Origin of the sequence: Leptothermofonsia sp. ETS-13 (assembly GCF_049200465.1) — a bacterium.
Lineage (GTDB): Bacteria > Cyanobacteriota > Cyanobacteriia > Leptolyngbyales > Leptolyngbyaceae > Leptothermofonsia.
Genome location: NZ_CP120836.1, coordinates 748247 through 805917, shown reverse-complemented (window position 1 = coordinate 805917; position 57671 = coordinate 748247). Strand labels below are relative to the sequence as shown.

52 protein-coding genes and 1 pseudogene (1 of these 53 cut by a window edge) are annotated in these 57671 nt (G+C 49.4%); 18 read left to right on the top strand and 35 right to left on the bottom strand.

What is annotated here, in order from left to right:
* The 8 genes from gatB to P4D80_RS03660 all read right to left on the bottom strand — a co-directional run.
* A protein-coding gene (gene gatB / locus P4D80_RS03695) for an Asp-tRNA(Asn)/Glu-tRNA(Gln) amidotransferase subunit GatB (RefSeq protein WP_421657502.1) crosses the window boundary here: on the bottom strand, positions 1 to 650 show its 5' portion. Its footprint begins 841 nt before the window's first position; 650 of the gene's 1491 nt are visible here — the first part of the coding sequence; it begins with the start codon at positions 648 to 650; its stop codon lies off the left edge, out of view.
* Between the two features lie 98 nt (positions 651 to 748).
* Positions 749 to 2749: a protein kinase domain-containing protein gene (locus P4D80_RS03690; protein WP_421657501.1), complete on the bottom strand. Its 2001-nt coding sequence runs from the start codon at positions 2747 to 2749 to the stop codon at positions 749 to 751.
* A gap of 104 nt (positions 2750 to 2853) precedes the next feature.
* Entirely contained in the window at positions 2854 to 3207 is a 354-nt protein-coding gene (locus tag P4D80_RS03685; protein WP_421657499.1) for a phenylpyruvate tautomerase MIF-related protein, read from the bottom strand.
* Positions 3208 to 3213: 6 nt separating this feature from the next.
* Entirely contained in the window at positions 3214 to 3693 is a 480-nt protein-coding gene (locus tag P4D80_RS03680) for a flavin reductase family protein (protein ID WP_421657497.1), read from the bottom strand.
* A 48-nt stretch (positions 3694 to 3741) separates the two neighbouring features.
* A complete protein-coding gene (locus P4D80_RS03675) occupies positions 3742 to 6030 on the bottom strand; it encodes a transglycosylase SLT domain-containing protein (RefSeq protein ID WP_421657496.1) in 2289 nt (762 codons plus the stop codon).
* A gap of 331 nt (positions 6031 to 6361) precedes the next feature.
* The gene (gene arsJ, locus P4D80_RS03670; protein ID WP_421657495.1) at positions 6362 to 7624 is read right to left on the bottom strand and encodes an organoarsenical effux MFS transporter ArsJ; all 1263 of its coding nucleotides are present in this window, start codon (positions 7622 to 7624) and stop codon (positions 6362 to 6364) included.
* A gap of 430 nt (positions 7625 to 8054) precedes the next feature.
* Positions 8055 to 8207, bottom strand: a complete 153-nt coding sequence (locus P4D80_RS03665; RefSeq protein WP_421657494.1) for an ArsR/SmtB family transcription factor — start codon at positions 8205 to 8207, stop codon at positions 8055 to 8057.
* Positions 8208 to 8234: 27 nt separating this feature from the next.
* Positions 8235 to 8375 carry an ArsR/SmtB family transcription factor gene (locus tag P4D80_RS03660; RefSeq protein ID WP_421657493.1) on the bottom strand — a complete coding sequence of 47 codons (141 nt, stop codon included), beginning with the start codon at positions 8373 to 8375 and terminating at the stop codon, positions 8235 to 8237.
* A gap of 82 nt (positions 8376 to 8457) precedes the next feature.
* Between P4D80_RS03660 and P4D80_RS03655 the strand changes: the two genes are divergently transcribed.
* Entirely contained in the window at positions 8458 to 9060 is a 603-nt protein-coding gene (locus P4D80_RS03655) for a hypothetical protein (protein ID WP_421657491.1), read from the top strand.
* Positions 9061 to 9063: 3 nt separating this feature from the next.
* Here P4D80_RS03655 and P4D80_RS03650 read toward each other — a convergent pair whose 3' ends face one another.
* From P4D80_RS03650 to dxs, 11 genes are all read right to left on the bottom strand, one after another.
* Entirely contained in the window at positions 9064 to 9681 is a 618-nt protein-coding gene (locus tag P4D80_RS03650; protein ID WP_421657490.1) for a class I SAM-dependent methyltransferase, read from the bottom strand.
* Positions 9682 to 9695: 14 nt separating this feature from the next.
* A complete protein-coding gene (locus tag P4D80_RS03645) occupies positions 9696 to 10565 on the bottom strand; it encodes a class I SAM-dependent methyltransferase (protein ID WP_421657489.1) in 870 nt (289 codons plus the stop codon).
* A 33-nt stretch (positions 10566 to 10598) separates the two neighbouring features.
* Positions 10599 to 10976 carry an EamA family transporter gene (locus P4D80_RS03640; RefSeq protein WP_421657488.1) on the bottom strand — a complete coding sequence of 126 codons (378 nt, stop codon included), beginning with the start codon at positions 10974 to 10976 and terminating at the stop codon, positions 10599 to 10601.
* Positions 10976 to 11884: a hypothetical protein gene (locus tag P4D80_RS03635; protein WP_421657487.1), complete on the bottom strand. Its 909-nt coding sequence runs from the start codon at positions 11882 to 11884 to the stop codon at positions 10976 to 10978. Before P4D80_RS03635 ends, P4D80_RS03640 begins: the two co-directional genes overlap by 1 nt.
* A 128-nt stretch (positions 11885 to 12012) precedes the next feature.
* On the bottom strand, positions 12013 to 12678 hold the full coding sequence (locus P4D80_RS03630) for an acetyltransferase (RefSeq protein WP_421657486.1): 666 nt from the start codon (positions 12676 to 12678) through the stop codon (positions 12013 to 12015).
* The gene (locus tag P4D80_RS03625; RefSeq protein WP_421657485.1) at positions 12675 to 13310 is read right to left on the bottom strand and encodes a class I SAM-dependent methyltransferase; all 636 of its coding nucleotides are present in this window, start codon (positions 13308 to 13310) and stop codon (positions 12675 to 12677) included. The genes P4D80_RS03630 and P4D80_RS03625 overlap by 4 nt, the downstream gene beginning before the upstream one ends.
* Positions 13300 to 14220: a glycosyltransferase family 2 protein gene (locus P4D80_RS03620; protein WP_421657484.1), complete on the bottom strand. Its 921-nt coding sequence runs from the start codon at positions 14218 to 14220 to the stop codon at positions 13300 to 13302. Before P4D80_RS03620 ends, P4D80_RS03625 begins: the two co-directional genes overlap by 11 nt.
* On the bottom strand, positions 14217 to 14912 hold the full coding sequence (locus P4D80_RS03615; protein WP_421657482.1) for a WbqC family protein: 696 nt from the start codon (positions 14910 to 14912) through the stop codon (positions 14217 to 14219). The genes P4D80_RS03620 and P4D80_RS03615 overlap by 4 nt, the downstream gene beginning before the upstream one ends.
* 172 nt (positions 14913 to 15084) lie before the next feature.
* On the bottom strand, positions 15085 to 16935 hold the full coding sequence (locus P4D80_RS03610) for a glycosyltransferase family 39 protein (protein WP_421657481.1): 1851 nt from the start codon (positions 16933 to 16935) through the stop codon (positions 15085 to 15087).
* Positions 16936 to 17177: 242 nt separating this feature from the next.
* Positions 17178 to 18263, bottom strand: coding sequence for an S-methyl-5-thioribose-1-phosphate isomerase (gene mtnA, locus P4D80_RS03605; protein ID WP_421657480.1), 1086 nt, complete (start codon positions 18261 to 18263; stop codon positions 17178 to 17180).
* A gap of 238 nt (positions 18264 to 18501) precedes the next feature.
* Positions 18502 to 20406 (bottom strand): 1-deoxy-D-xylulose-5-phosphate synthase, encoded by a 1905-nt coding sequence (gene dxs / locus P4D80_RS03600; RefSeq protein WP_421657479.1) that lies wholly within the window; start codon positions 20404 to 20406, stop codon positions 18502 to 18504.
* A 194-nt stretch (positions 20407 to 20600) separates the two neighbouring features.
* Between dxs and P4D80_RS03595 the strand changes: the two genes are divergently transcribed.
* Positions 20601 to 21314, top strand: a complete 714-nt coding sequence (locus tag P4D80_RS03595; RefSeq protein ID WP_421657478.1) for a hypothetical protein — start codon at positions 20601 to 20603, stop codon at positions 21312 to 21314.
* Positions 21315 to 21546: 232 nt separating this feature from the next.
* Here the strand turns inward: P4D80_RS03595 and P4D80_RS03590 are convergent, their stop codons facing one another.
* A complete protein-coding gene (locus tag P4D80_RS03590; RefSeq protein WP_421657477.1) occupies positions 21547 to 22971 on the bottom strand; it encodes a proton extrusion protein PcxA in 1425 nt (474 codons plus the stop codon).
* 122 nt (positions 22972 to 23093) lie between these two features.
* On the opposite strand from P4D80_RS03590, the gene P4D80_RS03585 reads away from it, so the two are divergent.
* Positions 23094 to 25265 (top strand): recombinase family protein, encoded by a 2172-nt coding sequence (locus tag P4D80_RS03585; RefSeq protein WP_421657476.1) that lies wholly within the window; start codon positions 23094 to 23096, stop codon positions 25263 to 25265.
* 188 nt (positions 25266 to 25453) lie between these two features.
* Here P4D80_RS03585 and P4D80_RS03580 read toward each other — a convergent pair.
* Together P4D80_RS03580 and P4D80_RS03575 are read right to left on the bottom strand one after the other, a co-directional pair.
* Positions 25454 to 26020: pseudogene (locus tag P4D80_RS03580) on the bottom strand (integron integrase).
* 143 nt (positions 26021 to 26163) lie between these two features.
* Complete coding sequence (locus P4D80_RS03575) at positions 26164 to 26259, bottom strand: phage integrase N-terminal SAM-like domain-containing protein (RefSeq protein WP_421657475.1); 96 nt, start codon at positions 26257 to 26259, stop codon at positions 26164 to 26166.
* Positions 26260 to 26872: 613 nt separating this feature from the next.
* Here P4D80_RS03575 and gvpA point away from each other — a divergent pair.
* The 8 genes from gvpA (at position 26873) to P4D80_RS03535 (ending at position 32960) form a co-directional block, all read left to right on the top strand.
* Positions 26873 to 27091, top strand: coding sequence for a gas vesicle structural protein GvpA (gene gvpA, locus P4D80_RS03570; protein WP_009768191.1), 219 nt, complete (start codon positions 26873 to 26875; stop codon positions 27089 to 27091).
* Between the two features lie 498 nt (positions 27092 to 27589).
* Positions 27590 to 28570, top strand: a complete 981-nt coding sequence (locus tag P4D80_RS03565) for a hypothetical protein (protein WP_421657474.1) — start codon at positions 27590 to 27592, stop codon at positions 28568 to 28570.
* Between the two features lie 73 nt (positions 28571 to 28643).
* Positions 28644 to 29864, top strand: coding sequence for a gas vesicle protein GvpN (gene gvpN / locus P4D80_RS03560; RefSeq protein WP_421657473.1), 1221 nt, complete (start codon positions 28644 to 28646; stop codon positions 29862 to 29864).
* Entirely contained in the window at positions 29864 to 30286 is a 423-nt protein-coding gene (locus P4D80_RS03555) for a gas vesicle protein (RefSeq protein WP_421657472.1), read from the top strand. The genes gvpN and P4D80_RS03555 overlap by 1 nt, the downstream gene beginning before the upstream one ends.
* Before the next feature lie 9 nt (positions 30287 to 30295).
* Positions 30296 to 30763 (top strand): gas vesicle protein K, encoded by a 468-nt coding sequence (locus tag P4D80_RS03550; RefSeq protein ID WP_421657471.1) that lies wholly within the window; start codon positions 30296 to 30298, stop codon positions 30761 to 30763.
* Between the two features lie 618 nt (positions 30764 to 31381).
* Complete coding sequence (locus P4D80_RS03545; RefSeq protein ID WP_421657470.1) at positions 31382 to 32125, top strand: GvpL/GvpF family gas vesicle protein; 744 nt, start codon at positions 31382 to 31384, stop codon at positions 32123 to 32125.
* Between the two features lie 209 nt (positions 32126 to 32334).
* A complete protein-coding gene (locus P4D80_RS03540; RefSeq protein ID WP_421657469.1) occupies positions 32335 to 32556 on the top strand; it encodes a gas vesicle protein GvpG in 222 nt (73 codons plus the stop codon).
* The gene (locus P4D80_RS03535) at positions 32553 to 32960 is read left to right on the top strand and encodes a toll/interleukin-1 receptor domain-containing protein (RefSeq protein ID WP_421657468.1); all 408 of its coding nucleotides are present in this window, start codon (positions 32553 to 32555) and stop codon (positions 32958 to 32960) included. The genes P4D80_RS03540 and P4D80_RS03535 overlap by 4 nt, the downstream gene beginning before the upstream one ends.
* Before the next feature lie 215 nt (positions 32961 to 33175).
* On the opposite strand, the gene P4D80_RS03530 is transcribed toward P4D80_RS03535, so the two are convergent.
* Together P4D80_RS03530 and queG are read right to left on the bottom strand one after the other, a co-directional pair.
* On the bottom strand, positions 33176 to 34582 hold the full coding sequence (locus tag P4D80_RS03530; RefSeq protein ID WP_421657467.1) for a cobyrinate a,c-diamide synthase: 1407 nt from the start codon (positions 34580 to 34582) through the stop codon (positions 33176 to 33178).
* Positions 34583 to 34728: 146 nt separating this feature from the next.
* On the bottom strand, positions 34729 to 35655 hold the full coding sequence (queG, locus tag P4D80_RS03525; protein WP_421657466.1) for a tRNA epoxyqueuosine(34) reductase QueG: 927 nt from the start codon (positions 35653 to 35655) through the stop codon (positions 34729 to 34731).
* Between the two features lie 196 nt (positions 35656 to 35851).
* Here queG and P4D80_RS03520 point away from each other — a divergent pair, with 196 nt between their 5' ends.
* A complete protein-coding gene (locus P4D80_RS03520) occupies positions 35852 to 36373 on the top strand; it encodes an orange carotenoid protein N-terminal domain-containing protein (RefSeq protein WP_421657465.1) in 522 nt (173 codons plus the stop codon).
* A 426-nt stretch (positions 36374 to 36799) separates the two neighbouring features.
* Entirely contained in the window at positions 36800 to 37255 is a 456-nt protein-coding gene (locus P4D80_RS03515; protein WP_421657464.1) for a nuclear transport factor 2 family protein, read from the top strand.
* Between the two features lie 55 nt (positions 37256 to 37310).
* On the opposite strand, the gene P4D80_RS03510 is transcribed toward P4D80_RS03515, so the two are convergent.
* Positions 37311 to 37748 (bottom strand): hypothetical protein, encoded by a 438-nt coding sequence (locus P4D80_RS03510; protein WP_421657463.1) that lies wholly within the window; start codon positions 37746 to 37748, stop codon positions 37311 to 37313.
* A 253-nt stretch (positions 37749 to 38001) separates the two neighbouring features.
* On the bottom strand, positions 38002 to 38397 hold the full coding sequence (locus P4D80_RS03505; RefSeq protein WP_421657462.1) for a hypothetical protein: 396 nt from the start codon (positions 38395 to 38397) through the stop codon (positions 38002 to 38004).
* Positions 38398 to 38748: 351 nt separating this feature from the next.
* Here P4D80_RS03505 and P4D80_RS03500 point away from each other — a divergent pair, with 351 nt between their 5' ends.
* Both P4D80_RS03500 and P4D80_RS03495 read left to right on the top strand, forming a co-directional pair.
* Entirely contained in the window at positions 38749 to 39144 is a 396-nt protein-coding gene (locus P4D80_RS03500; RefSeq protein ID WP_421657461.1) for a Nif11-like leader peptide family natural product precursor, read from the top strand.
* A 311-nt stretch (positions 39145 to 39455) separates the two neighbouring features.
* Complete coding sequence (locus P4D80_RS03495) at positions 39456 to 39602, top strand: hypothetical protein (protein WP_421657460.1); 147 nt, start codon at positions 39456 to 39458, stop codon at positions 39600 to 39602.
* A 2-nt stretch (positions 39603 to 39604) separates the two neighbouring features.
* Here the strand turns inward: P4D80_RS03495 and P4D80_RS03490 are convergent, their stop codons facing one another.
* The 7 genes from P4D80_RS03490 to P4D80_RS03460 form a co-directional block, all read right to left on the bottom strand.
* The gene (locus P4D80_RS03490) at positions 39605 to 40162 is read right to left on the bottom strand and encodes a pentapeptide repeat-containing protein (RefSeq protein WP_421657459.1); all 558 of its coding nucleotides are present in this window, start codon (positions 40160 to 40162) and stop codon (positions 39605 to 39607) included.
* A gap of 225 nt (positions 40163 to 40387) precedes the next feature.
* Positions 40388 to 41017, bottom strand: coding sequence for a D-glycero-alpha-D-manno-heptose-1,7-bisphosphate 7-phosphatase (locus P4D80_RS03485; protein WP_421657458.1), 630 nt, complete (start codon positions 41015 to 41017; stop codon positions 40388 to 40390).
* Complete coding sequence (locus P4D80_RS03480) at positions 40986 to 41816, bottom strand: alpha/beta fold hydrolase (protein ID WP_421657457.1); 831 nt, start codon at positions 41814 to 41816, stop codon at positions 40986 to 40988. The genes P4D80_RS03485 and P4D80_RS03480 overlap by 32 nt, the downstream gene beginning before the upstream one ends.
* A 1-nt stretch (position 41817) precedes the next feature.
* Positions 41818 to 42540 carry a lysophospholipid acyltransferase family protein gene (locus P4D80_RS03475; RefSeq protein ID WP_421657456.1) on the bottom strand — a complete coding sequence of 241 codons (723 nt, stop codon included), beginning with the start codon at positions 42538 to 42540 and terminating at the stop codon, positions 41818 to 41820.
* Between the two features lie 197 nt (positions 42541 to 42737).
* A complete protein-coding gene (locus P4D80_RS03470) occupies positions 42738 to 46871 on the bottom strand; it encodes an amino acid adenylation domain-containing protein (protein WP_421657455.1) in 4134 nt (1377 codons plus the stop codon).
* Positions 46872 to 47675: 804 nt separating this feature from the next.
* Positions 47676 to 47858, bottom strand: a complete 183-nt coding sequence (locus P4D80_RS03465; protein ID WP_421657454.1) for an integrase core domain-containing protein — start codon at positions 47856 to 47858, stop codon at positions 47676 to 47678.
* Between the two features lie 145 nt (positions 47859 to 48003).
* Positions 48004 to 48303, bottom strand: a complete 300-nt coding sequence (locus P4D80_RS03460) for a DDE-type integrase/transposase/recombinase (RefSeq protein WP_421659479.1) — start codon at positions 48301 to 48303, stop codon at positions 48004 to 48006.
* 776 nt (positions 48304 to 49079) lie between these two features.
* Here P4D80_RS03460 and P4D80_RS03455 point away from each other — a divergent pair.
* Positions 49080 to 50696 (top strand): peroxidase family protein, encoded by a 1617-nt coding sequence (locus tag P4D80_RS03455; protein WP_421657453.1) that lies wholly within the window; start codon positions 49080 to 49082, stop codon positions 50694 to 50696.
* Between the two features lie 121 nt (positions 50697 to 50817).
* Here P4D80_RS03455 and P4D80_RS03450 read toward each other — a convergent pair whose 3' ends face one another.
* Both P4D80_RS03450 and metH read right to left on the bottom strand, forming a co-directional pair.
* Positions 50818 to 51276 carry a YbhB/YbcL family Raf kinase inhibitor-like protein gene (locus tag P4D80_RS03450; RefSeq protein ID WP_421657452.1) on the bottom strand — a complete coding sequence of 153 codons (459 nt, stop codon included), beginning with the start codon at positions 51274 to 51276 and terminating at the stop codon, positions 50818 to 50820.
* 262 nt (positions 51277 to 51538) lie between these two features.
* Positions 51539 to 55204, bottom strand: a complete 3666-nt coding sequence (gene metH / locus P4D80_RS03445) for a methionine synthase (RefSeq protein WP_421657451.1) — start codon at positions 55202 to 55204, stop codon at positions 51539 to 51541.
* Between the two features lie 443 nt (positions 55205 to 55647).
* Between metH and lysS the strand changes: the two genes are divergently transcribed.
* Together lysS and P4D80_RS03435 are read left to right on the top strand one after the other, a co-directional pair.
* A complete protein-coding gene (lysS, locus tag P4D80_RS03440) occupies positions 55648 to 57198 on the top strand; it encodes a lysine--tRNA ligase (protein ID WP_421657450.1) in 1551 nt (516 codons plus the stop codon).
* 119 nt (positions 57199 to 57317) lie between these two features.
* Entirely contained in the window at positions 57318 to 57542 is a 225-nt protein-coding gene (locus P4D80_RS03435) for a hypothetical protein (protein WP_421657449.1), read from the top strand.
* Positions 57543 to 57671: the final 129 nt, after the last annotated feature.

Below are 57671 nucleotides of genomic sequence, written 5' to 3'. Positions count from 1 at the left end.
GAAATATTGACATCACATCGAAGAGAACCTTCCTGCATGTTGCCATCGCTGACGCCCAGATAGCGCAAGATGCGGCGAAGTTCCTGGGCATACTCGGCGGCCTCTTGTCCAGAGCGCATATCTGGCTCTGACACAATTTCTGCCAGGGGTACGCCGGTGCGGTTGAAGTCTACCAGCGAATAGGTGGAACCCGCAAGGCGATCGCTCCCCCCATGCACCAGCTTGCCTGCATCCTCTTCCATGTGCAGACGGGTGATACCAATCCGCTTGCGTGTCGCCTCTCCAGTTTCCTTGTTCACCAACTCAATTTCAAGCCAGCCGTGTTGAGCGATTGGCAGGTCATACTGGGAAATTTGATAGTCCTTGGGGAGATCGGGGTAGAAGTACTGCTTGCGATCGAACTTACTGTAGGGAGCAATTTCGCAGTTCAATGCCAACCCTGCTTTGACGGCATACTCCAGCACTTTCTGATTCAGTACCGGCAGAACTCCCGGCATCCCCATGCATACCGGGCAAACTTGAGTATTCGGCGTTCCACCAAACGTTGTTGCGCAATTACAAAAAATTTTCGTGTTGGTCTTTAGTTGAACGTGGGTTTCCAGTCCAATAACCGCTTCGTATTGAGTTTTTGCTGGGGCAGCAGTGACCATAGACTCACAATCTCAGGTTGAGCAATGCTGCTTTATTTTAGCCTCTGACCTGCCTTCTTTTTTCTTTCATAGGTGCTGCTGGATATCGTTATCTCTGGTTAGCGCCCTAGCCTCTGCCGCATTTGTTCCCGTAAGCTTCTGGCATCTGGGTAATTGGGTTGGAGTTGGAGCGCTTTGTCGATGGAGGCTATGGCTGTGTCGAACTGTTGCAATCTCCAGAGCGCTGCACCGCGATTGTTCCAGGATTCTGCTAAGTTCGGTTTTAGCTTCAGAGCCTGATCAAAGGCGGTCACTGCTTCTGCGGGACGGTCAAGTAGCAAAAGGGCGGTTCCTTTGTTGCTCCAGGCTTCAGCAAAATCTGGTTTGAGAGCGATCGCCCGTTCATACAGTGCCAGAGATTCGGAGTAACGCTTCTGCTGATCCAGGATATAACCCTTGCTCCATAAGGCTTCTGGATAGTTGGGTCGCAATGCCAGCGCCTTATCACAGGCTGCCATAGCCTCCTTTAGCTGTTGCAAACGATTCAGGTTGTAGCACCGCCCCCACTGGGCTTCGGCATTTTTGGGATTGATGGCAAGGGTCTCGTTATAGAGGGCTAGAGCTTTTTGAGGTTGCCTGGCTTCCTGAAGTTGCTTTGCCTGCTTGAGCAACTCGCTTACCTGAGTTTCTGGGGAAGGGGTGGATGGAGCCGAATTTTCTGAAGGATTGGTTGCCGTTACCGGAGGAACCGGTTTAGACGGGAATAGGGACTTTACGAACAGGATGCTGAGCCCAAGAACTGTTACGCCGCCCAACAAGAGCCAGGGTTTGGTCAGCGACCTGTGAGCAATTTGAGGCAGAACAACGGTTGCGGTTGAAAGCAGCGATCGCAAGTGCGTACCAATAACTTCGGTGGCTTTCTCTGGCACTGATCTGGCTAAAGCGGCACCTTCGTTGGAAGGACCGGGGGAAGCAACACCAGGAATTGCGAGTGTCTCCTCACCACTGCTACCTGGCTGCTCTAGTTGAACCTGGGAACCGGATTGCTCGACCTGCAAGGGGCTTGCAAGCGTGGCCTGGGGAGGAGTTGGGGTTGCAGCGGGTACCTCAGGGGTAAATTTTGCCGTTGGCAGGTCTGCGATTTCCGAATTGTCTGGAGTCAAAGTCTGGAAGTCCAGCAGGTTGGATGGTAAACCCTGCAATGCTTCCAGAGCTTCAGCAGCCGTAGAGTAGCGTTCCCGAAAGTCGTAGCGGACCATGCGGGTTAGAATAGCCGCCAGTTCTGGGCTGATTTCTGAGGAAAGTTTGGGGCGATCGCTCACTCCCGGTTGCTGCCAGAGCAATTCGCTCGTCCGCGGATCTTTCGTTAACCGCCTGGGATTGATGCCGGTCAATGCCTGAATGCCGACCATGCCCACAGCATAAACATCGCTGCTGAAGCGGGGGTTACCTGCTAGCTGTTCATCGGGCATATAGCCCTGCGTGCCAATGGCGATCGTCAAGCTGGTTTGCCCGGTTCGAGCGTCAAAAGTTGCTGCACTAACCTGTTTGACTGCCCCAAAATCAATTAAGACAATTCTGCCGTCACGTTGACGCCGAATCAGATTGGAGGGCTTAATATCCCGATGAATTACTCCCTGCTGGTGGACAAAGGCCAGCACTTCCAGGATGTCCTTAAGGAGGGCAACGACAGCTGGCTGGGTCCATTGATTCCCTTCAATCAGCAGTTGATCCAGGGCATCCCCAACAATCAGTTCTTGCGCCAGGTAAAACTCCCGGCTTTCCTCAAAGTGCGCCAGCAGACGAGGAATTTGATCATGGTTGCCCAACTGGTAAAGGACTTCTGCCTCTGTGTTAAACAACCGTCGAGCAATTTGTAACTGCTCAGCATCTTTAAACTGAGGCTTCAATTGTTTGAGCACACATTGAGGATGGTTTGGCAGATGAATGTCTTCAGCCAGAAAGGTGTGCCCGAAGCCACCTGCGCTCAACTGACGAATGATTTTGTAGCGTCCGCCGAGGGGTTTTTCTGGCTCGCGCGATCGCAGTAATCCCAGAAAGTTAAAGCTCATATCCAGGTAGATGAAGCAAGTTGAGGCGATCCTAATGACGTTCAGCAATGCACCCTACCGGATCATCGAAGCCATCCTAACCGGCACTGCTGATTCCGGCTAAGAATTGGAGCTTGTACGAGTTGAACTCAGCTCATACGGCTAGCCCCCTTCTAACCAAAAGTGGAGCCATTCCAGCCCCACATTGCACCCTTTGCCTCTGCAAATTCGATATAGATTCGATTCGTCGGCACCCCCAACGTTTCATGAATTTGCTGACAAAAATCCTGACTCATTGCCTTTGTCTGAGTGGGACTCATCCCTCCCACATTCTTGACCTCGATGTAACAAACTGGATCAAAAGTTCCCCCAAACGTCATTACCACCCCCGGTTCAAAGGTTGTCATCACATACGACTCCGGCTTGCCCACATGCTTCGCCAAGCTGGCAGACAGATTTTTCAATAGTCTATCTACCTGAGCTTTTTCAAAAGATTCAACTGAAGTTTGCACTTTAATTAGAGGCATACTTGCTTATCCTCCATACTGCCAGCCAGTACTTTCAAGCAAAAGTGGTTCTCCCTCACGGTGAACTCCTGCCGCAATCACCTCGCCAACAAAAACAGTGTGATCGCCTTTTTCAACGGAGCCCACCACCCGGCATTCTACATATCCCAGAGTGCTGGAAATGATGGGACATCCCGTTTCTCCCAGGTAAAACTCCACATCCTCAAACTTGTTGCCCACCCGTCGTTGAGGCTTAAAGAACTTTTGCGCCAGATCCTTTTGTCCGGCTTCTAAAATGCTGAGAGCAAAAACTCCACTGGTTTTAATCATGGCGTGGGATCTGGAGTCTTGCTTCACACAGTTCACCACAAGCGGCGGCGTAAAGGATGCTTGCATCACCCAGCTTGCAGTAAAACCATTTACTTCATCCCCATCCTTAACCCCACAGACATAGAGGCCATGGGGGATCTTCCGCAGCATGGTTTTTTTCGCTTGTTCGTCTAACAAGGGTCGGCCTCTCAAAACTACACTGTTAAGTGTATCAAGGCATCAGGCTTATCCCTCATCAGCTCTTGTGGGATGCTCCTTAGAAACCTGAGCCACCTTCTGGGAGATTTCCGGATTGTAGAGTCGCAGGTAGTTCCAATAATTCTCAAACACTGATTTGACGTAACCCCTTGTTTCGCTGTAAGGAATCGCTTCAACGAACTCATCCGGATCGCCCAGCCCTCTTTTGGCAACCCAATCAGCAACGGCTCCAGGACCTGCGTTGTAACTTGCAACCGCCAACATTGAATTTTCCCCATACTCCCGATGGGTATAGTCCAGATACCAGGTACCTAACTGGATATTGTCCTCAGGCTCGTTTAACTCATACTGCTTGAGCTTGATTTGCTTGGCAATCCAGGCTCCGGTATCGGGCATGACCTGCATCAGCCCTTTAGCTCCGGCTACGGATTCAATCCCTGGCATAAAGCGGGATTCCTGGCGAATGAGGGCGGTGACCAACAGGGGATTGATTTGCCGTTCCTGGGACCAGGTTTCAATGGGCTTCAGGAAGGGAAAGGGGTAGAGTGCCTGCCAGTAGGGCAGTTGATTTTTGAGTTCCTGGTACTCCGACTGCTCACGGGGGTCTTCTCGTTCACTCAGATGGGAAACCATAAAAATCCCATCTAGATAGTCGCCAACGCCCAGCCGCAGCACTCCATCTGTAAACTGCTCGGCAACAGTAGGCTGCATTGGGTTTTGAAATTCTACCTGCCATAGTGCCCAGGCATCTCTATCCTGCCCAAGCTGGTAGAGTTCCTTCAATGCGGCTGACCCCACCGGCAGTTTAGCACGAGAAGCGGGGCGCTCAATCGCCGGATTGAGCTGACGAACAGTTGTGAAATCACCTACCTGCCAGCCAATCATGGATGCCGATCGCCAGGCGTAGTAAGACTCTGGATACTGGCTAATCACGGTTCTATAAGCTTTCAAGGCATCATCCTGCTTTCCTAGCCGGGTTGCCCATTTGCCCATCCAGAACCCTGCCTCTGGTGCAAATTCGCTATCAGGATTTTGTTCAAGAATTTGCTTTGCCCATTGCTGGGCAGCTCGAAAGTCTTTGGCTTCCGCTTCTGCCTGGGCCAGTTTCCAGCGAAGTTCTGCCGCCGCGTTGGACTTACCAAAGCGTGTTAATAGAATCTGACGAATTTGGGTGGCTGACTTTGAGCTGTTCAGTTCTTCGTATATCTTAACTTTCTCCAACAATGCATCGCCCGCCCGCACTGGAAACTGGCTGACCAGTTGATCCAAATAAGTCATGGCTGCATTCGGTTCTACCAGTCGCGCTAGTCTCAGGAGAGCCAAAGAAGTCTCTTGAGCTTTAGGAAAATCGTTGACCAGACGTTTATATGCTTGTACGGCTCCCCCTCTTTCCCCCAATTGCAGCCCTCGTGCGGTGCGATAGGCATTACGTGGCGTGTAGGGGGCACGGGCATAGGCGGCTCCAGCTTTGCCGTACTGTTGCTTTTCCCAATAGCCAAAGGCGATCGCCTCCCAATCCTGAGGCGTCAATTGATTAGCATACTGACTCGCCAGTCGATCTAACACAGCGATGTAGTTGGAAAGATAGTGACCATGCCGAGCCAGAATCAATAACAACTGAGGCTGATTTGGGTTTTGCTTCAGCCGCTGTTGTACCATTTCAATTGTGCGGGGGTGGGCAGGAAACTGAGCGATCGCCCGCTCTCCATAGCTGGGGTCCTTCTGCCCCAAAGCAACCAGCGCCTCTGCCGTTACTGGATCGTTCGGATAGCGCCTTACAAGTTCCTGCCAGGTGGCCTGGGCCTTACCCTCATCCTTCATCAGCTCGTAGGCTTGCGCCTGTTTACGCAATACATGGGCCGCCAGAACTGGGTAGCTTGTCTCTAACCCCTGCAATTGCTCCAGTGCCTTCTTCCCCTGCCCCTGTTGTAGCAATTCATTAGCCAGCAAATAGCGAGCCCTGTTCCGGTCAGGAGAGTGATCTTCGTTCGCGATTTTTTCTAGTTTGGCTGTGCGCTGGGGAGACGGCAATGCCTTTAGCGAGTCAATTCCTTGGATTCGGGAAGGATTTCCCCGTCCCGCTTCCTGAAATGGCTCACTTCTCCACCAGCCATTTAATCGTGCCAGCGACAGACCACCACCTAACACCAGGGCGCATACCCCTGTCCCCGAAATGATTAAAACTCTTGTTCTCCGCCGTTTCAGCATCGCTCCTCGCAGAAACCGGATAAAACTTCTTAGTGACTCTAACATTTCTAACCAAAACTGGACGGAAAAAAAGTGAGCAGCTAACTCTTTATATATAGCGATAGCCACCAGGCTTAGGACGGGGTGCAGGGGTGGAACCCCTGGCTGGGGGCGCAGCCCCACACCCCCTTAAAACCAATATCCTCAGCAACCTGGTGACAGCTATAAAACCACCCGGCTTCAGCACGAAATTACGGAGAGGGGAGTGGGGAATCAATATCTTGATCCTGGCATCGAATCACCCAAAGTTGAATATCACTGGCACAAGGTCAAAATTGGCATAACAAGGCACGAGATTTCGGGGGTTTCAGCTACTGATCGATACTTGTGCAGTGCCGTTCACCCAAAGTTACACTGAACTCGAGCTCGTGAAAATACAGCGATCGCCGTGGTTATCTTGTTAATCTCCATCCCCTGCTTTCCAGTCAACTACACTTACTGGCTTAGGATTGGGGAGCTTGAGTGAAATGATGCCTGCTGCAAGCACCATTAGTGTTGAAGCCCATAAACAGCCAACAATCCCATAAAGCTGGTAGATCAAACCCGATAACACTGTCCCTGCAAGCCTTCCGGCTGAATTTGCCATGTAGTAAAAGCCCACATTGAGTGCGACCTTGTCGTCATCTGTAAATGCCAGCACTAGGTAAGAGTGAACCGCAGAGTTAAAGGCAAACACCACGCCAAAGATGAGTAAACCAACAATGATGACAGTGCTAGGAGACGCGCTGGACTGGAGGGCGATTGCGATCGCTGCCGGAATGGCTGTCAATGTAAATGTCCAGAACTGAATCGTACTTGCCTGCGGTGGACGACCAGAACCAAACCGCTTCAGCAGCGTAGGAGCAAGCGACTGCACAATCCCATAGCCAATCACCCAGATGGCCAGGAACCCTCCTACCTGGTAAAAAGACCAGCCCAATGGACCCCGCAAAAAGACTGGTAAACTCACAACAAACCAGACATCTCTAGAGCCAAACAGAAAGAACCGGGCCGCTGACAGAATGTTGATCTCTCGACTCTTTGAAAAAAGTTGTGTGAACTTCACCTTTGCCTTGATTTTGCCCATCCCCCTCGGCAGCATCAACCCAGTAAACATTAAGGCAAACAGCATTCCGGCCATAATCCACAAAGCTGGCACAAACCCAACCAGGGATAGCAACGCTGCCCCCACAAAAAAGCCAACCCCTTTCAAAGCATTTTTAGACCCGGTTAGAATCGCCACCCATTTGAACAGAGAAGACTGGGCATCCTGCGGCACCACCAATCGGATTGCACTCTTCGTACTCATCTTGGTTAGGTCTTTAGCAATCCCCGAAAGCGCCTGCGACACCATCACATAAAGCACCGCAAACCCCTGTGGCCAGTCCCGATTGAGCCACGACAGCATGATCAGCGCAAATATCTGGAGTCCAACCCCGCTATAAAGCGTAACTTTGAGTCCCATTTGGGAACCAACCCAGCCACCCAAAAAATTAGTGACAATACCAAAAATCTCATAGAACAGAAATAGAAATGCCACCTCCAACGGCGAGTAGCCGATTTCATAAAAATAAAGCAGCACCAGCATCCGCAGGGCACCATCTGTAATGGTGAACCCCCAGTAAGCAAGTGTAACCAGGATGTAATTTTTCAGATTGACCTGGGAAGAAGTTGTGGCAGACATCTTGGGAATTGTTAGTTGTTGGTTACAAGAGTGACGTGAGAGCCTTTTTCTAAGATCTAAAATGAGAAAGCTCTTTCAAAATCTAAACAGGAGTGCCCTACCCCATGTTGTGATCAATCTTGTATCTGAAGAATTCTTATTAGAACTTTTCAAAAAAAGTTGATTTGTCAAGTTGCCTGGGATACCTGGAACTTATATTTTCGTTAAGCGAATTTGTTTCTGCCAGGAATTGCATCAATGGGTGATCAAGCCAGGAGCCAGGAGGAAGGGTACTGGGGTTGGGTCTGGGGGTTAGACAGAGATCAGGAGCTACTCAAAACTGAAAACTCCTCCATTTCTCCATATAGCCTTCAGAACACAAAACTTATCCCCTCCTCTATCTCTTCACCCTGTCGCCTGTTGCCTCCATTAGAATTTACATCTTCCCTACTCACTTTTCCCCGCAGGGCCGGGCAGACAGTATTGGACTGAAGCGGCGGTACTCTGCCAGGTATTGTTCTAGAACGGCAAACTGGGGTAAGTTCAGGCTGTAGTAGATCCAGCGACCATCCTGGCGGGCACGTACCAGTTCAGCCTCTTTCAACGTTTTTAGGTGAAAGGATAGTTTTGACTAGCTGACCTCAAGTTGTTCACACAGGTCGCACACACAGAGTTCCTCCTCTCGCAGCAGGTCGAGAACTTTGAGCCGCAGTGGATCGGAGAGGGCATGGAAGCCCACTGCGAGGGCAAGGGGGGTATCTGTCTCAATCATTAACTTTCATTGAGATAGTGGTTCGATTCTAGGCGATACTGTTCTCGTAATGAATTGATTCGACCTTATACCAGATACCCGCATGAATACACCTAGTCATGCCATTGTTAACCTCGCGCTACTGGTTGACCAGCAGCCTGAAGCCATCCTACCAATCGCATTTGGGGCCGTACTCCCCGATGTACCGATGTTTATTATGTATTTCTGGGCAAGGGGGATTTGTCGTCAATGTGAGCGGCAAATCTGGAGAGAAACCTACTGGAATCCATTCTGGCAAACCATTAACCATTCTTTCCACTCCATTCCTCTGGCGGCGATTGCGGCGATAGGGGCTCATTTTGCAGGCTGGCAGTTGGCTGAGTTGCTTTTTCTCAGCGCGATTTTGCACTCTCTGGGAGATTTGCCCATCCACAACCACGATGCCCATCGCCACTTCCTGCCATTCAGTCACTTTCGGTTCATTAGTCCACTATCCTACTGGGATCCTCGCCATCATGGGCGGATCGTTAGTCTAGTCGAAAAGTTACTGGTACTGGCCGCCACTCTTTACATTTTTCCGATGCTGGATTCCTGGCTTGCCAGGGGGCTACTGGTTACGGTTAACCTCGCTTACCTGAGTGGCTACTTTTACCGGGCAATTTCCCAATCCTGCGTCGAAGCAAAGATTCAGAATGAGGCAGGATGATAACTACTTCACGCATTCCAAAATAATGTGGGTGTATGGAATCCGCAGGCGATCGTGGCGAATATCAACCGTAATTGACGAGAACACATTGGAAGCCAGTTTGACATATTCTTGCTCCTGGCGAACGTAGCGTCCCCGATCCATTGAAATAATGAACCGGGCGATTGGGGATTGCTGTTTCACATAACAAGAGTCGATAGAGACGAACCTTCCGCCGGGTTTTAGAGCTTTGCGGGCTAATTGAAACAGTTGAATGGCTTCGTCATCATCTAAATGGTGGAGGATTGCGATCGCTAATACCAAGTCAAAACTTTCTTCCTGACCCAGGGTTTGCAGGGACGCAGCATTCACTCTATTGCAGTAAAAGGTACCGCGATCGCCTAACTTTGACTGGGCAAACGCAATATAGCGAGGATTTTCGTCAAACCCAACATAATCTACTGCTGGCATGTAATGCAAAATGTACGCCGGTCCACAGCCAATATCTAAGATACGGTCTCCTGACTTTGGGCGGATGTAGTCGTGAACCAAATCTTCGTAAGCCGAAGGACCTGCGATCGTATACTGAAGCAAACGATATAGTGTCGGAATTGATAAAACACGGGTTAATCGTTGGACCAAGCAGGGAATACTCCTCAAACTTTTCTGGCAATCAAAAGTAGCGAACCACCTACCGGGAATGATACACCATTTTGAATCATCGCCCGTTCCACGTTAAGAATGCTTCCCAGCACCCGTTGCAAAGTCGCCCCTATTTTGTACTCCGCCATTAAATCCAAGTTATCCTGATTTGCCTGTTGCTTTAAGCGTGAGAGCAACATCAACGGGAATAGCAAGGAAACAAAAGAGGTCGTTCGTACCAGCCTGAAGCCTGCATGCTCAACTTTTGTCACCAATTCGATCCTGCGATACCGTCGTTTATGAAAGGATAGTTCGTCTACCACACTCCATAAAAAACGATGCTGAGGCACCGTAATTATCAAGCCACCACCCGGTTTCACTGCCTGAAATAACTGCTGCAAAACCAATTGGTCTTCCTCAATGTGTTCCAGGACATCAAAGGCACCAACGACATCAAACTCCTGAGAAAACGGAATCTGACGAGCATCCATCTGAAACAGGTTGACTTCGGGCGATCGCTGCTGGGCAAACTGCAATCCCCGACTAAAGATTTCACTGCCACAGAGCCTGATATGGGGGCAGGCTGCACGAATTCCACTCAACACGAACCCTGTACCGCAACCAACCTCCAGAAATGAATCAACCCCTGGGAAATAGGTTTGCAAAGCCCAAATAATGAGTTTATTGCGAGCACGAAACCAGAAATGACCTGCTTCTAATTCAATTAATTGATCAAAATATTCCTGAGTGAAACCATCATTTTCATCCGCTAAATCCGGAGCAAAGGACAGACATCCGTCTCGCAGTGGTGGATGGTAACCGCAGGCGGGACATTCCCACGTCTCATCATCAAATCGCTTTCGACACGTCAGACAGAGCTTCATAAGCTTACTCTATCGTCCCATTATCCTTACCCCTTAACCACGCGCCGCCACTGTTGTCCCCAGAACAATTAACATCACCCCAATCAGCTTTGGTGGTGTCAAAGGTTCTCTCAGCAACACGCCGCTTAAGATCAGCACCATCATAAAATTCAAACTCATAAATGGATAGGCGTGACTGAGTTCAAACTTCGTCATCGCCGCCATCCAGGCTAAGGCGGCCAGAAACGCGGCTGCAAAACTGGAGAAAATTGCAGGGTCCAGAAGCAGTGATAAAAGAAATTGAAGTTTGCTGACTGGATCTACGGGAAGTGGGCCGAAATTTCGGATCCGCCATTTGAGAATCAACTGTCCGTAAACAGTAAATCCTATTGTCGCCGCAATGTATAAATAATCCAAATGTCTGAAACTCATTAGAACTCCATAACAGCCAGACCAAACCCGGTCTTGCCGTAGCCATTACCGTTATAAAGCATATAACGCTCACCCTGATGGTCAAAAACAAAAGGATACTCAATCATCTCAGAATCCCAGCCTGTTTCAGACACATCAATCCCCGTTTCATGCAAACGTAATTCCCAGACTTCACCATCTTGGCTGTAAGCATAGCCAATCCGATACTTTTCGCCTGTTCCACTCCGGTAGGAGAACCACATGTGATAGCCTTCATTCCGATCGCCAATCACCGTCGGGCGGGAAAAGGCCTGGGCTACACCCAGTTGGTAGGGCACCGCAAGACCATGACGTTGCCAGCGATGCCCATCAGCTGAAGAGGCATGATTGATCACATGTAGCATTTCACCATTGCCAGCATCCCAGGTGACGGTTGAACCATACCACATGCGGTAATGCCCGTTTTCTTCCTGGATGACCCACGGATAGGACAGGCTCACCCGATCAATGGCATCCACAGCCATGAATGGCTCATCGCTATCCAGGCGTAGAGAAAAGTCGGGCTCAAGTATAAGTCGTCCAATGTCGCCCCGCCAGTGTCCCTCTGCCGGGCATTGCCAGCCCATAAAGAGGATGTAGCGCCGATCGCCCACCTGATAGCAGTTACCAATACTAACACCGCAGGCATAAAAGCTATCTTCCGAACCATACTCAAACACTGGCTTGTCGTGGACATAAACAACCTTACGTTGTTCGATATCCACATCGACAAACCCGACTGAGGAGCGATTTTGGCGATCGCGCCCACTAAAAAAAACCCGATACACGTCCCTCTCTAACCACACAGCCAGTGGATTGGCCGCATGGCTGACCAACTTAGGGTGAATCAATTCCGGACAATAAACCTGTCCCACTTTTCTCCAACGCATTCGTGAACCTTCTAAGTAGGTAGTCATAACTAATCGATAAAGGAGGGGAGTGGGGGCTGCGCCCCCAGGCAGGGGGTGAAACCCCCTCCACCCCCAAAATTATCCTTAATTTAATTGCGCCTCGCTACTTAGATACTCCTCAAGCGACTGCTTGGGATCTTGGCACGCTCAGTGGCATTGCCTACGTAAACACCTTCTGCTTCGGCATCTGCAAGAATCAGGGCTCCCGCGCCAATGACGCATCGTTCTCCAACTTTAATATGATCGCGTAGCGTGGCATTGACTCCAATGAAGCAACATTCGCCAATTTCGACCCCTCCTGAAATCACCACATGGGAGGAAATAAAACAGTGATCATGGATGATCGAATGATGTCCAATATGATTGCCGCTCCATAACGTCACATTATTTCCAATGGTGACAAACGGCTGAATCGTGTTGTCCTCAAAAATAAAACAATTCTCGCCGATCCGGCCCTGATTCAGCACCGTCGCATGGGGGCTGATGAAACTTGCCATTCGGTAATCCATCGCCTTTGCAGCTAGATACTTCTCTTTGCGGATGGCATTGAGTTTTGCATAACTGACTGCAATAAACATCTCGTATTGATTAGGAGGATAGTTCTTATCAATCTCTTCAAAAGGAACAAGGGGCAAATCACAGAAGGTGGGGTTAGTCAGATAATCTGCATCGACGGTAAAGGCGACAACTTCATATTCAGAGTCGGTGGTGAAGTAGTAATGGGCAAGCTGGGCAATATCACCCGCACCAAAAATTACCAGTGGCTTTTTCATACCGACTTCCTCACCAAGATCGTGAATTCATACAGATCATAATCATGCAGTAATGCCACGTTTCGTGAGTAGCGACGCTTGCAAAGATCAAATAAAAAACAGGGGTCGGCATAGTACAGGTTATCCCGCATCTTGTCCACATCTGAGTATGATGTCAAACAGTTGAAGGTAAAACCTTTACGGCTGAAGCGATTTAACACCTCAAGCGTCGTCTCCAGATACTCTTTCCATTCAGAATTGTGATAGCCCAATTTGACATTAAAAATGCCACTCGCCACACTGTAATCTGCTGGCTCTAGCGGTTCCGCAGCCACCATAAAATGCGCATGAGCATGGTTGGCATAGCGCCGCTGAGCAGCACGTATCATTTCCTGAGAAATGTCACAGCCAACGTAACTGAAATGGTGAAACCTCGAAGTAAGGAATTCAAACAGTGCTCCATAACCACACCCAAAGTCATTGAGCGAAAAATGGGCTGGCTGTTGGATAATTTTGCTCAGTTGCTCAAAACGCAGCATCTGGCTTGCTTCGCTGTTCCAATCGACCCCCTGCGGTGTCTCACCGTGTTCAACTAACTTGGCGGAGTAGTAAGCGGCCACATCAGTTAGAATACTGTTTTTCTTATCTGCCATAAACCTGCCGCACGATCGTATAGGGACGCCGTTTGGTTTCGGAGAAGATCTTGGAAAGGTAGATCCCAACAACACCAATAAAAGAAATAATCAAACCACCTAGCAACCAGATTGACGCCATCACCGAAGTCCAACCACTAATGGGTTTAGTGAAAAATAACCAGTAAATTATCAGAAGAATGATATAAATTCCCGCCAGTAATGAAATGAACACACCCAGGTAGAAAATCGCAATCAGAGGCGCATTGCTAAAAGAAGCCACCGCGTTTACCAGGAGCGACATTTTACGACTAAATGTATAGGTGGTTTCACTACCACAAAGCTTTCTGACAACCTGGGGCTTTTGAAAGAAGCCAGTGATATGCCAGAGCCCTGCCATGAAAACCTCCCGCTCTCGGTGACGCAGTAATGCTCTGACATAACGACGAGACATCAGCCTGGCGGTGACAATGTTTTCTGGCAATTCTAACCCGGTGAGAGCATTAAACAGGCGATAAAACCATTGCCCACTCCAGCGTTCAAAGGTACTCCCTTTTCGCCGTTCTTGTACGCCATAAACCACATCACAGTTTTCGATGGTGAATTGCTGGTAGAAACTCAACAGCCATTCGGGTTCTTCTTCCAAATCACTGTCAATTAGAAAAATGAGATCACCTTTTGCATAGGCTAGTCCAGTCATCATGGCTTTGTGATGGCCAAAATTGCGTGAGAGATCAATTAAAACTACGTGAGAGTCACGCTCAGTGGCCGCGATCGCAATATCCAGACTCTTATCGGGCGAACCATCGTTTACCAGCAGAATCTCATAGTCCTCACCAGCTAATTCTCGTGCAGCTTTACCCGCACGCCAGCAGAACTCATCAATATAGGGAGCAGACTTGTAGAGAGTTGAGACGATAGAAAGCTTCATGACTTTATATATTTCATGGACCTGGGTGCGTTCCTACCGCAGTTAAACAGAAGATCGAGAATTGTCACCTCATGGATAAACTCACCCCATAGTTGAGGATACTCTGGGTAACCAGAATAATCGAACCAGGTCAGTTTGATACCCCGCTCCCTAAACATATTTTCTTCGATATAGCCCTGGGCAGAGGGACCAGAGATATACTCACAGGCTCCTGTTTGGCCACAAAGCTCGACTAAACGTTCCGTTTTCCCTTCCACCAGGGTGTAATCCCAGGAGTTGCTGATTTTGGTTGTAATACCCAGGTAGCTACATACGGCTTCGATCAACGTTCGATTCAGTTGACTGAGATGGGTGTACTGTTTCTGGAAATAGAGGGGTTCTAACCAGGCAGCAATTTCCTCGAAATGGGGTGCCCGTCGATAATTTCGCATTAGGGCCTTCCAGTGCGTTTCTGCCCAGTCAAAGCCGTCAATTTCCGTATCGCGAATGCGCTGGAGGTATTTAGACTTTACTTTGACTGGCACAGTCAGCCATTGAACGCCATGAGGTGTCTTGATCTGATTACGGTTGCGCCAATCCCGCCGAGTATACTGCACGTCATCGTAGAGGATGAACTCATCGACGGCGGCGATCATGTCGAAATAGCCCTTCCAGGGAATGTAGTTGGATTGAACGATCGCAACCTTCTTCATACTCCTACACCTTTGAGAAACTGATTAGATGAATGGTACCGAAATAAAAATTTGTAAATCTTCTGGGCTTTGAATTTTATAGGGTGGGCAATACCCACTAGCCCTAATTCACTGCCATTCAACCAACAGATGCATATTGAGTGACCTCTTAAACTACCAGGGCATTTATGGATCAAGTATTAATAGAATTGACCTTAATAAAGGTCATTTTTACTGATAGCTCTCCCTGTTTTATCTCATGAGCGAAGATGAACTGGGCATCAAAACCAAGCTGTTTCAAAGATTGCTCTGCCAGTTCCAGCGCCTCGTTCTTTTGCGACATGATAACCACATTAGGGTTTTGCTGGAATAATGTTTTAACCTGCTCTACCTCTTCTGGAGTAGGATTAGGCTTGAGTGCAGTACTGGGGAAGTTCTCGGTTTGGGGTATCCATCGCAGAGCAGAACAAGCAATAGAGCGATACACCAGTAGTTCATCAATGTTGTACCAGGGTAAGAGTTGTGCTTTCGGATCTACCGATGCAAGATACTGTTGAGTACGAACGGTTAATGAAAAAGCATCTCTCCGTTGCGATCGATTGACTGGATTTGTGAGTATAAAAGTTGGCCCTGGTGCAGGAATGCTAACCCCTACTAAATGAGTCGAAATCAGGTGCGGAGAGGTGTTCATTAATACGGAGGTCAGATTCATGACACCAAAAGATAAAAGCAGGGTGGCTAGTGCTGAACTCAAAATTTTCTGAGTGGGATGGCGCATCAAAACGGATGCAACACCCAGAACCAACCACAGTGCACCTAAAAAGAGAGCAATAGAAATTGCCTGATTGTAAAGAACTGGAGGCTCAGTCGGCGAGCGATACAGAATTAACGCCCACAGAATGATGCCTGAAATGATGAGTGAAAACTGGTACGGTTTAAGGCGATTGAGAACCGTTTCTAGCTGTGAAAGTTGAGCACCGATCGCAATAAAAGTTGATGGCAGGAGATAAGTGGTGTAGAAATAAAATTGAAGTATTGGTTTGCCTCTTAACTCGAAGCCCAAAAATATCAGGACACTCAGCAAAAAGCAGATCTGTAGACTCAGGTTGATTGGCTGAATACGAGGTATTTTTTTGAATTGGCTCAACGTAAACAGCACGGTACCGCTGATTAGTGTAATCAGTGGAAATATGACCCAAAAGCCATTTGATAGCCAAAGTTCCCACCCAATCTTCCAGGGGTTTTTAATTGGAAGAAAGTAAAGGGCAGCATTGACTGAGGGGAGAAAGAAAAGGAACTTCCCATTGAATAAAATGCTGATTATGCCCAGAGCCAGTGTGGCAATGAGTACACCGGTAAGGCTCAGTAAACCACTATAAATAACTGAGTTCCTACGGTATTTAAAATTAGCAAGTAGGTAATAAAGAACCAGTGGTGGAGCAAGCGCAATCCAGAATAGATTACAGTGAATCGCTAACCCATAAAACACTCCACTCAGCACCAGGAAAATTTTCCATTGTTTTTCCTGTGCGGCTAGAACTAATAAATAAATGGCTGCACAGTAGTAGGCTATTCCAAATCCATCCACATAGTTGGAGCCGATCGCTGTCAAAAACCATCCATAGCTACCCATCATGACGGATGCCAGGAGTGCGCTTCTGCTGCCGACTGTGCGCTTTAAGAGTAAATAGATTGAAATAACAGCCAGGTAATAAAAACTAATGTGCAAAAGATATTGGGCAATTAAGGGAGGGAAGAATTTAAACGCTAAATATCCAGGAATAATCTGGGCCAGCCGTGTACCAAAGTAGTAAGTGTGACCAGGTAAGAATTGTTCAAGTCGGAGGAAAAAGCCTAGGTAAAACCATGGATCGATTTGTCCATGAAGATCGAACAGCCAGACGTCATTGTTTAATGCCAGTAGCCAGGGCAGAAACAGAAGTAGCAGCAGGTTCTTATCTACAGTCGCTAACGCAGTAGCAATTCGCTTATACATGTCTTCTGGATTGTTGAGAGGGTAGCGTTGATACCAATTTCCATTCAATACTTAGGGTGATTATAAAGTGCTGGAGGTCGTTTACAAAGTGTAAAGCTGAAAGTGCAAGGTGAGTTTTGCTGAAAAGGTGAGTTTTGCTGAAAAGGATGGTCTGCTATCGTGACTCACGAGTCAATTGACTCTTTCCCAAATCCCTCTTCACCGCGCAAAGGAAACTTCCCTTCCCTACGAGGAAAGGGGTTAGGGTTCGGTCTAGAAGCTTTAAGCAAAAACAAGCCACTTGCAAACGCTCAAACCATTTGCCTGGATGCCAGCTTGGCCTTCAAATCCGCAGGGGCCACTGCACCGTATTCAGTAATGATGGCCGTGATTAAATTCGCTGGCGTAACGTCAAAAGCCGGATTGTAAAATTCAACACCAGATGGGCAAAGCATCGTTTCGCCTACCTGATAAATTTCGCTGGAGTGGCGTTCTTCGATCGGGATCTGGCTACCATCTGCGATAGCAAAGTCAATAGTTGATAACGGAGCCGCCACAAAGAAGGGAATGTTATGGGCTCTGGCAATCAGCGCAACGCTGTAGGTGCCAATTTTGTTGGCGGTATCCCCATTGGCGGCGATGCGATCGGCCCCAACGACCACCACATCAATCATGCCTCGCTGCATACAGTGGGCAGCCATATTATCGGTAATGACTGTGACCGGGATACCTTCCTGAACACATTCCCAGGCTGTCAGTTTGGCCCCCTGCAAGCGGGGGCGAGTTTCATCGGCGTAAACCCGCTCCAGGCGATCGCCCAACCAGGCAGAACGAACCACACCCAGAGCAGTTCCATAGCCTGCAGTTGCCAGGGCTCCAGCGTTACAGTGGGTCAGGATTCGGAGTTTTTGAGGGCTGGAGGGAAGAACCTGAAGTCCATGGTTTCCAATTTGTCTACAGGTCTTCAGGTCTTCAGCGTTAATGTTTTGGGCGGTTTCCAGAAGAATCTGTTTCAGATAATCAACGGGTCCTAGCGTTTGATGGGCGGTTTTCAACATGCGGTCGATCGCCCAAAATAAGTTCACCGCAGTCGGACGGGTCGCTCGTAACCGTTGGGCAACCTGCTCTAACTGAGTTAGAAATTCAGTGCGATCGCGGGTTTTAATCTCCCGTGCTCCCAGATACATACCATAGGCTGCTGCCACCCCAATGGCCGGAGCTCCCCGTACAATCATCGTTTCAATAGCCCAGGCCATATCTTCGTAACGGTGGATATCCACCATTGCATACTCTTTGGGCAGACGGGTCTGGTCAATCAGTAAGACGCGTCCGTTTAGGGCTTCGTCGGGTGACTCACTTTGCCAGATGACAGGGTAAACATGGTTAGCTGAAGACATGGAGAATTCCGATTTTCAGATATAGAGAATAAATAGCTGGGGAGTGGAGGCTAAGTAAGCTTATGCCAATATTTTATGAAGCTTGACATTATCATCTCCCGGCTGTCGCCGTCCCCTTTGGTAAGGGGGACTACAGTGGGTTCTGATTCTACGCATCCTCATATTGAATTGGTATTAGGCACTACCCCCACTCTGGCCCCCATAAAACTGTAGGGTGGGCAGTGCCCACCCTACAAGACTAAACGCTAACAACAGAAGGCTGTTTGCTAAACAGTTTCAAAATTCGTTCCGCCATTTGGGATGGCATCAGACCCAAGTCTGCTTTTGATTCATCGGGAGTGGCGTGGTCAACTAGCTGGTCGGGGACGCCAATGCGGGTCAGGGAAACCATAATATCGGCATCTAGCAATGCTTCAGCGATCGCCGAGCCAAAGCCACCAGGGAGGCAACCTTCCTCCATCGTGACTACACGACCAATTTTCTCTGCCAGAGGCAGAATCAGCTCCGTATCCAGAGGCTTTGCAAAGCGGGCGTTAATCACCGTTGCTTCGATGCCGTGCTCATGGAGGATTTCTGCCGTTTGCATGGCCGGGTAGACCATTGAGCCATAGGCAACCAGCAGCAGGTCATCGCCATTACGCAAAATTTCCCCTTTGCCAATGGGGAGAGGCTCCCAGCCTTCTTCCATCAGGGGCGCACCATAGCCATTGCCTCTGGGATAGCGGAGGGCGATCGGTCCATCATGTTGAATCCCAGTCACAATCATGCGCTGGAGCTCAGCTTCATCCTTGGGAGCCATCAGCACCATATTGGGGATGCAACGCAGGTAGGCGATATCATACATTCCCTGGTGGGTTGGACCATCGGCACCAACAATGCCTGCCCGGTCCATACAGAACAAGACTGGCAGGTTTTGAATGCAGACATCGTGAATAATCTGGTCAAAGGCCCGCTGCAAGAATGTGGAATAAATTGTAGCAACAGGACGCATGCCCTCACAGGCTAGCCCTGCGGCTAAAGTCACAGCATGTTGTTCGGCGATGCCCACATCAATGTATTGTCTGGGTACCCGTTTTTGTAAGATGTCTAGCCCGGTTCCGGTTGCCATAGCAGCAGTAATTCCCACAATGCGGGGATCGTTTTCTGCCAGCTTGGTCAGGGTTTCGCCAAATACTTTGGAATAGCTGGGTGGCTTGGGTTTGCTAGAGGGAGCGGCTTTCCCGGTTGCCAGGTTAAAGGGGTTCTGAGCATGGTAACCAACCTGATCTTTTTCGGCGACCTCATAGCCCTTCCCTTTGACAGTAGCGACATGAACTAGAACGGGACCGGGAATTTTGTGCGCCTGCTGGAAGGTAGCAATTAGTTCTTCCAGGTTGTGTCCATCGATGGGGCCAATATAGGTGAAGCCTAATTCTTCAAAAACAGCCCCAACTTTGGGAACGGCCAGCCGCTTCATCCCTTCCTTGACTCGGCCCAGTTCAGGGCCGAGAGAGTCACCCACAAAGGGCAGGTGTTTAAATTGCTCTTCCAGGTTGTCGCTGATGAATTGGACAGGTGGGCTGAGACGCAGTTTGTTGAGGTAGCGAGGAATGGCACCCACGTTAGGAGAAATGGACATTTCGTTGTCGTTTAGAACAACGAGCAGATTGGTCTTGGGCAGGTGCCCCGCATGGTTAATTGCTTCCAGGGCCATGCCCCCCGTCAGGGCTCCATCGCCAATGACTGCTACGACCTTATGTTTCTCGCCTTGCAGATCACGAGCTAAGGCCATGCCTAGTGCTGCGGAAATGCTGGTGGAGGCATGCCCGGCACCAAAGTGATCAAATTTACTCTCGCAACGCTTTAAATAGCCAGCTACCCCATCTTTCTGGCGCAGGGTGTGGAAACGAGAATAGCGCCCGGTAATGAGTTTGTGGGGATAAGCCTGATGCCCAACGTCCCAGACCACTTTGTCGCGGTCGAGGTCCAGGGTTTGGTAAAGGGCGAGGGTCAACTCGACCACACCCAGACCGGGACCCAAGTGTCCGCCTGTGGCAGCCACGGTTTGCAGGTGTTTCTCGCGGATCTGACGAGCAATTTGCTGGAGCTGGTAAACGGACAGTCCATGCAACTGATTAGGATGGGTGATTTCGCTCAGATGCATACCGGGGTATCCTCTGGATTTTTTATGAACGAATTCATATACGTTTAACACTGTAGTCGATTCCGGTGTCCGAATTCGGCGATACAGAAAGCAAGTTTTTTACATTAGGTGCCTAATAGGCGTTACGTCCGCTTGGGCTCCATTGGAGAAAGCGTGTATCATGCACATTAGTCCGTTTCACCTTGTCTAAAGTCGTGAGCATTCAGTATTCTCAACATCAGTCTCTGCATTCTTCTTTAGCCGCCAGCGGAAGGTTTGTTCGTTACCTGGCTGGGATTGGGGTCACCAGCGGGCTGATCACTTCAGTTGTAGCTGTGCCAGGGGCGATCGCTTTCCCCTCTCCCCTGCCCCAGGTTGATGACTACAAACCCACCCAGAAAGATTTCAACCAATGTACGTCCCGCCTGTTGGAGTTGAATATCTCCGTTGAAGAAGCAACCTGGGCTTGCGCTCGCGCTTTGGTGCCGAGTGATCTGGGTCGGTGTGTCAGTGAAGTGGCAAGAGACGGGGGCATTCCTGCTACCGATGCTCTTTCTGCCTGCCGTCAGGTGCGCCGCCCTAAGGAGATGGCCTCCTGTGTGGTTGCTATAAATCGCAATCTTAAAGAGGCTACAGCATCAGAAGTGTTGGATAACTGCCGTCGCAGTCTGTTTCCTGATCGCTTTGCCGATTGTGTTGTGGGTACCACCCGCGCCGCCAAGAACCCTGCGACCCAGGCCATGAATACCTGTGTCGATGGCGGCTATTTTCCACGGGAAGTAGATCCCACCTTCATCAGCTACCCCCTGGTCGAGCAACCAGAACCTGCTCCTCTACCATCCTACGAACCTGTCCCCACGCCTGCCCCGGTGACGCCCGCTCCTACCACGCCTGCTCCTCCGACTGAAGTGCTGCCACAAAAATATTGACTATCGTTGATTTAGCGAGAAAACGGGAGGGGCGAATGGGGAGTGCTCTGAACTAAAGCTAATGGGCGGTGCCTACCCCGCGATGTATAGCTGGCGCTAGGCTGCTTAGGACATTGGTTTTAAGGGGGTATGGGGGCTTCGCCCTCAGCCAGGGGTGGAAACCCTGCACCCCGTCCTAAGCCTGGTAACTATCGCTGTATCTTTAAACCTGACTTGACGGCAAAACCCACCACTACTCGTTCATATTTCGGTAGGTTGCTACGGCAGAAGGAGAGATCCGGTTCAGGTAACGGAAGATCCAGTATTTAAAGATCGTGTCCAAAATCACCGGGAATGTGGCAATAAACAGAAAAATAAAATCTCGATTGGGTGGCAAGCCGAAGTGTTTCGCGACTCCTTCCAGCAAAATCTCCCAGCCATGGGGTGAGTGAAAGCCCACAAACATGTCGGTAAACAGAATGATGATGAATGCTTTGGCACTATCGCTCAAGCCATAGATCGTTTCATCCAGGAAGGATTTGAGCACAACCACTTCTCGCTGATTCACCAGTATTACGATCGCGAAGGCTATGAGGGAGAAGACATCAGAGAATACGTTGGCGATCGCATTTGACCCCTGCCGATAATTCTCCTTTGCCAGTTCAACCGCCCGCTCTCTGACAAGACACTCCCGGACTTGTTCGCCTGAAAGCGAAATTGTTGACCCAGGGAGAGTTGCCCCATCTACCGCACCTCCTTCCAGCTCAGCTCGACAAGCGACCTCTTGCTCCCCGGTCAATTTGGGTGGCCTACCAATCATGCTGTCGAACCGCAGCCGTTCTTCATAGGTGCGGAGGTCATTGAGGGCTTCTTCCTCCAATTCGGAGTTTAAGAAAACTTGAGCCTGTTCGGGGTGCCTGATATTTTCAACAATTGGGCTAACAATAAAAATTTTGGTCAATTGCTGTGTTAGAAGCGGAACAATAATTAATAGCAAAAGGAACCGAATAGAAATCAGAGTTTTTGCTTTCGTTGTCCGAAAACTTTGAACAACCTGCTGCTCTGAGCTGGGGTCTAAGTCCCGCTTAATCCGATTCAAAGTTCCCAAAATTGATCGGGGCAGAACCCCTGTTTTATCCAGAATCGAATCATCCTCAGGAACCATTTCTGGTGAATAGGCAGGCTTCTTCTCCTGCACTTCTGCCAACAAATCATTTTGCGATAGAGAAGTTGTTCTAGTTCTATTTGTTTGAGAAATGGGAACTAGAGATAAGGAAGTAGATTCTTTTGGTTTGTAGCGATCGATAATGTCATCAATAAACTTTAGCTTCTCTAGCGTAATCTCAGTTCGCTCCCTATCCCGGTTACTCATACCGGGGCGAGCACTGGCAGAGGGATCAGTTGTGCTAAAAAAAGAGCGGCTAGTCTTAAATTCTGACAGGCGAATCTCTGCGATTTTCAGGTATTTCTTTAGCTCGGATTGAAAATAGGCAAAGGTATTATCACTATATTTTTTTTCAATATTTGAAATGGGATTGCCATCGAAGTGTTCATCTTCAATCGCTTTAATCATTAAGGCTGCATCATATGCCTGATCGAGAGCCCTTTCTGGCGTTCCTTCATACCACTGTCGGGCATTCTGCAGCCGCCGATTAATTCTAGTCCAAAATGAAGTCATAACAGCAGGCTCGATAGGGTCTTTGAGTGTTAGAACCAGTAGCCCCAACACTTGAAGATAAAGTGTACTCTAGAACTTTAGAGCACGTAGCAATCCTAACAAAGTCCTCAGAGAACAAATTCGTGAATGGCGAATCAGTTTGGATTACAGGCCCAACCCGAAGTGGCAAAACTAGCCGATTAGTTGAGCTGTTTAGGGAATGGATGGAAGGTCATAGGCAATGGATAGGTAGCAGCCAGGTCAGTAGAGGGCAGAAGCTAGGAGCCCAACCTTCCACTCCAGGTTTCCTTGTCCTGGCGGCCATTGGTGACAACCGGATAGATCTGGTCGATCGCCTCACCGTTGCCACCCAGAGCCGCTATCCGTTTCACTCTACAACACCCCTTGGGTTCTTCCAGGATGAGGTTCTGCTGTTCTGGCCTCTGCTGATTCAACAGCTTGATCTGAAGGCCCAGTTTCCCCTGCGACTGGCTCCAGAGAACGAACAGGAGCTTGCCAGCCGGCTCTGGCAACCAGAGCTTGATCGGGTGCTGGCGCAGCAGTCCAGTTTAATCGCTGCCCGCATGGTGCGGCGATCGCTCGATTTGCTGCAACTGGCCTCCCTCGCTGGAATTCCCATTTCCGATATCCCTTCCATTCTGGAACAGGGACTGGGAGGACAGGTGGATGAATTACCCCTACCTCCTGGCGAAATTGGAGAATTGCTACAACGCTGGCAACACTGGTGTCTGGAGAGAGGACTATTGACCTATGGCATTCTGGCAGGGCTTTACTGGCAATATCTGTTGCCCAATCCCACCTACCAGGAGCATCTGGTGCAACGCTATCAGTGGGTTCTAGCCGATGATGTGGATGAGTATCCGGCGATCGCCCGTTCCCTGTTTGAGGCACTGCTGGATGGAGGAGTCACGGGCGCTTTTACCTTTAACCCCAATGGAGCCGTGCGTCTGGGGTTGGGAGCCGACCCCAACTATCTGGCAGAGCTGGCAAACCGTTGCCGGGTCGAAGAATTAACCGAAAGCCCTGTTCCATCTCTGGGCAAAGAATTCGGTACTTCAGTGGTTGAACTGGTGATGAACCCCGTCTTTTTTGCCAGCCTGCCGGAGTCCATCCAAACGATTCAAACCACTTCACGGGCCCAGCTTTTACAGCAGATTGCAGAAGTGATTATCGAAGCCGTCCAGGTGGGACAGGTGGAACCGAGGGAGATTGCCATTATTGGTCCTGGTCTGGATGCGATCGCTCGCTACAGCCTGATCGAAAGCCTCACCCAACACCAGATTTTTGTCGAGTCCCTGAACGACCAGCGCCCTCTCACCAGTTCTCCCATCATCCGCGCGCTCCTCACCCTCCTTACCCTCGTCTATCCTGGCCTGGGACGACTGGTAAACAGAGACGCCATTGCAGAAATGCTTGTCGTACTATCCGGATATCGGGGCCAGAGAACAGGAAGTGGGACAGACGTAGCAATCGAAGCAAACTCAAAACTCAAGATTCAAAATTTACACCACCCCCTGATCGACCCCGTCCGTGCCGGACTATTGGCCGATTACTGCTTCGCCCCCCATCCTGAGCATCCTCGCCTGCTCCCTGCAAACACCTTCCCCCGATGGGACCGCCTTGGCTATCAGGTTACTGCTGCCTACGAAGATATCGTGCAATGGATTAGCACTCAACAAGCTCAGTTGGAACAACGCCTGATTCCCAATGCCGTTTCGCTACTGGATCGAGCCATTCAGTTCTTTCTGCTAGGCGGTGGTACTCTTCCATTTGACCAGCTTTCCGCCCTCCGGCAATTGATTGAAACGGCTCAGCACTACTGGGAAGTGAATAGCAGGCTCAAAAGCCGGGAACGTTACGAATCACCTGCTTATATGACCGTCAGCCGCTTTATTCAACTACTGAATAGTGGCACAGTAACTGCAAACCCTTACCCCGTGCGCCCAATGGGACCCGCCAGCAATGCAGTGACACTGGCAACAGTGTTTCAGTACCGCTCGAACCGTCGAGCCCATCGCTGGCAGTTCTGGCTGGATGCCGGTTCTCCCCGTTGGCTGAGTGGCATTGATGCTCTGTTTGGTGCCCCACTCTTCCTGCACGAATGGTCGGGACGGGCTTGGACAGCTGTCGATGCGATGGAGTCAAATGAACGCCGCCTGCGTCGGATTTTGCTAGACCTGTTGGGGCGAACGGCAGAAAAAGTTTACCTCTGCCACAGCGACCTGGCAACCAATGGGCAGGAGCAAACTGGGGTCTTGTTATCGCTGGTGAATGTGGCAGTGCCTTATCAGTAAGGAGAGTGTGGCGGATAGAATAATAGCATGTTAGCACTACTATAGATTTGGGCAGGTGCAGGGGTTCCACTCCTGGCTGGAGGCACAGCCCCCACGTTCCCCTCTCGTTTCAATGTCCTAACGCACCCGCGTAAAGCCTATGAAAAGAACTGGTCTTTGTGAGAAATCCTGAATGTGGTGGATGGCCATTAAGGGTCAAATGGGCTTTTGACCCCTCTTCTCTCTCGATTAAGAATATGGGTATAAATCATGGTCGTCTTCACATCTTTGTGACCCAGTAAGTCCTGCACCGTGCGAATATCATAGCCATTTTGTAATCAATGGGTTGCAAAACTGTGACGAAACGTATGACAGCTCACCCGCCTCTGAATTCCTGCCGCCTGCGTCGCTCGTTTAATTGCCTTCTGCAATCCGCTAGGGTCTAAATGGTGGCGCCGAATCCTGCCACTACGAGGATCACAAGATCGACGATCAGATGGAAAAACTAGAAAAGCGTATTGCCAAACCCACTCACGATCAGCACCGACATATTTGCGCTCTAACGCGAACGGGAGAGACACCGAACCGTATCCTTGAACGAAATCCTGTTGGTGCAAACGCCTGACTCCTTGAAGATGCTCTTTAAGCGCTTCAACCAGAGAATCTGGCAGCATCGTTACCCGACTTTCATGCCCCTTCGCATCTCTAATCACTAGTTGGTGATGGCCAAAGTCTACATCCCTAACACGCAATTGCAAGCACTCGGTTTGCCTCAAGCCACTACCATAAAGAAGTTGAACTATGAGTTGATAGACCCCTGACAACTGACGAATTACAACAGCAGTTTCTGCTTTAGTTAAAACCGTCGGTAAGTAGCGAGACGGCTTGGCTCGAAGGGCGTTGACCTGAATCTCCAACTCTATCGCAAAACGTCTCGGTAGAGAAGCAACAAAGCACTGAGAGCTTGATTTTGGGTAGAATCTGCAACCTGTTGGTCTACCGCGAAGCGACTCAAAAAGGCTTCAATCTCAGCATTGCCTGACTCTCTGGATGCGGTCGATTGTGGAAAGCAAGATACCGCTTAATCCAGTTAATGTAACTGATGGATCTTGCGAGTAGTACGCCGTCCTCAACAGACGAAAGGCTTTGTCAAACTGCCAGTGCGCTGGTGAGTCGAGCGCACCTTTGACTAGCTCAACTGGTGTCGGCGCTTTAGCGAGGATTATGAGGTACTGCCCGAAACCTATGAAGCGATGGTATGTGCTGTAATGGTATAGCTCATGGTCAGACATTTAGCATAATGCTAACTTCTCAGACATCCTCTAAAGGTATCTAGCAATTTGATGATGAATTACCTTAATAAAAGGTAAGTAATTACTCATGACCTGATTTCTCATTCGAAAACTTTAGGCTGATTTTACATATAATCCTTTAAAGATCTGTTTTTATCGGTAATCATGCGGGGTATTTAAAGGAGTCTAGAGTTGAATTTCAGTGTTTGCGACGGTTCTTCTCAAGGGCTGGGTGTCTATCGTAGATTCGGAAGCCAATAAATCCCACTAAACCCTACTACGGGCAGAGGGTAGGCATCCCAAATTTTTATTTAGTTCGTTTAAGGGAATAAAGCAATGGCCGTCGAAAAAGTAAACTCTTCCTCTAGCTTGGCTGAAGTTGTTGATCGCATCCTGGATAAAGGTATCGTTGTGGATGCCTGGGTTCGGGTATCCCTAGTTGGTATCGAATTGCTAGCTATAGAAGCACGGGTTGTCATCGCTTCTGTTGAAACCTACCTGAAGTATGCTGAAGCTGTTGGTTTGACTGCTCAGGCTGCTGTTCCTGCTGCATAGTAACTCCAAGCTGGGAAACCTGCTTGTCAGGTTTCCCAGCTTTCCTGAAATTGTTTGATACATACAGCGTGCACAAATAGTTTGTGGGTAGACCTCGAGAGGTAATGATGAGCAGCGTTAGCCGCCATCATTTCGAACTGAAAAGTCATTATGATTTGGGCACTACCTAGTTTATAGACATTATCGGAAATAAATCGCTCGATATGGGCATGGGTGATAAAGCCATGAGAATTGACAGTTTTATGCAAAGAATTGATTTTCTTTCTTGTTTCCGATTAAGTCTTATGAACAAAGGGGCCGGGGCAAACCCCCCACACAGGAATGTGAGCCATGCGCCTCGTTCAAATTTCAAGAAGGACACTATGGCAGTCCTAAATCCATTGTGAGATGGAGAGGTTTTAGGAGAACTCCTTCTCATAATCCAGATAGGGTCTCATAATCCAGATAGGATCGCTATAACAGGTTTGCTGTCTGGTTTCTAAATAGGAGGATTTGATTATGTCTTTCAAGGAGTCCTGGCAGCAGCAGCGACACCAGCGCCAGCAAGAGATAATGCAACGCCAACAAGTCGTTCAGCAAGAACTTGCGATTGCCAGACAAGAACGTCAAATAAAAGCCGCTCAATTGCACGCCGATCTGAGTTTGTTCCGAGAAAAAATCATTGCAGAGAACCATGCTCGACGAGCGGAGTCTCAAAAATTTCAGGTGGAACTACAGCGATCTTGTGAGCAATTGAAGACTGAAGTGCAGAGCTTGCTGAGCGTGGCTCGCGATCGCCGTCAGGCCCAGGCCCAAGAACTGGCTCAGCAACTGGATACTTTTGTCCTGCAAATTCAACAGGAGACAGCTCAATGTCTCTCAATTGCGACAGCAGAGCGAATGCTAATGGCACAGCAGTTGAAAAAGGATTTGTCAACATTTGTAGAAGCCCTGCGCACTGATACGCAAAGCTTTTTATGGGAAATGGGTATTGGCCACCAGGAGCGGGCACGGCAGGTACAGCAAGAATTGGCCCAAAACCGCACTATCCGCAAAATCGAAGCAGCAGAATTGCGGTCAAAATTACGGCGCTTCTGTGCCGATCTGCGCAAAGAAGTTTGGGGAGGTGAACCATTCACCTCTGCTCACTCTGTGACCGTCAGCAACTCTGAAGCTCGTTCCAATGCTGCTGACAACGCTTGTGCGTCAGCTCCTTCAATTGCAGCACTCAAGAGTATTGGTGCTTTCCAATATGGTGATGCAGTCGCCGTTATTCCTGCTAAATCAACCCAACCTCTATCTAAAGAAGGTATTGCCTACGAGAAAGAAGTGTATAACTTCATCCACCAGGCTCAAGGTGCTCGCCTGACACAGATTGAATCCTCTTTAAGCATCAACCGTTTCCAGGCTGTCGATGCGTTAAGAGCTTTGATTAAGAAAGGATTGATCACGCAGCGCGATCGCATCTATCTCACCCAGGAACAGATTTCTCACGCTTAATGCAGCTCTCATCTGGCCAATTGTTCTAGCCATTCCACTCATTGCCAACACTCTCTCCTACTGAGGTTCAACCGTGACTACCGTACTTCGTGCCAGCCCCCGCCGATTTGTCAGCACTCCTTCCGTTGAACGAATCGCCAATCGCGCCTTACGCTACCTGCAATCGGGGTATTCTGTTCATCTGCGCGGACCCGCTGGAACGGGTAAAACCACGCTAGCACTGCACCTGGCAGACCTGCTTGCCCGCCCCATTATGCTGATCTTTGGAGATGACGAATTCAAAACCTCTGACCTGATCGGCAATCAGTCTGGCTATACCCGCAAGAAAGTAGTGGATAATTTTATCCACAGCGTAGTTAAGGTCGAGGATGAATTGCGGCAAAACTGGGTTGACTCTCGCCTGACGCTGGCCTGCCGGGAAGGATTTACGTTAGTTTATGACGAATTCAACCGTTCACGCCCAGAAGTCAACAACGTTCTGCTCTCGGCCCTGGAAGAGAAATTGCTAGTTTTGCCTCCCAGCAACAATCGTAGCGAATACATCCGAGTGAATCCCCATTTTCGTGCCATTTTTACCTCAAATCCAGAGGAATACGTGGGGGTGCATGCGACTCAGGACGCCTTGATGGATAGACTGATAACGATCAATATCCCTGAGCCAGATGAACTGACCCAGCAGGAAATTCTGGTTCAAAAAACTGAAATTGATCGCGCCAGTGCTTTACTGATTGTTCGTCTTGTAAAAGCCTTTCGGGCAGGTACCAGCACTGAAAAATCTTCAGGTTTACGCTCCTGCCTCATGTTAGCGAAGGTTTGCCAGGATCATGAAATCCTGATTTCTCCCGAAAATGCCGATTTTAGAGATGTGTGCTGTGATGTGCTGCTGTCACGAGCAGGGCTACCCTTTGAGGAAGCAACTAAAATTCTCTGGGATTTGCTGAATCATCCTGCCAGTAACGGTTTTAGTGACCTGGAATGGTTGGAAGAGCCCACTGAAATCAGTTCCCCTGAATTGGTGGTGGCAGAAGCCGTGGCGATCGCTCAGGAACCCGAACAACCCATCGAGCCAGAACCTGCAACAATTGACGATTTGCAAAGTACAGAAACTATATCTATTCCTTACGAGCAGGAAATCCTCGACTTTCTCAAACGATCGGCTGGTGCTCGGTTAACTCAAATCGAGCGGGCATTGAAACTGGATCGGTTTCAAATGGTTGATTCCCTACGGATGTTAATTGAGAAAGGCACCATTGTGCTGCGCGATCGCCTCTATCAACTGGCGGAGGTGGAATAATGACCAGCACCACCATTCCCAAAGGATTTCCTACCACTGCCCTGGCTAACAAAGACTCTACCAGAGCTATTGCCACATCTACGCTGGGTTCTTCTCTAGCAGATGTTCTGGAGCGAGTGCTGGATAAAGGCATCGTCATTGCCGGAGACATTTCAGTTTCCGTCGCCAATACTGAACTGCTCAATATCCGCATCCGTCTGTTAATTTCTTCTGTAGATAAAGCTAAAGAGATTGGAATCAACTGGTGGGAAAACAATCCCCACTTCGGTGCCAAAACTCAGGAACTAATGGAAACCAATCAACAACTCCAACAACGAATTGAAAGTCTGGAAGACGAATTGAGAGCATTACGTCGACTTTCAGTGGCCAGTGAAGCGCCATTTCCTCATGAATCGATGAAAATAGGAGAGATAATCCTATAGACACATCCTGTGACTTCCTCTGACATTCCAATTCAAGCAATCCCTAATTCACCCAAATCCAGTAAGGAAGCTGGCCTAGCACCCCTGTTATTGACAGTGGTTGAACTAGTGCGGCAATTAATGGAAGCTCAAATTATTCGCCGCATGGAAGCTGGAGAATTAAGCGATAAAGAACTCGATCGCGCCGCCGAAAGCCTCCGTAAGCTGGAAGAACAGGTGATTGAAACCTGCAAGATTTTCGACATTGACCCCGTAGACTTGAATATTGATTTAGGAGAAGTCGGCACCCTGCTACCGAAATCAGGAGGCTACTATCCGGGCCAAACCTCCACCAGCCCAACCATCCTGGAGCTTTTGGATCGCTTACTCAATACGGGCGTTGTGCTTCAAGGGGAGGTTGACCTGGGGTTAGCCAATATTGACCTGATCCACGCTAAGTTACAGCTTTTACTCACCTCAAAGCGAATTAGCAAATGAGTTGATGAGCCAACTTCTAACCATCCAGAGAGAGTGTTCTATTACCTAGAGTAATAATTTCAGTGTTCGAACTTGCCCAGGTTTTAATCCATGCACACAATGCCTGAATAGTTAGAGATTTTTGCGCTCTTACCACAACAAGCTCTCCATCGAGATTTAGCGTAAACTTCTTTGCACCAGCTTTGCTTCTAGAAGGAGGGAATAAAATCTTCATGCGTATTGGTGTAAGTCTCAGTATATGGAACTGAATCCTTATATCGTGTGACTACCATTTCTTTGGTTTTAGTTACTCTTCTTGTTGCAGGGTACTTGTTAGGGATACTAAAGTGCTTCATATCTTCTGTGTAACTTCCACCCACCCCCAGCCTTCATTTGGATTGTTTGGATTCCTGTTAATGTAAACAACGTTTCCAATCCATCTACCTAAACGTTCTCAAATGGCAGATAAACTTCAACTGTATCAATAACAATTCTGTAACAACTTTCTCTTGATGCCAACAGATAATCTTGCGGTTGCTGCCCCAACCGAAGGCTTACGGTATAACAAAAATTTGAGTGGATTTTGCGTAGTTCAGGGGAACTCTAAAACTAGTTAAATTACTGCATCTCGCGGCCCCTATGAGCAACGGAATTTATTTGTATGGCATTTTCCCTCCTCCCGGCCCACAGAATCTAGAACTGGAAGGGTTAGATAAACAGCCCATACAACTCCAAACTATTGATGGATTTGCCTTCCTCTATTCAGATGCCCAACAGGAACGATACCTTGCCAGCCGGAAGAATCTGTTAGGCCATGAAAAGGTGCTGGAGCAGGCCATGCAGGCAGGCTATCGAACTTTACTGCCGCTTCAGTTTGGGCTGATTGTTGAGAATTGGGAGACTGTAAGTCAGCAATTAACATCCCCCTATGGGGATCGGCTGAAAAAGTTATTCAACCGACTAGAGGGACAACAGGAAGTCAGTGTTAAGGTATTCTGGACACAGGATACGGAATTGCAAATGCTGCTGAATGAGAACCAGGAATTGCGGGAGAAACGCAACAGTCTGGAAGGAAAACCTTTGAATATGGATCAGGTGGTGTCGATTGGGCAGGCAATTGAACGAGCGATTGAAAGTCGCAAGCAAAGCATTATCAATGTCTTCCGCCAGGAGCTAACTTCTTTAGCAACGGAAGTCGTTGAAAACGATACATTAACCGAATCTATGATTTACAACACGGCCTACCTGATTCCGTGGGAGGTGGAGCCCGAATTTAGCGCTCAGGTGGAAGCTCTTGATCAATTTTTTAATGAACGTTTGAAGATCCGTTACAACAACTTAACTGCTCCCTACAACTTTGCCCAGTTGAATTGGTTGGATTAACCAATTATTGGTTGTTAGTGAGGGGTGGATGAGTGGATGAGTTCTGTATCCTCATACCTCACACCTATCTCCTCACTTAAATCACACCTATCTCCTCACTTAAATAAGTAGTTCCACCCAATTGTAAGAAGAAGGAATGGGAGGGCTTTACTCCCAAATCTATCTTCAATTCAATTTTGTCCAGTTACTTACTAATCACTAACCACTCTATGATCCTTCGTCTCCTATTTGCTCCTGTGACCGGAATTGCCTGGGTTGCTGAACAGATTCAGGAACGGGCAGAGGCCGAGTTAGACAATCAGGAAAACTTGCACAAGCGGCTTTTGGCACTGCAACTTGCATTTGATATGGGTGAACTATCAGAAGAAGATTTTGAGAAACAGGAAGAAGCCTTGCTGCTGGCAATTGAGGCGATCTCTGAAGATCCATGACTGACATATTTATCTCCTACTCCCGTAAAGATAAAGGGTTTGTGCGCAAGCTTCATGCTGCCCTGGTGAAGTTGGGGCGGGATGTTTGGGTTGATTGGGAAGATATTCCACCCAATGCCGCTTGGCGGGCAGAGATTCAGTTGGGGATTGAATCAGCAGAGATTCAGTTGGGGATTGAATCAACAGATACATTTGTGTTTGTAATTAGTCCGGATTCGGTGGTGTCGAGGGAGTGTGAAGTTGAACTCGATTGGGCGATCGCAAACAACAAACGGCTGATTGGCAGCTTGCATCGGGAAACACCAAATGTTCACCCAGAGTTGTCAAAACTGAACTGGGTATTTTTGCGTGAGTCAGATGACTTTCAGGCGGGGGGGGCTGCAAAATTTGCTGAATCTGAATGATTTATTGAACCTATTGAACCGAAGTTGTAACTAGTTACATAACTATAGCGGTAGTCATTATGGTTAGGACGGGGTGCAGGGGTAGAACCCCTGGCTGGGGGCGAAGCCCCCACTCCCTCTCTAATTCCAATGTCCTAACGCTCCCGCGTAGAGCTATATCTAAAAACAAACCCAAATCTGAGGCGGGGCGATCGCCATCTCTGTGGTGGGTTCCATTAATTTTTAATACAAAACCTAGCGCAGTTGCACAAAAATTGTTTAGGAATTTCGGGGGTTGCGCCCCAGTGTAGATGGATGTAAGAGGCATGCAAGTGGGGGAGGTGCCAGCCCTCGGTAGGGGAGGGGGCAGGGGAGGAAAGAGTAAACAATGGGCGTTGAGGTTCTTTTGTCAAATGGGAACGATGGAATTCATGCCCCCAGGCGATCGCGCCTCTGGCAAACATCAAGCCATCCTGCAATGCTGCGACCTGCCGATAGCCGAGGGTGAGGTGTTTTCCCATTACAGCCGTGGTTGGCAAAATTCCAGCCATGGAGTGTGATTGCTCCTCAAAATCCACAATTTGCTGACAGAGATACATCAGCCCGCCACATTCCGCATAGGTCGGTATTTGGAGTTGAATAGCCGCTTTAACAGCGTTCCGGGCGGTTTCATTTTCTGCCAGTTGGGCGGCAAACATCTCCGGAAAACCACCCCCTAGGTACAGGCCCTGAACTCCTTTTGGCAATTCAGAATCATTTAACGGACTCCAGAAAATCAGTTCAGCTCCCAACGTTGCCAGTAAATCCAGGTTGTCCTGGTAATAAAAGTTGAAGGCGGCATCCTGGGCGATCGCGATTGGAATTTTGAGTGTTGAGTGTTGAGTGTTGAGTTCAAAAGGTAGATTTTCCAAACGAGTTTCAGGTCTGGTATCTATTTCCAATAGCTGTGTTCCTGCTGAAGGAGGATTCGTTGCCAATAAGGGCAGTAAACGTGACCAATCAAAGCTCGTTTCGCCTAAGTAGGCCAGGTGATCGACTAAAGGAGCCAAATTTTCCAGTTCCAAGGCAGGAACGAGCCCCAAATGCCGATCCGGGATGGTAATACTGTCCTGGCGGCGCAACACTCCCAGAATAGGGACATTTAGTGGCTCAAGGGCAGATTTCAGCAGCTCCAGGTGGCGATCGCTCCCCACCCGGTTTAAGACGACCCCTGCCAGGTGCACGTGAGCATCAAAGGAACGATAGCCATGAACCAAAGCGGCAATGGAATGAGACATCCGACTACAATCCACCACAAGCAGTACAGGCAACCCCAACAGACGGGCCACGTGGGCAGTGCTGGCATAATCTCCTCGTCCTGCCGCCCCATCAAACAGTCCCATCACCCCTTCCACCAGAGCATAGGCGACATCACGCGTGTGATAGCTAAAACATTGCTGGACATATCCCTCTGAAGTCAAAACTGAGTCCAGGTTACGGCAGGGTCGCCTCGTTACGTAACGATGAAACATGGGGTCAATATAATCGGGCCCAACCTTAAAGGATTGAACCGCTAGCCCCCGCCGCCGCAAACAGGAAAGCAACGCTAGAGTAACCGTCGTCTTGCCAACACCGCTACGATCCCCTGCAATGACTAAAGGCATAAAACTCCTCAAACCCCCATCACTCCATCACTCCATCACTCCATCACTCCTCCCTCCTCTCTTGGCTTCTTTCTTCTTCCTCTTCCCAACCCTTACGCACCCATCCACTCATCCACGCTTCTCCTCCCTTACCCCATTACTTAACATTACTTAATATTTACCCGTGCATTGCGGCGCAACATCCAGGGCTTGATTCGCTTTAATGCTGACCCTGTAAACCGCTGGGCGTGCTCCTCGTCAGAAAGATGGGCGAGTTCAGCCAGAGTGGGGTTAATGTTCCAGGGGTAAGGGTGAAATTCAACCACATCAGTAGGTTGGGCGAAGCGCTGATTCCAGGGACATACATCCTGGCAAATGTCGCAGCCAGCCACCCATCCTTGCATGCGGGAAGCGATCGCCGCTGGCAATTCCTCTGCCCGGTTTTCAATTGTGTGGTAGGCAATGCAGCGATTGGAGTCAATGACAGATGGTTGAACAATAGCCTGGGTTGGGCAGGCTTCGATACAGCGGGTGCAGGTACCACAGTGGGCTGTATGGGGGCGATCGGGCGTTAACACTAAATTGGTCAGAACTTCTCCCAAAAATACCCAGGAACCATAGTCATGGGTAATCAAATTTCCGTTTTTAGCGATCCAACCAATTCCAGCCCGCTCTGCCCAAACCTTATCCTGTACGGGGCCAGTATCGGCATAGTAACGAGCCTGAATCCCTTCTCCCTGGGCTTCTAGCCAATGGGTCAGAGACTTCAGCTTCCTGGTCAAAACTTTGTGGTAATCCTTTCCCCATCCATAGCGAGAAATTTTGGCGTATTCCTTCCCCTCCAGACGAGCGTTGGGGGTGTAGTAGTTGAGCGCAACACAGATAAGCGATCGCACCGCTGGCATCACCTGTCGAATGTCCTGACGCTTAGGATTCTCCATCCAGGCCATATCTGCCTGATACCCCTTTTCCAGCCAGGACAATAGCCCTTTACTAAACTGTGGGCCTTCCACCGCGACAATCCCAACGCGATGAAAGCCCAGTTCCAAAGCTTTCTGCTTAACCTTTTGCTCAGTAAGTTGATCGGGATCCATAGATTGAGCTATATACCAGACTTATCTATAAAAATAGGATATATAAGTTTATTAGAAGCATTAAATATATAAAATAAATTTGCGTTTTGTAAATTTTTGTTGCACTATTGAAGGGTGAGAGCAATCTGTTCTCCTAGTCAATGCCTAAGCAAATGGTCATCCATCAATTGATGGGATACAAGAATTAGGAGGTTATATGGCTTTCTCTACAGAGTCGTTCCCATCTCGTTACGTCAATCCTTACCTTGCAGAGGTCGAGGCATCCAACGCAGTTGCTCCTGTTACAGAGCAAATTAAGCGATTGAGTGTGGATGATCAACTGGCACTTCTGTGGTACACCTACACCGAAATGGGACGCACCATCACACCCGCTGCTCCAGGTGCTGCACGTCTGCATCTGGCAGAGGGTTTACTGAGTCAAGTTCGGCAGATGTCCTATAGTGAACAGCTTGAGTTCATGCGCGATCTGATTCGCAAAACAGGTACCCCTGCTACTCGTGCTTATGGTGTACTAAGTGCGAACACTAAGCTTGCTTTCTGGTATCAATTGGCTGAGTGGATGAAGGAAGGAATTGTGGTTCCTATGCCCGCAGACTATTCCAGTTCTGCTGAGGTGCAGCGAGCCCTCGATGCCCTGAAGCGTCTTGAACTAAGCCAGCAAATTACTGTTTTGCGCAACATCGTAGTCAACATGGGAGTTGATCCTCTGGCGTTCTAACATTCTATGGACTTCATACCCTGTAATCCTTGCAGTTATGGTGGTAAGCCTCTCCTGAGAGTGGTTACACCTACTCTTTCAGCGGTAAGCCGAAAGACTTGGCGATAAGCAAACATGGGGAAGTAGGCTTGACTTGCTTCCCCAATTTTCTGGAATTTTTTGTTTATATCGATAGCCACTAGGCTTAGGACAGGGTGTAGGGGTTCTACCCCTAACTGGAGGCGAAGCCCCCACACCCCCTTAGGCCAATGTCCTAAGTAACTTGGCGACAACTATAACTGGCTGAGAAAGTTATTCCACAGGGGAGATTCTTTTTGACCGTAAATGGATCTATAAATTTGTCTTGGGGTAGTTTTGTCTTGGGGTAGTCCCAGCTAACTGTGTCTTAAACACAATTCTCTGATTAAGCTATATTTTGTGCAATTTATGGATCCTCTGATCGCTCCCGCCCCTGCTAAACACAACTCCTCCCTCACTCCAACCCTTCAAGACCCTGCTCGGATGACAATTGAAGGAGTGAATGAGCCTGTGATCCTGAGATACTTTGAGACACTCAATTCAGGCGCATTTCAGGAAACCAGCAAGCTGTTTGCTACCGATGGAGTTCTGCATCCCCCTTTTGAAACAGAGGTTGTCGGGAGGGAGGCGATCGCATCCTATTTGGAAAAGGAAGCGAAGGGACTTATTCTACAACCGAAGCAGGGAACCTCCCAGATTCTAGAGAATGGTTGTACAGAATATCAGATTGTCGGGCAGGTGCAGACCATCCTTTTCTCGGTTAATGTATCCTGGCAGTTTATCTTAAGCCCCTGGAAAGAGTTGTTCGTCGCCCGGATCAAGCTTCTGGCTTCCCTTCAGGAACTAGTTAAACTACGGAAGTAGCTACAACGAATGATGGGCATAGCATTCACGAACTTCAGAAGCCAGGAGTCCGGTATTATGCTGCTACTGACTGCTGCCAGGAGCGCATTAGCATTTTGCGTCCCAGGTCCACATCTTTGGGAGAGCATTGCCAATCCGGGTGCCCGGTCATCAAAAGGCTCTCCAGGGTTTCCTGGTCAAACAAATGCCAGACAGGTGCCCCCAAGACTTCTGCTGCGATCGCATAGCAGTTCTGGCTAATGCAATAAATAGTGCAGGCTTCCGCTGTTCGATTGAGAACCAGATGTTCCCCCGGTTTTAGGGCCCGGAAGCTCAGAATTGTATCCTTAAATTGGGCTAGGGAAAAAATTACCAGACCGGGAATGGCTACCTTCAAAGTCGCATCCCCGTTCACTGAAATCCAGTAATGGCGACTGGGATCGATTCCCTCAAGCCAGGGCAGTTCGTCATCAAGCCGATAACGTGGAGACAGAGGCAGAAAAGGCATCATCATTAAAGTTGAAAGATTAAAGTTGAAAGGTTAGCGGTTTTACTAATCCGGTATCAGCACCCAACTGAAAGCCTGAAAACAGCTTTTATGAGGCTTCAGGTAAGTTAGCAAAACTTATTTGCTTGATAAAGCCTGCAAAACAAAACGTTACTCTTCTTAATTTTTTGATACATTTCGACGGTGCTTGTGGTTCGCCTTTAATAAGAGCCAGGAGCCAGGAGTCAGGAAAAGGATGAGAGTGGGGGATTGTTTCGGTTCAGGATGGGTGTTCCACCCTGAGTAAATTTTTAATTGATTGAAGAATTTGATCCAGACCGAGATCCTTCGGCAGAATTTGATCAGCAATATTGCTAATGTTGGCAGCGATACCTGAATCGTTTTTGCTAATGAATGCTGAAGTTAAAACTAATTTAGGTGGTTTTTTCAGACGAATTCTTAACTGATTGATAATCTCAATCCCAGTTTTCTCTTGCTCGTATCGGTGACTGGGTGTAATTGTAAAGTCAACAATAATCAGGTCATAGGATTCAATGGGAGAGTCCAGAAATGTTTGAACATCCTGAAAGGTTGTCACTTCAAAATCATTTCTGAAAAATCGCTTGATCGTATGGCACCAATGCTCATCGTCATCCAATACAGCAATTTTCTGCATAGGGCAATCCTGATTATTTTTCCGTTCCTGGCAAAATGACAGGAATTAGCTACACGGGTAATACCAATGTTTTGTGAAGCTGTATATTATCACACCCCCTTGGCGGCTGTCGCCGTCCCCCTTACCAAGGGGGACTACAGAGGGTTCTGATTCTACGCATCCTCATATTGAATTGGTATAAGCTCTCACAATCTGTATGAAATTTCAATAAAAATTTCAACAATACCTTATGGCTAATTTGGAAAGCTTATGGCTAATGTGGAAAGGATTTTAAGCTTCAGTTTTTATTAATCGATTATCCTATTTCGGACTGCTATGATGTTGGCGAACTAACCAACCAGGCATTTTCATATGGCAACTGCAACAGTGCTGCAATTCATGCAGAAGACAGCTGAAGATGAAGCCCTGCGCCAGCAGCTAGAGTCATTGTTGGGTGTTGGTGATGGCAACATCAGCAGTGAAGCAGAGTTAGATACTGAAGAAACGGAAGCGCTCAAAGGTGAGCGGGCTCCTGTAGTGGCTGAGTTTGCTGCTAAGAATGGCTATGATTTTTCTGTAGACGAATTGATTACGGTAGTTGATGCGTTTCAAAAGCATCAGGCGGGTCAATTGTCTGATAAAGAATTTGCAACCCTGTTGGGCTTATCCATGGCGATTGAAAGTTCTGAGATCGCCAGTCCATTGAAACGGCTTGCCAATTATATGAGTAAGACTTACCTGGGAATCGATTTGACCGGAAAGAAATAGGCGATCGCGCCCTCGGCAGGAGGGTGTTCCTTAGCCTATACTGGCGGAGGCGTTGTCCCATCTCAAAAGGATAGTATCAGGTTTTTGTGGGCCTACCGCCATTTCCCCTGACGGTGGAAATTTGTGTTCTGTTCTTGCCGATGACTTATGCACAGATGGCATTAGTGGATTGTGGCATTAGTGGATTGCGTTTATCTCATGGTGACCCCACATTTAGCGGGCTTCTTCCTGGCAGAATCCCTTATGATCAATATAATGAGAGTGTATTCTTCCTTTTTAAAAACCTCCCTTTATTGCTCATACCTAAACCAATGAACACTAACAAGCCCGCCAAGTCACCGAGAAAATCCGTCTCCACATCGACAGACGCTAAGAGCGAGAGTTTTGATTTTGACTCGTGGGCTGTTCAGGTTAAGCGGCAGATGCTGGATGCGCTTAACCGACGAGGATTACGGTAGTTTCATGGGTTGAGTTTGAGCCCTATTCCTCTACTGCTCAAGTTCGCCTGTGTCAGATCCACGTCCGTGAGGTCTGCACTGTCCAGGTTAGCGTCGCTCAGGTCGGCGTTTGTAAGCTTAGCGCCTCGTAGTCTGGCGTAGCGAAGATTGGCACTACGCAGGTTAGCGTTCGTCAGGTTAGCATTGGTTAGATTAACGCCAATGAGATTAGCACCCTGAAGGTCAGCATCGGTTAGATCGGCACCGCTCAGGTTTGCGCCGATGAGGGTCGCACCTCGAAGTTCAGCATCCGTGAGGTCGTCTCCGGCTAGCTTGGCTCCCGTCAAATTTGCACCTCGTAGATGGGCTTTGTGGAGGTCCGCTCCAATAAAGTCATCTCCACTCAAATCTGTGCCATTCAGCTCGGCATTGTGGAGATCAGCACAGCTAAGAGTAAACCCCTTCAGGTCTGCCCCGGTTAGGTTGGGGACAATGTTTGTGTTTTCCTGCCTCCATCGGTTCCAGGCTTCGATGCCCTGTTCCAGTAATGCAAGGTGTTGCTGCTCTGCCACAAAGCTCATCCCCTTTTGCTGAATCAGTAGCCAGGCCCAATTATAGCTGTCGCCAGGTTGCTTAGGACATTGGTTTAAAGGGGGAGTGGGGGTGCAGCCCCCACTCCCCCTTTAAATTAAGGATGGCTACTTCCTTAGAAGTTTATAGCGGTAGTCATTATGGTTAGGACGGGGTGCAGGGGGGGAACCCCTGGCTGGGAGCTTTACCCCCACTCCCTCTCTAATTCCAATGTCCTAACGCATCCGCGTAGAGCTATATTGGATAGATTGTTGCGTGTCGTCAATGCAGATTTTGCAGGATCCAATCAACCGCAGTGGAAAGATCGGAGGCAATGTAGTTGGGGGTGGTGTGATGCTGGTATCTACCACCCAGGACGCGGTTGCCAAACTCCATTTGACTAAAATGCCCACACAACCGGTATTGTGAGCCATATCAATATCAGTTGCCTTATCCCCCACCATGAAACTGTGATGCAGGTCAAGGTCATGGTCCCAGGCGGCAGCAACCAACATTCCGGTATTTGGTTTACGCCAGGTATTCCAGAGGGTGTAGTCTGGGTCTATTCCGCCTTCTGGTTGGCTGAGGTAGGGGCAATAGTAAAGCGCATCTAAGTGGGCTCCGGCTTCCTGAGCGAGAAGTTGACAGAGGCGATTGTGCAGGGCATCCACATGGCGGGTGGAGTAGTAGCCTCTGGCGGGACCAGACTGGTTGGAGACGAGACAACAGAACAGCCCAAAATCATTCATCCGCCGCACTGCCTGAGCTATTCCAGGAATGAGCTGCAGGTCTTCAACATTGAAAATATAACCAACTTCCTGATTAAGAACCCCATCACGATCCAGAAATACTGCAGGTTTGGGCATGGTGCAGGGAGTCCTGTTCTTCCAGGAAATGATAGGCTTTCATAATTTCATAGAGGTTGATGTCTGCTTCCAGTAAGCAGGCATGTCCGCTATTGGGCAGCACAACCACCCGCGCGTTGGGAAAAATTCGTGCTAGGCGGTAGGCTTCTTCTACAGAAGGCAGGAGGCGATCAGCGGCACTGGCCAGGAGCAGAGTCGGTTGGGTTAGTTGACGCAGTTCTGCTTCAGAAATCTCAAACTCACTAAGCAGGAACATCCGCCAGATCGTTGTTTCTTGAGGAACGGATTGAACCGCCTCATAAAATGCCTGGCGATCGCTGGTTGAAATGCGTTCCATGTTTCCTAGCAGGGGCATGAGAGATAGGGAAGAAAGGTGAAAGAGGGGTTTGGGTAACCAGCGACCAATCTGCGCGCCCAGGGTCAGCCAGGGACGTGAAGTAAACGATGAAGCGGGATTCACCAGAAGAATACGATCGAACAATTGGGGCGAATGAAGGGCAACCTTCATGGCCAGACAGCCCCCGAAAGACTCGCCACAGAGGTAGACCGGACGCTTAGAGGACTTTACTACCTCTTCCTGAACCAGTGCCACTACGTGATCAGTCAAAACCTCCCAACTGGTCAGGTCATCCAATGGAATGGCTAAACTTCTGACATCAAACGCCGCTTCTAAGCCTGCAGTTTGTGTGCGCAGCAGTTTCCCTGTGCCATCCATACCGGGCAAAAATATAAATAGTGGATTGTTGGGCTGTAGCTGTTGAGGCGTCAAAAAAACAGGATGACTTTGAATTCCCGGCATTTTATTCGCATCCCAAACGAAGAAGGTGGTCAATCTCGGTATGGCACCGATGGGTTAGCTCAGTAACCAGAGATCTTGCTTGTTTGCCTCGATAGTTTTCCCGTTGCGATGGAGAAATCCACTGGGGCCGACCGATCAGGATATTAACCCGCTTGTAAATTACCATGGGATGCCAGTCATCTTTAGCAAACAGGGGTTCTGAAGGATCAAACAAGCTCAGCAATCTGAGCGGCATGCCCACAGTGGAAACTTCTTCATTGGATGCGATCGCCACGGGCAACACTGCCAGATCATTCACCGGAGCCCGCATCGCCAGGTGAGCAAACCCTCGGTGAAATGCTCCAATCTGGTAGGGGAGAGTGTGTTTCACCATTGGAGATGCCCCTTCTGGAAACACTCCCACAATCCGTCGAGCTTGCAGGAGTTGAGTCGCCTGTCTAAAAAAATGGTGCTCCCGTTCTCCAGGGGCATCCAGAGGAAAGCAACCCATGCGAGCTATAAACTCACGCAGGATGGGTACCTGCCCCATGTAGTGATGGCAGGCAAAATGAACTGAGCGCCCCAGGGCTGCCATCAATAGCGGTGCATCCATAAAGCTGCGGTGGTTGCTAATCACCAGCACAGAACTATCCCCAGGAATCCGGTCCGGGTAGTAAATATGCATGCGAGTGCCTAAAGCTGTCAGCAGCAACTGAGAAATTTGCAGGGGATTATCTGAGAACATAGAAAGCGGCAATCTGCAAGCAGTCAAACATCACCTGAATGAATCTAATTGTGACTGCCGTTTATGTAAGTTAACATTCATCTTAAGGTAGACGGGTTTGATTGTTCGAAACTTTCCGAATGGCCCTTAAGCATGAATTTAAAAATTTAAATGTCTACCTCCTGGTTCTCTTTCGTCTGTGGAGGCGTTCCATCAAACTACTGGTTTGCGATCGCCCTGGAAATGCATTGCTGCAACTCTCGACCCAGAATTTGAACATGGGGTTCTTCCAGCATCTTGAGGTGATCACCGGGAATTTCGTGAATGAGCAATTGTTCTACTAACTTTTGCCAACCCAGGTCGGGGCCGAGGCGCAACTTAACCCCTCCCCTCTCTTCCATTGCCTTGAAAAGGGTAACCGAACCTGAGTAATACCCGGGCACATAAAGTGCGGCTGATCGAACGTTTTCCCGCTCAAACAGGTAGTCTTGTAGACGGTCAGGTAGAGGGCAGCTAAGCAGCCTAAATAACTGAACGCCTAATTCTAGACCCATATGGTGGATCCAGTTTGCGATTGATCGAGCTTGCCCAGCCATACTCTCTAGCAATTTTTGGAATAAATACTGTGGACCCATTTCGCGCAACTGCTGCCAATGTTCTGCAAGCTGTTCAGCCAGAGACAGCGATCGCAGCGCATAGGGGGAGCGAGTATCCAGCATCGCCAGCAGAGAAACCGTCTGCCCCTGGGCTTCTAACAGACACGCCATTTCAAAGGCCACCAGTCCCCCAAAGGAAAGGCCCACCAGCAAATAGGGTCCCTCTGGCTGAATCTGGCGCATCTGCTGAACATAATGTTGTGCCAGTGCTTCCACTTGATTTGACCCAAAATTTTCATTACCAATTTGAGTAGACAAGCCATAGATAGGTTGCTCTGGGTCCAGGTAGCGAACAAACGGTCGGCAGAAGATTAAACCCCGACCCAGGGTATGAATACAAAACAGGGGCGGCTTGCGTTGGGAATTACCGGGCTGGATTACGACAAGAGACGGGCAGAAGGGAGTCGCTGCATCCGCTGGCTGGCGTAGACGCTCCGCCAGTTGCTCAATCGTGGGTGCCTGAAACAAGGTAATCAGAGGCAGTTTCTGGTTAAAGGCTTTCTCCACTTTTGACCAGAGGCGAACGGCTAACAGCGAGTGTCCTCCCAGTTCAAAGAAATTATCTTTCACACTGATTGGCTGAACCCCCAGAAACTCCTGCCAGATCTCAACCAATTGGCGTTGAATGTCATCCTCAGGAGTCCCAAAGGCTGCTCCGGAGTCCGAACCCGATTGCTGGGCAAAACTGGGGGTGAGTAATGCCTTGCGGTCTAATTTACCGTTAGGGGTCAGGGGCAAGCCTTCCAGCAAAACGAACGCAGCGGGCACCATGTAATCGGGCAGTTTTTCCTTCAAATAGCTTCTGATGGAGTGGATGAGTAAATCAGAGGGGCTTCCGATGGGTAAGGCTGCACCGAGCAAAGCTTTTGTCCAGATAGTGCGATCGCACGCCCCGGTTCCCCGCTCACGCTGAGGAACCAGATAGGCCACAAGCTGTTTATTGCCCAGAACGTCTTCCTGGGCTAGAATCGCAGCTTCACGAACGGCCGGGTGCTGCATTAGCACCGCTTCAATTTCACCCAACTCAATCCGAAAACCCCGGATTTTTACCTGATGATCCGTTCGTCCCAGAAATTCAATGGTGCCATCAGGGCGGTAGCGTCCCAGGTCTCCGGTGCGGTACAGACGGGCTCCGGGTTGTTTACGAAAGGGATCGGGGAGAAATTTGATCGCGTTTAGGTCCGGACGGTTATGATAGCCACGGCCAACCCCATCCCCACCGATATAAAGTTCCCCAATCTGCCCCACAGGAACAGGTTGGCGCTGCGGGTTCAGAATGTAAAACTGCTGGTTAGCCATTGGTCGCCCGTAGGGAATGCTTTTCCAGCTAGGATCGATCGCCCCAATTGGGTAAAGGATGGACCAGATGGATGCCTCCGTAGCTCCACCCAGACTGATGATTTCGATGGGTTCCGCTCCCCGCTTTAACTGGCGAATCAGGTCGGGTAGGGTGATGGGAATCCAGTCACCACTCAGCAGTACCAGTCGCAAACAGTGGGGCAGTGAGCGATCGCAATCAACTAGATACCCGGCAAAGGTTTGCATGACGGGGGGAGCCGAGTTCCAGAGGGTGACCTGTTCTTGCTCCATCAGGTCTATCCAGTGGTTGAGGTCTGGGGCGATCGCGGGTTGGGGCAAAACTACAGTCCCCCCTGCGGCCAGTAAACCCAAAATGTCGTAAACGGACAGGTCAAAGTTGAGGGAACAGACTGCCAGCACCCGATCCTGGGAATTAACCCCAAAGCGGCGGTTAACATCTAGAATGGTATTTACCGCTCCTCGATGCTCAATCAAAACCCCTTTGGGCTGGCCTGTTGAACCGGAAGTATAGATGATATAGGCCAGGTTCTCAGCCGTGGCTGGACTGACGGGATTCTCCTTGCATTCGTGGGCAATTTTCTGCCAGTGGACATCCAGGCAAAGGGTGGGAACCCCTGATTCTGGCAAAATTGGCAGCAACGTTTCCTGAGTCAGAATAACCGCCAGCTCTGCATCTGTCAGAATATGTGCCAACCGCTCTGGAGGGTAGGTCGGGTCTAAGGGCACGTAAGCTCCTCCCGCCTTCAGGACCGCCAGAAGCGCAATGACCATTTCCAGCGATCGCTGAAGACAAATCCCCACAGTGACTTCAGGCCCAATGCCCAAAGTTTGCAGGTGGTGAGCAAGCTGGTTTGCTCGCTGGTTCAGTTCTCGATAGGTGAGCCTCTGGCCATCAAACACGACTGCAACAGCAGCGGGCGATCTTGCTACCTGAGCTTCAACCAGGTCATGCAAGCGTAAATGCCGGGGATACTCCACGTCGGTGGCATTCCACTCCACTAAAATCTGATGCCGCTCTGCCTCGGTTAGAACAGGCAACTCGCCCAGGCACCGCCCTGGATGAGTCACCATTCCCTCCAGCAGGGTGTGCAGGTGTTGCAGTAGACGGGCAATGGTGGCGAATTCAAACCGTTGGCGATCGTAGAAAATTCTCAGCCGCAGTTCAGCATCCAGGTTTCCGGTAAGCACCAGGGGGTAGGGGGGGTGTTCAAACAGATGGAACTCCCGCCTTTGCCAGTTCCCTCCCTGGCGTTTCAGTTCTGTGGTAAGCAGGTAGTTTTCAAACACGACAATGCTTTCAAACAGGGGAGTACCAGGGGGAACGGCACTCCACTTCTGCACTTCGGCAAGTGGGGTGTGCTCGTAAGGCCTAACGGCGATGTGCTGGCTACGGAGTTCCTGCAACCATTGCAACAACGGTTTATCTGGAGCAATCTGAACCCGGACTGGTAGGGTATTAATCAACAACCCCACCATTGACTCTGCCCCTTCCAGTGCAGAATGGCGGCAGGCTCTAGTGGCACCAAAAACCACATCCTGGTTGCCACTGTAGTAGCTCAGAAGCAACCCCCAGGCACCCTGTACAAGGGTATTGGGAGTCAGGTTGTACTGTTCTGCCAGCGATCGCAGAGCAGCGGTCATTTCTTCTGAAAGGTTCAGTTGGGCATTACCAGGTCCAGCCGAACAGGTAAGGTTGCCAGCGGTGCCAATCCCTGGCAGGGGGGTTGGCGTGTCGAAGCTATTGAGCAATTGCCTCCAGTATCCAGCAGACTCAAATGAGCCTTGCTGCTTGAGCCACTGAATATAGTCTCGATAAGGCCGAGAGGGCGACAGTGGAAGGGTTTGCCCCTGACACAACGTCTCGTATATCCCAAACACCTCTTTCAGAAGAATAAGTAGAGAGCGTCCATCCAACAGAATGTGATGAAAGGTCCAGACAATCTGATACTCTGCTTGAGAAATTTGAAATATGGCCAACCGCATCAGAGGTGCTTGAGCCAGGTCAAATCCCTGGCGTCGGTCAGCCTCCAGATAGGTATCCAACCGATTCTTCTGCTCCTCAGCCGAGAAATGCTGCCAGTCCTGTCGGGCAACTAGAAATTCAACCGATCGATGAACGATTTGAACAGGTTCATCGCTTCCTTCCCAATGAAAACTGGTTCGTAGGACGGGATGACGTTCAATAATCCGTTGCCATGCTTGTTCAAATGCTGGCAGATTGAGGTCTTCATGCAGCGTGCAGAGCACTTGTTCAATATCAACTCCAGCCAGATCAGCTCGCAGGCTATGAAACAACATGCCCTGCTGCATAGGTGATAGCGGATAGGAGTCTTCAATTACAGTCTTGAAACAGTGCGGCTTTGACGAATCAGACATTAATTCCTACTTCTGAAATGGAAAGAAAGGACACTGATGGCGAAACAGAGCAATAGCCAGGGATGCTAACGATCCACTGTGAAAATTTCCCACGCGAAAATTTCAATGGAACCAGGAATCTACTAAACCCTCTGCCCACTGAAGGTATGGCAATCTGTCAAACTAATATGCCTAGGTAGTTGCTCCCAATGCCTATCACAACTTTTGCGAAATAACCCTTTTCAATGATCTCTAAGCTGTTCAAAGGGGACACAAATGAAATGCAAGCTGCTGATAAACTTTCGATGAAATTTTCCAGTTTGTAAAGAAACGGCCTGCGTGAAATTACCCTTCAGGGGTACTGTTAGTAGTTCTCCCGTTCCTTATAGCTCTACGCAGGTGCGTTAGGACATTGGAATTAGAGAGGGAGTGGGGGCTTCGCCCCCAGCCAGGGGTTCCACCCCTGCACCCCGTCCTAACCACAATGACTACCGCTAAACGGTTTGAGAGGTTGTGAGCATGTCTGAAACCAGTCGAGGAATTTTGCTCAGTTTGGTATATATCCTGGAGTTCCTGGAGAATTTTTAGCCGGTCCCTGGAGCCTCACGGCTGGTCTTCTAGCCGGGCTTCATAGCTTTGGTGTGCTCGTATCCGGATAATTTTTAATGCGATCGCAACCATGAGTCTGTCTCTGATCGTCAGCTTCCGGCTTCTGGTCTCTCAGCAGATAAGGTGTACCCCATTGTCTAAAACGAGAAATTTAAGAGATTCTGCTGCAAAGCTTGATTTGATTTGGCTTGTGCGAATTCATACTATTCTCCTGGTTCAACCAAAATGGACGATCGCGGGGGTTCGATAATTCAAGGATTGATGCAATCGCTTGTGATTGTAGAAGCTGAAATAGGCATTGAGATTGGCGATGGCATCAAGGACTGAGGCATAGGACTTGAGATACCCTTCCTCATATTTGACCGAAATATTTGACCGAACGCCACAACCGTTCGACAAAGATATTGTCCAATGCCCTGCCTCGCCCATCCTGACTAATCAAGCTGCCCTGACGCTCTAATCGTCCCATAAACGCTGCACTGATGAACTGAGACCCTGAGTCAGTGTTGAAAATCACGAGTTGACCCTGTTGCAACGCCTGCTCTCATGCCTCTACCCCCCCATCCATCGAGTTGGAAACTTGCCAGGAGAGCACATAGCGGCTGAACCAAGCAATCACTGCGACCAGGTAGATAAATTCCTGAGACAGTCGAATGTAAGTAATATCGATACTCCATACTTCTTTGGCAGCCGTAATTGCCATATCCCGCAGCAGAGAGGGGTATCGTCTATCATTGTCTCCTGGCACACTCAGATTTGGCTTTGGGTAAATCGCTTCAAGCCCCAGTTTTCGCATCAATCGTGCTACCTGTTTGTGGTTGACCGATTCCCCTTGTGTCTTCAGCTAAGCTGTCATGCAACGAATGCCATAAAACGGGGTTTTTGTGAATTGTTGTGGTGCCGTTCATGAACCAGATCCCATTTTGACCAGACGCTATTTCTTGGTTTCTGTTATTTCTTGGTTTCTGTATGGAGAGTTGATTCAAGCAAGCCGTAATGACTCGGGTAGCTTGAGAAGGATTTTCTTTTTGGAGAGATGCCGTGTGGGTATCAATTTTGAGCGAAGCCTCTCCCAGTTCAGGGAAAGAGGCTTTAGGGCGATCTGGGCTGGGGGCAGCGCTATGAATGAAGATCCTGCCTTATTAAGAAGGCAACTGGGTTGAAGTACGAAAGCCAAAGCTCGAATAAGTACCCTCAGGGGGTACTGTCACTGCTTCCTCCATTGCTTAGAGTGAAGTTGCTTCGATCCGTTACCTCCAGCAAAGTCAGGATCAAACCCGGAGGTCAGTTATGGCTGTCGCTAGATTACTTAGGGCATTGGCTTTAAAGGGGTGTGTGGACTTCGCCCCCAGCCAGGGATGGATCCCCTGCACCCTGTCCTAAGCCTAGTGGCTATAGCTGTAACCATCTACTGACCTCTCTGTTTAATTTAATGAGCTTTGCTGTGGGGTTACTTTGCCTGACGAGGCAATCTTTCCAGGAGTCGCAATGGGCAAGAAGCAGCAACAACTGCGATAGCAAATCACGCTTTTGCCTGAGATGTTGTTTTCAAGGCACCTGCAGCTCCTTCGGTCCCGAAACTTCAAATCTTAAAAACACCGATTCATCGAGGAATTCTCTATGGCACGTTTACTCCACGGAGCAGTGATCACCCTAGAGGCTTATCAAGAAGCCTTTGACGCACTTGTCAATTGCAGCAAAAGTGTACCGCTTGTATTTGCAGCGGCTCAACCGATCGATTTACAAGACTTTGATTATCTGTTTTCGTACCTCCAGAAAGATTCTGAGAACCTGCTGCCGGAATCACGCAAAACTCGCGACGACCTGATCAACCTGGGTCGCACTATGCGTGACACTGATAATACCAGCATTGGAGATTCCAACATTCCCGCCGCTTACACCTATTTGGGGCAGTTCATTGACCATGATATTACGCTGGAAACGATGTCAGCAGACCTGCCAAAATTGCTGAGTCCTGACCTGGCTCCGATGCCCTTGGCAGAAGTGCGCCAAAAGCTCCGGAATATTCGGACGGCAACTCTGGATCTGGACAGCGTGTATGGCCTGCCTGCCCCCCGCGACCCCGATAACCCAGACAAGCTGCTGGTCGGCAAAGTGACTCCGCTGAATAGCAGTCAAAAACCCACTCGTCGTCCAGAGGAGAAAGATGACAATAACGATCTTCCCCGTGAACCCCGGAATGAAGACTTTAAGCGCGATCGCGCCGCCCTCATCGGTGACCCCCGGAACGATGAAAACACTATCATTGCCCAGTTGCATGTCGCGTTCTTGCGGGCCCACAACGCATTGGTTGACCAGGGTAAAACTTTCAACGAAGCCCGAACCATTCTGCGCCAGCACTACCAGTACATCGTGCTGCACGATTTTCTGAAGCGCATTGTAGACCCCCGGATTGTAGACTATATCCTGGAGCACGGTAATCAGGTCTATGACGCAATGGGCAAGCGCTTCTACCTGCCGCTGGAGTTCACCGTCGCCGCTTACCGCTTTGGGCACAGCATGGTGCGGACCGATTACAACTTCAACCTCAACTTCAACAAGAGCGGTGAACCAAACACATTTCCAGCAACCCTCGATCTACTGTTCACCTTTTCTGCTCTAAGCGGACAACTGGGAGACTTTGACACCCTGCCCGATAACTGGATCATCGAGTGGGAGAACTTTGTAGATGCAGGCAAGCCATTCAACAAAGCTCGCCGCATTGACACCAAATTAGTAGAACCGCTGTTTAACTTGAGGGATGCGTTAGGAAACTTGGATGGCAATGCACCCGGCAATCCAGAACCGGGAGACGGTGCCCGTCTAGCTGTCCGCAACCTGCTGCGGGGCTATCTGCTGCGAATGCCAACCGGACAGGCAGTTGCTTCTGCCCTGCAAGAAAAGGCAAAAGGAAAATTAGAAATTCCCATCCTGAGCCCGGCTCAAATTGAGATGGCAGCCGCCAGCCAGGACCAGGTCAACGCATTGCGGCAGGGTGGTTTCCTGGAGCGCACACCGCTCTGGTATTACATCCTGGTTGAAGCCGCTGCTCTGGCTGGGGGGCAGCGTCTCGGTCCTGTTGGTAGCGTCATCGTGGCAGAGGTACTAATTGGTCTGGCCCGTCGCAGCGAAGATTCTATTCTGAACGTCCCCGGTTGGGCACCGTCGTTGCCCAGTGCTGCGGCTGGTAAGTACACGCTGTCCGATCTGCTGAAGTTCGCTAAGGTTCTTCCCTAAGACAGCGGTAGTTATTGCAGTTAGGACGGGTACAAAGGGGGAACCCCTGACCGGGGGGCACTCCAACCCCCGAAATTATTCTCAATTTAATTGCGCCTGGCTACTTACATAAGCGTTATGGTTATCGCTGTCGTGCGTAACGCCCCATTAGTTCAGCACTAATCAGAATATGCCCATTCATTGCTTGAAGTAACTCAGCTTTGGTTGCTCCCTGGGCTAAATTCAAGGTCTGGTCCAGGGCATAGAGCTTGAAGAAATAGCGATGGGTGCCGCTGGGCGGGCAAGGACCGCCATAACCTAATCGCCCAAAATCGTTTTTGCCCTGGATACCACCCACCGGGGGTTGGGGTTGGGCAGGTACTCCCTCTGGCATTTGGCGCAGGTCGGCAGGCAGATTGTAAAACACCCAATGGACAAAAGTACCTCTGGGAGCATCGGGGTCATCGCAGATCAGGGCTAAACTGCGGGTGCCTTCTGGTGGATCATCCCAGTTCAAGGGTGGAGAAAGGTCTTCCCCATCGCAAGTATATCGAGCAGGAATGAGATTGCTGGCAGCAAATGCCGCGCTTTCGAGTTTCATTGTTCCTCCCTCAGGCCGGATTTGCCCGGTAGTGAACTGAATCTCGCCAACTTTGTAGGCAAGCAACGGAAGCCCCAGGAAGCTGACGAGAAAGGATCGTCTCCTGGTCATGGTTCTGTTTAGATGTGCCTGAGTCCAGGATATAGCAGATATAGCTCTACGCAGGTGCGTTAGGACATTGGAATTAAAGAGGGAGTCGGGGCTTCGCCCCCAGCCAGGGGGGGAACCCCTGCACCCCTAACAAAACTTTCATTTTGCTGTACTAAGCACTGAAGTACTTGGCAGCCGGATGGTAGGCCACAATTGCTGTTGTCGATTGCTCTGGATAAAGCTGTTCGCTCTCGTCCATATGCAGATGAATGCGTTTAGCATCCAGTAAATCCAGTAGGGTGTACTGGTCTTGAATGTTGGGACAGGCCGGATAACCAAAACTGTAGCGGGAGCCACGATAGCGCTGGGCCAGCACATCCCGGATGTTGTCCGGATCTTCATCGCCAAAGCCCAATTCTCGCCGGATGCGGGCATGAACCCACTCTGCCAGGGCTTCTGCTAACTGAACAGCCAGCCCGTGGAAGTAGAGGTAATCCGTATACTGATTGGAGTCGAACAATTTTTTAGCATACTCTGTTGCAACCTCGCCCATCGTCACGGCCTGCATTGGGAACACGTCCATTTGTCCCGATTCTTTAGGTGCGTAAAAATCGGCAATGCAGTAGCGGCGCAGGGATTTTTGCCGGGGAAATTGGAAGGTGGCGATGGGTTCCAGTGAGGAGGTTGTGCCAAACGCCTTTACCGGGTCATATACCTGCAAGGAGTTTCCTTCTGCCTGGCAGGGGAAATATCCGTAGATTGCCTGGGGATGGAGCAGGTTTTCGCTAACGATTCGCTGTTTCCATTCCTCCAGAATGGGATAGACTTTTTCCTGCAAGAAGATATCATATTCTTCTCGTGACTGTTCACGGGGTTTGCGGAACTGCCACTGTCCAACAATCAATGCTTGCAAATCCAGGTACCAGAACACCTCATCCCAGGGAATATTTTCTGGGTTGAGGACTTTCGTGCCCCAGAAGGGGGGCGTGGGGCGTGGGATATCAGGGGCGATCGCTTCAGACCGTTGGGTATCCTCAATCTCTGAATTTTGAGTTTTGAGTTTTGAGTTTTGAGTTTCATCAGCAGCCTGAGCTTCTTCCCTGGATTGAGAATTCAGAACTAAGAATTCGGAACCATCTTCCCCATCCAAAAATCCCTGCAAGTCATTCCACTTGCCTGCAGCCTTAGCTGGCATCAGCTTGTCCATGAAATGCAAGTCTGAGAAGGCATCTTTGCCGTAAATGACTTTGCCTTTATAAGTGTTCTGACAATCTTCATAGACAAACTTGGGTGTAAGGGCGGCTCCCCCCAAGATGACAGGAACAGTGATGCCCTGCTCATTAAACACCTGCAAGTTCTCTTTCATGAAAGCAGTAGACTTCACTAGCAGACCGCTCATGGCAATGCAGTCGGCTTTGTGCTGCTTATAGGCTTCGATAATGTTTTCGACAGGCTGTTTGATGCCTAGATTAATCACTTTATAGCCATTGTTAGACAGGATGATGTCTACCAGATTCTTGCCGATGTCATGCACATCGCCTTTTACAGTTGCAATGATAAAGATCCCTTTTCCGTTGCCATCGGCTTCCGATTTCTCCATAAAGGGTTCCAGGTAAGCAACGGCTGCTTTCATGGTTTCAGCAGATTGCAGCACGAAGGGTAACTGCATCTGCCCGGAGCCAAACAGATCTCCTACGACTTTCATCCCATCCAGCAGAAAAGTGTTGATGATGTCAAGCGGTTTGTAGGTCTTCAGTGCTTCGGCCAAGGCATCTTCCAGCCCAATCCTCTCGCCATCAATGATGTGGCGTTTGAGGCGTTCTTCAATAGGAAGATCCGTTAAGGAATCTTTTGAACGGGCATCCTTTGCCGAAACTCCCTCAAACAGTCTGGTCAATTCCGTGAGCGGATCAAAGACACAAACATCCCCTTCAAATCGGCGCTGGTCATAGATGAGCTGGCGACAGATCTCTTGGTGCTGAGGGTCAATTTTTGCCAGGGGCAAGATTTTTGCTGCACTTACGATCGCCCCATCCATTCCTACCTGCACTGCCTCATGCAAAAACATTGAATTCAGTACAATTCGTGCTGCCGGACTGAGGCCAAAAGAAATGTTGGAAACACCCAAGATGATGTGGCAACCGGGCAGGTTTTGCCGGATCATCCGAATTGCCTCAATGGTGCTCCGTCCATTGGCCCGGTCTTCTTCAATACCAGTTGAGATCGGCAATGCCAGAGGATCGAAGAAGATTTCGTGGGCAGGGATGCCAAACTCAAGCGCCTGACGGTAGGCCCGCTGGGCAATTTGAAACTTCTTCTCGGCAGTCCTTGCCATGCCCTCTTCATCAATGGTGCCAACCACAACACCCGCACCGTACTTTTTGGCAATCTCCAGTACTTTCAAAAAGCGGGGTTCACCGTCTTCGTAGTTGGTGGAGTTGAGGATGCACTTGCCCCCGGCCACCTTCAGTCCAGCCTCCATCTTTTCCCATTCGGTGGAGTCCAGCATGAGGGGCAGGTTGACATTAGTAACCAGACGAGAAACCAGTTCGTGCATATCCCGCACCCCATCTCGCCCGACGTAATCAACGTTGACATCCAGAATGTGTGCACCTTCCCGCACCTGAGCACGGGCGATCGCCACCAGGCCATCCCAGTCTTCCGCATTGAGCAGTTCGCGCACCTTCTTAGACCCACTGGCATTGAGCCGTTCGCCAATGATCAGGAAGGAATTGTCCTGGTCATAGGGTTGGGAGGCGTAGATGGATGCGGCGGAGGGAATGTAATTGAGGGCAGGGCGGGGATTAGGGAAGGTTTGAGGTTTGAGGTTTGAGGTTTGAGTGGAATCAGAACTCCTTACTGAGAGTTCAAAATTCTTGCGGATGGGGCGCTCCTTTGGCTTGAGGGAGGAGGCAATTTCTGCTAATTGGGCGATATGGTCAGGGCGGGTTCCACAACAGCCGCCAATTACCTGCACTCCCAAATCTTCCACAAACCGCATGAGAGCCATCCGCAGTTCCATTGGGGTCAGCTTGTAATGAGCATGACCACCGACATTTTCGGGTATGCCCGCATTGGGAATGCAGGAGATCACGAAGGGGGAGTGTTGGGACAGGTATTTGATGTGCTCTGCCATCCGGTCTGGACCTGTGGCGCAGTTTAACCCCAGGATATCGATGGGGTAAGGTTCCAGGATGGTTAGCATGGCTGCCACATCGGAGCCTACCAGCATCGTGCCCTGAATTTCCATCGTGACGGAAACCATCAACGGGCGGCGATCGCCCTTTTTCGCAAAGACCTCCTCAATCCCATTCAGGGCAGCCTTAATTTGCAGCACATCCTGACAGGTCTCCACAATGAACAGATCCACACCGCCATCCCACAGACCCTCTGCCTGTTCTGAAAAGGCCGCTTTCATGGTGTCGTAGTCAATGTGCCCCAGGGTCGGTAGTTTAGTGGTAGGACCCATAGACCCGGCAACGAACCGAGGCTTCTCTGGAGTGGAAAACTCTGCCGTCACTCTCCTGGCTAACTCTGCAGCCTTCTTGTTCAGAATGTATGCCTGGTCTGCCAAGTTGTACTCCGCCAGTACGATACTGGTTGCACCAAAGGTATCGGTTTCAATGACATCTGCTCCCGCTGCCAGAAAATCACGATGAACCTTGGCAACAGCTTCGGGTTTTGTCTGCACCAGATACTCGTTACAGCCTTCGTACTCAGATCCTCCAAAGTCGTCTGCGGTCAAATTTTGTGTTTGCAGGTTGGTTCCCATCGCGCCATCGAAGACAATGACGGGGCGATTAGGATGATAGAGGCGTTGGAGGAATGGGTGGGTCATCAACGTTGCCTTGGGTTCAATTTAGGGGTTCAAAATCAATGTCGGCTACAAATAAGTTAGAAGTTTTGTCCCCTTCAGAGAAAATTTTTGGACAAACTTTATCTATCTCTAAAGATTCTGCAAAATTCCTGGCCTGGTATGCAAACAAAAAAGAAAAGTTTTGAGCTCTCAGGTTTGAGTTTTGAGCAGGTTCAGGGCGTGGGAGGGAAGGAGTAGAAATCTCACCTGATCACCCCGTTCCCCTATCACTCCCTCACCCCTCACTGAACGAACAATTTTCTAATTCCAATCCTTCCATCTGCCCTTTATCCCTATCATTTAAATTTGCATTCAAATTAGAATGAATAGTCTCCTGATCTGATGTTTTGGATTGAGGCAGCAATGCTCAAGCCGTTCGTCAGAGGATTCAGGGTTGCTCCTGTGCCAGCTTAAAACTATTTTCTATGTCTCGCGATCGAACCCCCGAACCTCAAAGCGCCTCGACTCTAGAAGAAATCCGTGCCACCCGGCTGGCAAAGGTTGAGCAACTGAAGCAGGTAGGGCAAACTCCCTATGCTTACCGTTGGGAAGTCACCCACCATGCGGCGGAACTGCAAGCCAAATTTGCCGATCTTCCTAATGGGGAAGAAGATCCAACTGAAGTTGCAATTGCTGGACGCATCCGAACCAGGCGAACCAGCGGAAAAAATCTGGCTTTTTTTGACCTGCAAGACGAGACAGGCAAAATCCAGCTTTTCATTGAGCGATCCCAACTGGAGCAGGGAATGGCAGACACTCCCAATGCCTTTGATCATTTAGTCAAGCTGACGGATGCTGGCGACATTATTGGCGTCAAAGGCACCCTCAGACGCACTCCTAGGGGAGAACTGTCCGTCAAAGTGGGTCAATACGCCATGCTAACCAAATCCTTGCTGCCTCTACCAGACAAGTGGCACGGGTTGACCGACGTGGCCAAGCGCTATCGCCAGCGCTATGTCGATCTAATCGTGAACCCAGATGTGCGAGAAATCTTCCGGCGGCGGGCACTAATTACCGCATCCATCCGCCGCTACTTGGATCAGCAAGGCTTCATTGAGATCGAAACCCCTGTCCTTCAGACTGAAGCAGGCGGCGCAGAGGCTCGCCCTTTCATCACCTACCACAACACGCTGGAGATGGAGTTATACCTACGGATCGCCACTGAACTGCACTTAAAGCGGCTGATTGTGGGGGGATTTGAAAAGGTATTTGAGCTGGGACGGATTTTTCGTAATGAGGGAATTTCAACCCGGCACAACCCAGAGTTCACCACCATTGAAGTCTACCAGGCCTACGCGGACTACCAGGACATGATGCGGCTGACCGAAGCCATCATCACCACCGCCGCTCAAGATGTGCTAGGCACCCTCAAGATTACCTACCAGGGGGAAACTATTGACCTGACCCCTCCCTGGCGCAGAATCACCATGCACGATCTGGTGAAGCAGGCAACGGGTCTAGACTTCACCCAGTTTGAAACCCTGAAGGAAGCTAAAGCAGCGGCAAAGCTGGCTGGGCTGACTGATATTGATGACTGTGAATCAATCGGTAAACTGCTCAATGAAGCCTTTGAGCAAAAGGTAGAGCCAACCCTCATCCAGCCCACATTCGTGTTGGATTACCCAGTCGAAATTTCTCCCCTGGCGAAACCTCATCGCTCTAAGCCAGGCCTAGTTGAACGATTTGAACTATTCATTGTAGGGCGGGAAACCGCAAACAGTTTCTCAGAATTGACCGACCCGATTGATCAACGAGAGCGCCTGGAAGCCCAGGCCGATCGCAAAGCCGCTGGAGATCTGGAAGCCCACAGCGTGGACGAAGACTTTCTGACCGCCCTGGAACACGGCATGCCCCCAACTGGTGGTCTGGGGATTGGAATTGACCGTCTGGTAATGCTGTTGACTGATAGCCCCAGCATTAGGGACGTTATTGCTTTTCCCCTACTTAAACCAGAGAAAGGGGAGGATTCTCCCTAACCATAGTGCTCAATCTATAGTCAGGCAAAGGAATTGATTGCCTCAAACCCTTGCACTGAAAGGGTTCGGGATGATTTTATTAAAGCAGAGTAGTCCATTACCAGTCTGGAGTTCAGCGAATGTCCTTAGCCACTCACTCTTCTGTTTCGACTCAAATCGTTACTGTCCTTAAGCGCGAAGACATTCCCGCTGAGCGATTTCAGATCGTTTCCATTGGCGACAACAACTCAGCTTCTACTCCCCTCCGCACCTTTCCCACCCAGGGAGAGGCGACCTCATGGCTGCTCTGCAACGGTTACGCATGGGTAAAAGATTCCAACCCGCAACAGTGGATTAAATCTTAGTTTTTTTTAGTTTTTTTACAAGAGATTCAATGACTACATAACAGCTCCAAAAATTTACTGGGTGGGGTTAGGCGGCTTCCCCACCTTTTTTTATTGAGAGGCTTTATGAGAAAGGGCTCCATAGGAACC

Coding starts and splice junctions, on each gene's coding strand:
- P4D80_RS03685 (WP_421657499.1), bottom strand. CDS start 3,207: ATGCCTCTAATTAAAGTGCAAACTTCAGTTGAATCTTTTGAAAAAGCT.
- arsJ (WP_421657495.1), bottom strand. CDS start 7,624: ATGTCTGCCACAACTTCTTCCCAGGTCAATCTGAAAAATTACATCCTG.
- P4D80_RS03660 (WP_421657493.1), bottom strand. CDS start 8,375: ATGATTGAGACAGATACCCCCCTTGCCCTCGCAGTGGGCTTCCATGCC.
- P4D80_RS03655 (WP_421657491.1), top strand. CDS start 8,458: ATGAATACACCTAGTCATGCCATTGTTAACCTCGCGCTACTGGTTGAC.
- P4D80_RS03645 (WP_421657489.1), bottom strand. CDS start 10,565: ATGAAGCTCTGTCTGACGTGTCGAAAGCGATTTGATGATGAGACGTGG.
- P4D80_RS03640 (WP_421657488.1), bottom strand. CDS start 10,976: ATGAGTTTCAGACATTTGGATTATTTATACATTGCGGCGACAATAGGA.
- P4D80_RS03635 (WP_421657487.1), bottom strand. CDS start 11,884: ATGCGTTGGAGAAAAGTGGGACAGGTTTATTGTCCGGAATTGATTCAC.
- P4D80_RS03630 (WP_421657486.1), bottom strand. CDS start 12,678: ATGAAAAAGCCACTGGTAATTTTTGGTGCGGGTGATATTGCCCAGCTT.
- P4D80_RS03625 (WP_421657485.1), bottom strand. CDS start 13,310: ATGGCAGATAAGAAAAACAGTATTCTAACTGATGTGGCCGCTTACTAC.
- P4D80_RS03620 (WP_421657484.1), bottom strand. CDS start 14,220: ATGAAGCTTTCTATCGTCTCAACTCTCTACAAGTCTGCTCCCTATATT.
- P4D80_RS03615 (WP_421657482.1), bottom strand. CDS start 14,912: ATGAAGAAGGTTGCGATCGTTCAATCCAACTACATTCCCTGGAAGGGC.
- mtnA (WP_421657480.1), bottom strand. CDS start 18,263: ATGTCTTCAGCTAACCATGTTTACCCTGTCATCTGGCAAAGTGAGTCA.
- dxs (WP_421657479.1), bottom strand. CDS start 20,406: ATGCATCTGAGCGAAATCACCCATCCTAATCAGTTGCATGGACTGTCC.
- P4D80_RS03590 (WP_421657477.1), bottom strand. CDS start 22,971: ATGACTTCATTTTGGACTAGAATTAATCGGCGGCTGCAGAATGCCCGA.
- gvpA (WP_009768191.1), top strand. CDS start 26,873: ATGGCCGTCGAAAAAGTAAACTCTTCCTCTAGCTTGGCTGAAGTTGTT.
- P4D80_RS03565 (WP_421657474.1), top strand. CDS start 27,590: ATGTCTTTCAAGGAGTCCTGGCAGCAGCAGCGACACCAGCGCCAGCAA.
- P4D80_RS03555 (WP_421657472.1), top strand. CDS start 29,864: ATGACCAGCACCACCATTCCCAAAGGATTTCCTACCACTGCCCTGGCT.
- P4D80_RS03545 (WP_421657470.1), top strand. CDS start 31,382: ATGAGCAACGGAATTTATTTGTATGGCATTTTCCCTCCTCCCGGCCCA.
- P4D80_RS03540 (WP_421657469.1), top strand. CDS start 32,335: ATGATCCTTCGTCTCCTATTTGCTCCTGTGACCGGAATTGCCTGGGTT.
- P4D80_RS03535 (WP_421657468.1), top strand. CDS start 32,553: ATGACTGACATATTTATCTCCTACTCCCGTAAAGATAAAGGGTTTGTG.
- P4D80_RS03530 (WP_421657467.1), bottom strand. CDS start 34,582: ATGCCTTTAGTCATTGCAGGGGATCGTAGCGGTGTTGGCAAGACGACG.
- queG (WP_421657466.1), bottom strand. CDS start 35,655: ATGGATCCCGATCAACTTACTGAGCAAAAGGTTAAGCAGAAAGCTTTG.
- P4D80_RS03520 (WP_421657465.1), top strand. CDS start 35,852: ATGGCTTTCTCTACAGAGTCGTTCCCATCTCGTTACGTCAATCCTTAC.
- P4D80_RS03515 (WP_421657464.1), top strand. CDS start 36,800: ATGGATCCTCTGATCGCTCCCGCCCCTGCTAAACACAACTCCTCCCTC.
- P4D80_RS03510 (WP_421657463.1), bottom strand. CDS start 37,748: ATGATGATGCCTTTTCTGCCTCTGTCTCCACGTTATCGGCTTGATGAC.
- P4D80_RS03505 (WP_421657462.1), bottom strand. CDS start 38,397: ATGCAGAAAATTGCTGTATTGGATGACGATGAGCATTGGTGCCATACG.
- P4D80_RS03500 (WP_421657461.1), top strand. CDS start 38,749: ATGGCAACTGCAACAGTGCTGCAATTCATGCAGAAGACAGCTGAAGAT.
- P4D80_RS03495 (WP_421657460.1), top strand. CDS start 39,456: ATGAACACTAACAAGCCCGCCAAGTCACCGAGAAAATCCGTCTCCACA.
- P4D80_RS03490 (WP_421657459.1), bottom strand. CDS start 40,162: ATGAGCTTTGTGGCAGAGCAGCAACACCTTGCATTACTGGAACAGGGC.
- P4D80_RS03485 (WP_421657458.1), bottom strand. CDS start 41,017: ATGCCCAAACCTGCAGTATTTCTGGATCGTGATGGGGTTCTTAATCAG.
- P4D80_RS03480 (WP_421657457.1), bottom strand. CDS start 41,816: ATGCCGGGAATTCAAAGTCATCCTGTTTTTTTGACGCCTCAACAGCTA.
- P4D80_RS03475 (WP_421657456.1), bottom strand. CDS start 42,540: ATGTTCTCAGATAATCCCCTGCAAATTTCTCAGTTGCTGCTGACAGCT.
- P4D80_RS03470 (WP_421657455.1), bottom strand. CDS start 46,871: ATGTCTGATTCGTCAAAGCCGCACTGTTTCAAGACTGTAATTGAAGAC.
- P4D80_RS03455 (WP_421657453.1), top strand. CDS start 49,080: ATGGCACGTTTACTCCACGGAGCAGTGATCACCCTAGAGGCTTATCAA.
- P4D80_RS03450 (WP_421657452.1), bottom strand. CDS start 51,276: ATGAAACTCGAAAGCGCGGCATTTGCTGCCAGCAATCTCATTCCTGCT.
- metH (WP_421657451.1), bottom strand. CDS start 55,204: ATGACCCACCCATTCCTCCAACGCCTCTATCATCCTAATCGCCCCGTC.
- lysS (WP_421657450.1), top strand. CDS start 55,648: ATGTCTCGCGATCGAACCCCCGAACCTCAAAGCGCCTCGACTCTAGAA.
- P4D80_RS03435 (WP_421657449.1), top strand. CDS start 57,318: ATGTCCTTAGCCACTCACTCTTCTGTTTCGACTCAAATCGTTACTGTC.